Raw genomic sequence first — 53,483 nt, forward strand, 5'->3', positions numbered from 1 at the left:
ATATCATAGCCTTTCTTTAAGTTTGAACATGTATATTAATATGCTTCTTGAATACAAAAAACATCTATCCACGCTTGATGACGAGATAGATGCTTTATCAAAGCATATTGAAGAGTGTAAGATTATCCGATCAATCCCCGGCATCGGTGAAAAAATCGCTGCCACGATTATTTCTGAGATTGGGGAAATTGATCGGTTTAATCATCCTAAGAAACTAGTAGCATTTGCCGGAATCGATCCTAGTATCTTTGAATCTGGTACATTCAAAGGCACTTTAAATCGAATTACCAAACGAGGCTCTAGCAGACTAAGACAGGCCTTGTATATGGCCGTTAAATGTGCCATTCGAGATTGTCGCAAGTAGAAAACGACAGATGAAATTATTCCTCGTAACAAGCGATTACGAGAGTTTTATGATAAGAAACGTGAAGAAGGTAAACCCTTTAAAGTAGCTGTGATAGCATGTGCCAATAAACTTTTACATTGGATTTATGCATTATTAAAAAGTAAATCAACCTTCCAAGATATAGCTTAAGTACTACATCTAACAATAAAATGAAAAACCTTCCAAATATGTAAATAAGGAAGGTTATTTGTTATGGACATTTTTATTATAGCACGAAGAAATATAGTTTTTTATTGAAAAATGTTGACAAACTATTAGCTGGTTTAATTGAATACTATAACTGGCGTTTTTAACAACTTTATTTGTAATGAATCATCGTTATTCCCTTTCGACTATCGGGCAAAAATTTCATTATTCATTTAGAACAGGCAATGTTGTTTTTTAAATTTGTGTACAAATCAGGAAAAAGGCTGCTTTTTGGACATACTATATACAAAGTATGTTTCTAGGAGTGGTACAATGAGGAAAATAGATAAATTATCAGACCTTTGCTGGGATGGATTAACTTTAAAGCACGTTTCTCAAAATGAGATTGTTATTCCTTATATACTATTTTTTCTCATTACATTGGTTTTTGAGCTGTTTTTAGCTGGTTTGTTCATCTTTTCTTATTATCTATTCAGTACATATGGATATAAACCTACTTTTCATTATTATATGAATGCTGTCATTTTACTTCTAATGCTAGTGATTACAATTCCAATGCTAGTTACAACAATGAAAGTACATAGAAAGTACATAAAAAAAGATTTTTTGAAAAAAGAGTGAAAAAGTAATGGACACGCTGAAGTATATTCACTCTCAAGAACTTTTGTATAGACAATCATTCTATTGCACAGTATGATGTTTCTGTGAATATATCATAAATAGAAAAAACAGAATGAATGGCAGATCGAAGATTATTTGCGGTTTACACACCATTAAGGGAGATACTATGACCTTACATCATTTCCTTGCATCAAATAAGGAACTTCCGACTGGGAGTTTTGGGATGAATCCTCTCATTTAAAAGACCAGCTTGTAGAAGTCTTTGAAACAGAGGAGGACTTACTGGGTATTGGTATAGCAGATTTAGACGGCTATGAGGAAATAAAGGGTAAATTTTGCAACACTTTAGTGTATGAATTATTTTGTTTTAATCATCGTAAATGCTTTTTAAGTATTTCGATCAGATTCTTTCAGATACGATCGGGTTGAAATTTACACTTGTTGGGATGGAGATGAAGCAAGGGAAAAAGATGACCCATTAGATGTGTTGATAGATTTAAAATCATATCAATTTAAAAATCATTTTGGGAATTTCAAGTTAGTGGAAAAACGGTTTATCGAAGAACTTAGTGAGCGGTTTTGGTAACGAGAGAAACAATATGTAGTGATAACTAAACAACGATAATTATTTTATTGATGAATGTATTAAAATAAAAAATTAAATCTCTTCAATCTATACTAATTTGTTGTTCATTTGGTATGATTTCATTAGAAGGGAAAAAATCCCTATGATCCTGTTTGTTTGAAAAATAATCAAGTGGAGGGGCACTATGACTGGATTAATCGCTACTATAATGATTTTCTCGATTCCGATCATCGCCATAATGACAAATCATTTTCAAAAACAATCCAAACTCAAACACAAGATGATCCAAGATCAACTGGAGCTTGAGAAACTTAGACACGAAAACTTTGTAATTGAAACACAAAAAATGAGACTTGAGCTTGAACAAAAGAAGCTTGAAGATTCAAAAGACCAGGCTAAATTCATGTGATATTCTATAATAAATGCCCCTCGATTATGAGAGGTTTTTTCTCGTTAAAGCTAATCTTCGAATTTTGCAATATTCGGCAAAAACGATCAGAAATCTACAATCAGGATTCTTAATTCAAGCTCATTCTCTAAAGCAAGCCCAATTAAAATCATGTATACTATTATATAAAACCTGTGCGATGGAGTAGATGATATGATAACAATTTCAGATATTGCAAAGCTTGCCGGGGTAGCAAAGAGTACTGTTTCCCGGTACCTGAATGGCGGCTCCGTGGGAGAGGCTACTAGAAAAAAAATTGAACGTGTGATAGAGGAGACTGGCTATTCTCCTAATAAATTTGCACAAAGCTTGAAAGCGAAAAAAACGAATATGATCGGAACGATTGTCCCTCGCCTTGATTCGTTTGCAGCCTCCCAGACTTTAATTGGAATTGATGAGCAGCTTAGAGCACTGAATTACCAACTCATCATCTCGAACTCCAGCCAGAGTCTAGAACGCGAAATTGAGAATATTTATACCCTGGCAAATCAAAAGGTTGCTGGGATTATCCTTCTGGCGACGGAAATTACGGAGAGCCATATAGAGGCTTTAAGGAAAGTCCAAATCCCTATTATGCTGGTAGGTCAGCAGCATGAAGAGTACCACAGCTTGATCCATAACGATTATGAGGCTTCCTATGAGCTGGGAAAATATGTGCTGGAAAACGGACATCGACGTATTGCCTATTTAGGGGTTACCGAAAGAGATGTAGCGGTTGGGGTAAACCGGAAAAAAGGCTTCCAGAAAGCGGTGGCCCAGCAGTCAGGATGTGATGTTCGTTACTTTGAAACAAGCTTTAAAATAGAAGATTCCATCAACATCGTTCCGGAAATTATGAAAGATTTTCACCCTTCGATTTTTGTTTGTGCAACAGATAATATTGCTTTAGGCGCATTAAAGGCGGCTCACATCATGGGGCTGAACGTACCGAAGGACTTATCGATTACAGGGTTTGGCGGCTATGACATTACAAAAATTACGTTTCCAGGTATTACCTCAGCAAAGTTTTATTACAAAGAAGCGGGGAATGTGGCAGCTAAAAACCTGGTCCAGCTGGTAAATGGGGAAGAGCTAAAGAAAGTTTCTCTTTCAAGATACAAAATCATCGAACGTGAGAGCGTTGACAAAATGATGGATTAATTTTATAATCGAGCGAGCATTAATCGGTTCTAATTTTTAAAACTAATTTTCGAACCGGTTCCTAATCTCGCCTATTTTTTTATCGTGATTTGGAACCGGTTCCCATAATTGATATGAGGAGGAGGCTAAGATGGATTACAAGCATATAGCACAGGAGCTTTTGCAAGCAATTGGAGGCAAAGGAAATGTTGAAGAAGCGGCACATTGTGCCACAAGAATGCGGATCGTATTAAGCGATGAAAGAAAGGTTGACCAAGCTAAGCTTGATGGGATGGATGTTGTAAAAGGTACCTTTTCAACAGGGGGACAATTCCAGATTATTTTAGGATCAGGGACTGTAAATGAAGTCTATAAGGAGCTTGCCGCGCTTACCGGAAAGTCCTCTGATATTCAGGCAAAGGATGTTTCAAAAGCGGTACCAAAGAAATTGAATCCTCTTCAGAGGTTTGTAAAGCTGCTCTCCGATATTTTCGTTCCGATTATTCCTGTCATTGTTGCTGCCGGTTTATTAATGGGGTTCAATAACCTTCTCACTGCACAAGACTTTTTTATTGAAGGAAAGTCATTAATTGAAGCTTATCCGAATATTACAGATTTAGCCGCACTCCTTAATACATTTGCAAATGCGGCATTTCTCTTTTTGCCAATATTGATTGGTTTTTCTGCTACAAAGCGGTTTGGCGGAAATCCTTATTTAGGAGCCGCACTAGGGATGCTTATGGTACACCCGGATTTGTTAAATGGTTATGAATATGCAGATGCAGTTCCTAAGGAAGAAGTGCCGGTTTGGAAAATTTTCAACTTCGAAATTGAACGGGTTGGCTATCAAGGGACTGTGCTGCCTGTGCTTGTCTCTTCATTTGTCCTTGCAAAAATAGAAACATTTTTAAGAAGAAGAGTGCCTTCTTTCCTCGATAATTTAGTGACACCACTCTTGGCCATTTTCATTACAGGTGTTCTAACGTTCGCTTTATTGGGGCCATTCACTCGCAATACAGGGAACCTTTTGACGGACGGTCTTGTCTGGTTATATGACACGACAGGAATGATTGGCGGCGCTATATTTGGGCTTCTTTATGCCCCTGTTGTGATTACAGGGATGCATCATAGCTTTATCCCGGTAGAAACTCAGCTTTTAGCTGATCTTGCAAAAACTGGTGGAACATTTATTTTCCCAATTGCAGCGATGTCAAACATTAGCCAGGGTGCTGCAACTCTTGCGGTTCTGCTGCTCACAAAGAATTCCAAAATAAAAGGAACTGCCTCAGCAGCAGGAATTTCAGCTCTATTAGGTATTGTAGAACCTGCGATGTTCGGAGTAAATTTGAAGTTAAGATACCCGTTTTATGGAGCCATTATCGGTTCAGCCGCAGGGGCGGGGTTTGTCTCGTTGTTTAAAGTAAAGGCTATCGCATTAGGGGCGGCTGGCCTGCCTGGTATTATTTCTATTAAGCCGGGCTCGATCACATTTTTTATTATAGGAATGATTATTTCCTTTACCGCCGGTTTCCTAGCGACAATTATTCTTGGAAAACGCAGTGATAAATAGGATGACAGAAGCAGCAATAGAAACAAAATAGCAAGCTAAATTTTAATAGAAAAGGGGAATCGGACCTCATTTAAGGAGTAGAAGAGTAATGGAATGGACTAGAGATAGAAGATACCGGCGAATTGAAGAAGTGAGTTCGGAAAAAATGAAGGAGCTGACAAATAGGGTTACCGCTTGTCCATGGAGACAAAGCTTTCATATCCAGCCTAAAACGGGATTATTGAATGATCCTAATGGATTCGCCTACTTTCAGGGAACCTACCACCTGTTTTATCAATGGTTTCCTTTAGGGCCTGTTCATGGATTGAAATATTGGTACCATGTAAAGTCGAAAGACTTGGTTCATTGGGAAGATGCTGGGATCGGAATAGCACCCGGGTACCTTTATGATAACTACGGTGCCTATTCAGGCAGCGCGATTGAACATAATGACAAACTATTTTTAATGTACACAGGGAACACTAGAGATGAAAATTGGGTAAGGCACCCCTATCAGTGTATGGCCGTGATGAATAGAGAGGGAGCCATTTCGAAGCTGGAGGAACCGGTTATCTCTGCAGTTCCAAAAAGGTATACAGATCATTTTCGTGACCCGAAGGTATGGAAACAGGATGATCATTTCTATGCGGTCATAGGTGCACAGCGTGAAAATATGACGGGTACGGCTGTCATCTATCAATCGGAGGATTTAATAGATTGGAGTCTCGAGGGAGAATTAAAAACAAGTTTGCAGAACTTCGGTTACATGTGGGAATGCCCTGATTATTTCGAATTGGACAATCAAGGAATCTTTGTTTTTTCTCCTCAAGGAATTGAAGCAGAGGGAGACCTCTATCAGAATATCTATCAATCTGGCTATATCATAGGAGAACCATTCAATCCATCAGATCGAACCTTTCATCATGGATCTTTTCAGGAGCTGGATCGTGGATTTGATTTTTATGCCCCGCAGACAACGCTGGGTGAGGATGGCAGGAGAATTCTAGTAGGCTGGATGGGGCTTCCAGAGATAGATTATCCGTCAGACGTTAATGGCTGGGCGCACTGTTTAACATTACCAAGGGAATTGTCGGTCCGAAACGGAAAGCTTATTCAACAGCCTGTAAAAGAATTAAAGCTTTTACGTAAAAAAGAGCAAAATGCCAAAGGCGTCCTCGAAAACGAAGTGAAAATGTTTGATGGCATCCAAGGAACAGCATTTGAAATGGTATCTGAGATTTCCAGCTTACAAGCTGAAGAGGTTGGAATAGAGCTACGGGCAAATGAAACGAAAAAAACGGTCATTACATTTTATCCAAGAATGAAAAAATTAACCTTAGACCGAAGCTGTTCAGGAGAAGAAGTAGGTAGTAAATATGGGACTTCCAGAGCTTGTTATATGGACACTGCTAAATTGAAGCTGCACCTATTTGTGGATACTTCATCAGTTGAAATTTTCGTAAATAGCGGGGAAGAAGTGTTTACTTCAAGGATATTCCCAGACAAAGACTGTGATCAAATTCGTTTCTTTGCAAAGAACGGCCGTGCGGATTTTAAGGTGCAAAAGTGGGATATTAGGAAAGCCTAAATTATCGATTTTTGTCGAATAATCGATATATTGAAAAAATCAAGTGTTTGGTTTATATGGATAGCTAATAGTGTCATTAAAAAACTTCGCTTAAATGATCATGTACGGTATCCTTCAAAAAAATAGTACATTTTGGAACCCTTAATACATTTAAGGCAATGAAGTTCACGTCGTTTTAATCATATTTGGTAGAGATAATGGCACGGAAGGTGTAGAAAATAAAATTTGATAATTTAAAACAACGTCTGATCGTTAATAATAAAGATTAATAGTTGAATAACGTTTGATCAAAAATCCTGTATTGATAATGCAGGATTTTTTCTTCCATACAGGAGAGCATTAGTTGAGTATGACTTTAATAAAACGTATACTAGTGACTAGAATAATAGAGACTGCGGAGTGATTTTTTGGAGATTAAAATAGATGATTTAACTGGATCTGAAGTGGCTGAATTAGTGGGGGAACATCTTCAGGGTATGACCCTGCATTCCCCGCCTGAAAGTATACATGCACTAAATCTTGATGCATTGCGTAAACCAGAAATAACTTTCTGGAGTGCATGGGAACGAGATGAATTAGTTGGCTGCGGGGCACTTAAAGAACTTGATGGTCAACATGGAGAGATAAAATCAATGAGAACTTCTTCTTTACATTTAAGAAAGGGTGTTGCAAAGCGACTCCTTGAACACATCATTGAAGAAGCCAAAAGGCGCGGCTATCGGCGGCTAAGCTTGGAAACGGGTTCGATGGATGCTTTCGAACCAGCAAAGCGACTCTATGCAAGTTTTGGGTTTCAAGATTGTAAGCCGTTTTCGGATTACATTGAGGACCCAAACAGTGTGTTTATGACAAAGGAATTATAAGACTATTTATTGCGGGTCTATTCTTTTAAGCCGTTGTTAAAAACTTATAATTAAAGTGGGTACGATTGGTTGACCAAAAAATACATAGAAATGATCAAATTTTTTTATAAAAACTAAATTTAAAGCCCTAATAGAGGAATCTATTTTAATCAATCTTTTTTAAAATGGATTCTTTTAATTTGCTCTAAAATGTGGGGTTGAGAGATATGTTTTATCAAAATTGTTTCTAAGTTTCAGATTTTACTCGAAGTTGATCAACTATATAAATGAAAAATAATTTCTTGCATTTTTTAAGGAAATAAGAGATCGAGAAGGCGGCAGCATTGTTTAAGTAAAGGTATATACTGCCTCTCAAATGGAATCTTGTCTCCATTCGATTAAGTTAACGGCATTTATCTTCGAAAATGATAGGTATATCTTCGAAAATAGGAATATATCTTCGAAAACGACTCACTTATCTTCGGAATTTTCAATATATCGATTATTCGACAAAATTCTACATCGATTCTTTGTTACTTAGCTATTAAAAGTTGGACCTTGATTAAACTCACAAACTTAAGACCGTCCTCAAAACGGACGGTCTAAAAAAACATTATTCATTTTATCTAATAAAATTCACCCACGGCACAGCAGTCTCGTTGACTGCATCTCGAACTTTGTTTAGATTTTCTATGCCTTTCGTTTCAAGCCACTCGTAGAATGTATCTTGTCCTGCTTCTGCATAGGTTTGTATGCCATCTTTCCATGTTGCTCTTCCGCATAGTATTCCGCTCTGTCCCTGATATTGCATGAAAAGTCCTCTTATTTCAGTAAATTAATAAATTCCCTCATAAACCCCGGCAGATCCGGCCACGCATGACCAGAAACTAGGTTTTCATGAGTGTGTAATGGCTCATCAATGTATGTAGCTCCGCATACCGTCACATCAGGCTTACAAGCAGCATAGGCAGTATACTCTCTGCCTTTCATCAGATCCGGAACGATCGATAGCACCTGTGCGGCATGACAAATAGCACCAACCGGCTTATTCTCCTCAAAAAAGTGGCGGACAATATTCGGTAATGATTCCTCTAAGCGAATATACTCGGGAGCCCGACCTCCAGGAATAATTAATCCATCATATTCCGAAGGATTCACACTAGAAAAAGCTACATGAGAATCAATCCCATAAGCAGGTTTTTCCACGTATGTTTCCATTCCTTCAATAAAATCGTGACTTACTGTTTGCAGCTTCTTAACAGAAGGGGAAGCAATTGTAACGTCAAATCCTTCTTCTAAACAGCGATAATACGGATAAAAAATTTCAAGCGCCTCTACCGCGTCACCGGTAACCATCAGAATTTTTTTACTCATGAACATAACCTCCATCTAAAATAAGTTTAGTAGTTCAGAAATGTAATATTCACTTTCATGTTGACGTTCATCTAATCAATTCGACAGTTATTGGATTGTTCCTTCTTAAGAGGACCTTTCAAATTTTCATTAATCATCAAAAAGAGAAGAGCAAGGCCCAACATGCAGTTCTTTAAAGGATAAGCCAGCATCTCTGCAATGGATGGCAATTTTTTATAAAATATGACAATCGAGAAGAAGTCTTCAGCAATTGGATGTGATAACCTTAAGAAAGAAAAGCTTTTCTATATGAATGAAAGTCAATATGTACCCAATCAAAGGAATCTAGACAAAAAGTTCTCTACATACTTATCTTTTCCAATCCTTTTCAACCTTCAAACCTTAAAAAATATTTTATTTACATGATCCTAACATCACGTAACGGTTTATATTGATGTTACCTGTAAAAAAATAGTCGCGCGAAAAGAGGGGATGATGATTACATGTAAGAAAAATTGGAAAGTTGGCGAATTTGCAAAATTAACAGGTTTAACAGTCCGAACACTACGATATTATGATCAAATCGGCTTGTGTTCCCCATCAGACCATTCTGATTCGGGATAAAGGCTGTATGAGAAAGAGAATTCGTTAGTCATCATAGGTGTCGTTTTTTGTCGAACAATCGATAAATTGAAAAAATCGAAGATATATTCCACAATTTCGAAGATGAAAATGAAATATCGCAGATAAATTCAAAAAAATCGAAGATAAGTTGAAAAATCACTGACTGAAAAGGAATTATACAAAAGAAAATATTGAATGGAGATATGTTCTATACAGTTTTTTTGTACTGTGGGAAAAATTTAGTTCTTTTTCTTATGTTTTTTTAATGATTTTTTCAAATTATTTGATGCTTATTTCTCAAAAAATCGGTGAAAATAGGAATGTATGAAAAGTAGGATTTGTGATTAATTTATAGGGAGAATTGAAGAGCCCATGCTTTTTTATCAGTTAAGTAAGTATAAGTTAAATAGAGTATTAATAGGATAAAGAGTGTTATCATGGTCCATCGGTCCTTAGGTCATAAGTCAATCCGCCCGAGAATGTAAAAGAATAACCTTCTTAACGGCTCGTAAATGAAATTTACACAACAAATTGTTGTACCTTATGAAGAGAATTGGACATCAGAAGACATCGAAAAAGCTCTTACTGATTATAACCGTGAATCCAAGCATGGTTGGAGCTTAATTTTCGACTCCTTGAAAGAAATAGTAGAAAATTAATTGTTAGATCTATCATTTCAAATAACCAAAATATTTATGAAAAGGAGAATTAGATCACAATGCAAAAAATTACAACCTTTTTAATGTTCGAAGGCAAGGCTGAAGAAGCAATGAATTACTATACTTCTTTGTTTGAGGACTCAGAAATAACGAGTATTTCTCGTTATGGAGCAAACGAAGCCGGTAAAGAGGGGACTGTCATACAAGCAACATTTTCTATAAAGGGACAAGAATTTATGTGTATTGACAGTTATGTGAAGCATGAATTTTCTTTCACACCTTCTATTTCATTATATGTAACATGTGATACAGAAGAAGAGATAGACCGCCTTTTTGAGAGCTTAAGTCAAGGCGGCGGTGTTTTAATGCCATTAGAGGCCTATCCGTTTAGTAAAAAGTTTTGTTGGATAGTTGATAAATTTGGAGTTTCATGGCAGCTTACTCTTTTAAGCTAATTGGGAGTAGAGAAAAGCATGGAGAAACCGTTCAAGGTATAATAAAGATAAACATTCTGTTTTTAAACAACTAATTTTATGTATGAAAAACCCACTCAACTATAAAAAGGCCAAACTAGAAAGGTTTGGCCTTTTTATAGTTTTCGTAATATTTCTAGATCCCTAGTCAAAGCGCAGAAGAGAAAACGGGCATCATAACGCACGTTTGAATTCCAAAGTTGGAGCGAAGAAAAGAAAAAGGGTATCATAACACGCGTTTGATTCCAATATTCAGGATCTAAATTACCGTCGTTAATCTATTCGCTAAAGGTGCAAATAATTTTCTAACGATGCAAATATTCCAATAACGGTACCAATATCGGCTGACAGTCTACCCCTTATAAGGAACTCGCGCGTCATTCCATCCTTCTATCTTTTCACATTCGGGTCTGTAAAAACATCGGATTTGTCATCACTGTTTGATGAAAACTCTGAAATGATGGTCGTTTCATCACCAGCCTGAAACCAATGTTTTGTGTTGGGAGGAATGATGTATTGCTCCCCGGGATGGAGAATCATTTCTTTCCAAACGGTATAGTATTTTTGATCCTCTGGCGGGGGCTTTACCGTTGGCTGTTCGGTCGTTTCTCCCTCTACGAAAAGGTGGATCTTTCCTGCTCTGCATCTAAAGGTTTCTTCCTTGCCTTTGTCTCCGTTTGAGCGGTCGGGATGCTTATGCTCAGGACATGTCTGGTTAGGGAAGAGTACAAGCTCTTTTGCGCAGTAGCGATCGGTATTCACATACGTCACAATCTGTAAGCCGGTCGATTCGAGTTTGTTTAGCCCGAAATCGGCGATTTCAATCTGATTTTTCTCTTTTTCTGTCAATACAATGTGATGTTCCACGAGTATTTCTGCTACTTTGGCTTTATACTCATTGTTCGGAGTTGTCACCTGAAAAAACCTCCAATCTATTTTTTTCGATTCGTTTTTACGCTTATTACTGCACGCCTCTTGTTAAATTAAGGTCACCAATCTCCTCATCTTCTGCCTCTTCATCCATTTCTTCAAGCTTACCATCCTCTTCTTTCACTGCTGGCTTCCAAAGAGACAAGAGGCCCCCGGTCACCACACTGCCTATCAGAAGAGCGATCACAAAAAATATCGGATTTTCCATTAATGGGACTACGAACATACCGCCGTGCGGGACAGGACTTCCAACCCCCCACAACATGATTAGTCCCCCGCCAACGGCTGAACCTAGCGAGCAAGAAGTGACTACTCGGATTAAATCTCTGGCCGCAATCGGTATAACACCCTCTGTAATCATACATATTCCCATTGGAAATGCCGCTTTAAGCGCCTCTTTTTCCATTTTTGTATATTTATATCTAGTCATCAGGAATGAAAGAGTAATACCGAATGGTGGAACCATCGAACCTAAAAACTTGACAGCCTCAGGGCCATAAACTCCCTCTACCAACAGGCCGTCGGCAAACAACGACATGGTTTTATTGACAGGCCCTCCAAAGTCAAAACTGGCCATCGCTCCCATGATTGCCCCGGCCACAAATCTGGAACCGCCTTGCATGGAAGCCAAAAAATCAAGCAGGGAGTTCTGAAGGCCTGCAACTGGACGTCCTATCACCAATATCATGATCAAACCGCATACGACCGTTGCAAGTACAGGAATGATCATCACAGGCATCAAACCTTGCATCGATTTCGGTACTTTCAGCTTCTTTTTTAAAAACAATACAAAGTAACCAACCAGCAGCCCGCCAAAAATACCGCCAATGAATCCAGTTTCGATTTCATTCGAAATAAAGCCCATGATCAATCCCGGAGCAAAGCCGGGACGATCTGCTATGGATAAGGCAATAGCAGCAGTGAAGAGGGGAACCACCAACCCCATTCCCCAGCCTCCGATCTGGTTAAGGTAAAAGGGAATCGTTCCTTCGTCCTCCGCGACATTTGGACCGCCCAGTATTTGTCCCAGCGCAATACAGATACCTGCAGCTACAATGATCGGTATCATATAAGATATACCCGTAAGCAAATGTCCTTTAACCTCCGCGCCCCACCTACGCATTCTTCATTACCCCTTTCTTTATTGGTTTTGCTTCATCTGCGCCTCCGCTTTTTTGATGAGTGCTTTTGAAGACTTGATCGCAACATGAGTTGGAATTTTTACGACAGTCTTATGGTCAAAACGTTCTTTTCCAGTAATATTGACATCTGCGGCAATAATGACGAGATCCGCTTCTTTAATTTCTTGAGCCGTCAACTCTTCTTCCACACCAATCGTTCCTTGCGTCTCAACACGGATGTTGTGACCAAGCGATTGGGCCCCTTTTATTAGTTTTTCCTTTGCGAGATACGTGTGAGCAATTCCAGCTGTACATGCTGCTACACCAACGATTTTCATTTCAATTCCTCCTTTTTAGGACTGGTGTTCTTTTTGAAAAACATTGATAATTTCCTGAGGATATTCTGAATGTAGAAGTCGCTCGCACACATGCTCATCTGCAAGCGCTCCTGCTACCTGAGCAAGCATTTTGATATGAACGGAACTGGCATCTGCTTTGCGAACCGCAAAAAGCATAATGACTCGTACAGGCTTATCATCTAGAGTTTCCCACTCAATTTCTCCAGGAACCCTTCCAATCGCAATAGCATTTTTGATAACGCTTTCAGATTTTCCGTGAGGAATGGCGATCCCATCGCCAATCCCCGTTTTCCCTTGTGCTTCTCTTGCATAGATGTCTTTGATAAATTGCTCTTTATTTGATATAAAACCCTTTTTCTCCAATAACATCGTCAATTCTTCAATAGCTTGTTGTTTATTTTCCACCTGCATTGAAAGGTGTATTGTGTCGGTACTCATGACTTCCTGTAAATCCATGTTGTTCCTCTCCTTTTATTAAAATACGCTTAATTGATACAATTTCGCTTTATCAGTGGAACCAAACAAATCCATTTTTTGCTCTAATATTTTACAGGCTGCTTCATTCGCTTCTGGGAACAAAACATCTGGTTCGAAATCTTCCGGTTTTTGAGAAAGTGTATCGCGCAGCTGATTGAAGAATGCTCGTTTCATATCGCTGGAAAGATTAATTTTGGCAATTCCATATTTCGTTGATTCTCTGATATCTTGATCCGGATTATCAGAACCTCCGTGCAATACTAAAGGAATGGATACTTTTTCATTTATTTTTTGAAGTCTATCAATTTGAATTTTCGGCTTCATATCTTTCGGATAGAAACCATGTGACGTCCCAATTGCCACAGCTAGTGTGTCAATATTGGTTCGCTCCACAAAATCTTTCGCCTGATCGGGATCAGTATAAAGAATCTTTTCAGCGCCACCTTCACTGCTTCCTCCGGTATTGCCGATCGTTCCCAGCTCTCCTTCTACGGAAATGCCGACTGAATGTGCGTATTGAACCGCTTCTTTTGTTAAGGCCACATTTTCTTCATATGGAAGATGGGAAGCATCCATCATAACTGAGGTATAACCATTTTTAATAGCTCTTGAGATATCCTCTATGCTTCCCCCGTGATCCAAATGGATAACGACCGGCACTTTAGCGCGGTGAGCTGCTTCTCGGCAATACGCTATAAAATCGTCACCGACGAGATTAATTTCATTTGGATGAATCTGAAGAATGGCTGGTGATTTTTTCTTCTCTGCTGTTGTTAAAATAGCCCGAACCAGTTCGCTGTTGGAGACATTGTAGGACCCAACGGCAAATTTTTCTTTATAAGCGACTGCGAGTAACTCTTTCATTGTTATTAACATTTTTTATTCCTCCTGTGAAATTTATTTCAGTACGTGTATATAATCATCAAACGACTCTGCTTCAAAAATAGCTTCTAATTTTTTCTCCGATATAATCAAATGATAGAGTTCGCGAAACAACTGTTCATATTGAAGGTGATCGTCTTCCTTTAGAAACAGAAAGAGTATTAAGCGAACACTCGATTTTCCCCACAAAATTTCTTTTTTATTAATGACTGCATAAATAGATGTCTCTTCGGTTGCACTTGTCATTGGATGAGGAAGAGCAACCCCATTTCCCACATCCGTAGTTGAAAGAAGTTCCCTTTGCAAAATACTTTCTTCAAAATCTTCCATGTTAAAATGGGTCAATGCCTGATGAATAAGATCTTCTTTAGATTCTGCATCCAAGATGGCAAACTTTTGATCCTCCATTAATTCTGAAAAAAGAGTAAGATAAACATTGTCTTTGATATTTAGCAGATCTTGCTCTTCCAAGAATTCATGAACGACGATCACTTTTTTATCTTTTACTTCCAATGGCACTGTGGACACAATTACTTTAATATGTTCCGGGATAAACGAAACGTTATCGACAGAATACAGTCCTTGTACTTTCATTTCCCGAAACCGTTTTTCAATTTTTTGTTTCAATAGACTGGATGTGGCAACGCCGCTGCTGCATACTATCGCTATCTCCATAAACTTTTTCTCATCCAGCCGTTCCAAAGCGGACTGTATATGAAGTGCAATGAAACCTATTTCCTCTTCTTCAATCACTACCATCATTTGTTCTTGGATATTTTGCGAAAAATACACTGCCATGTGGTAAGCCTGCAAGTATTGTGTCTTGATCTTTTCGATAAACGGATTTTCAATCTCTAACCTATATTTCATCGGATAAATGGCTTTTGAAACGTGATAATACAAGCCCATTAATAACTGCTCATCTTCCAACAAAGGATAACCGAATCGAAAAGCCAGCTTCTCCAAAGAAGAGGATATCAATGCCAACATTTCATCCTGTTCAATATCCAAAGCATTGTTCTGCCATTCCCAGTTGCCAATTTTCTTACTAAGCAAATAAATGATCAAATATTTTCTTTCCGTTTCAGGAACGGCAATGCCGCTTACGTCTTCTAAATATGTTGCTATTCTATCTGCAAGGTCTTGTTCTTTGGCAGTTGTTATGCCTTCCTTTACTTCCGATATATCAACAATATATCCTTTTTCAATACGCCTTCTCGTAATAAGCAAATGAACGAGGATTTGATCTAGTATGTTAAGTGAAACCGTCATTTGCCTGTCATAAATCTCATTTTTGATCATATTAAGCATGTTCGCTATCTCTTCTTTGCTATACCATTCACGAAACATCAGATAGGCGGACCGGATAATCTCTTCTTCCGTTGCATTCTTTTTCTGGATCATTCCCTCAAGCAAGGCACGCTTTTCCAGTTCGGCTCCGATCAGCCTCACTCCGTGAAAGGGTTTCGCTTCAATGTAGACGCCATTGTATTTTTCTTTACAAATCAATGAAATTTTTTGAATATCTAAGCGAATCGTACGGGATGAATAGTAGATTTGATCTGCCAATTCTGAATAAACCGTATACCCGTCTCGCTCCATAAGTGTTTTAATAATGTAGAAAGAACGCTCTTCAAAATGTTGATGGTCCTTTTCCTGAAATTTTTCCAAGGAACCTGTCAACTTGTAGCCATACCGGTTGTTTGACTCGATAACGGCATCAATTAATAAGGATTCATTTAATTCTTTTATATCGTTTCTGATTGTTCTTACACTCACCCCCAATTTCTCACTTAGATAGGTACCAAGCACATATTCTGTTTTTTTGGTCTGAAGCAAATAGAGCAACTTTGATTGTCGTTCTTTCACCTCGTTCCCTCCTTATGTACTAATCGTAACCGTTTTCATTATTGTAAACTAGCGATAATATTTTCCTGTCTAATCAGGAAATCATTTTCAAATGACTTCCTTGTTATGTTTACGGTTTTAAAATTTAATAGCTTTCTTCTGGAATAATTTCGTCAGAATTTAATGAAATGAACATGTTTGCTCAATTTTTCATTTACCCGTGTTTAATAGATTTTTACAATTTCATAGTTTTATCAAATTATTGGCAATAAAATTGACAACAGGGGAGAAGATGTTATATAGTTATGTCAGTACTTACTAACATTTTTTATGATAGAGGTTATTTTAAATGAATGAACATAAAAAGACGAATACTTCTGATAAAATTATGCTTGCTGCCATAGATCTTATGGCGGAAAGGGGATATAACGGCGTAACGACTCAAGAAATTGCAGACAAAGCTGGATTTAGTGAAAAAACGCTGTTTAGACACTTTCAAAGTAAACAAACCTTATTAGAGTCAGCCTTTACTCGTTACCATTATGGAGAAGAGATGAAAGACCTCTTTGCTGAGAAAATAACATGGGATCTTTATACTGACTTGCTCATGATTTGCCGAAGCTATCACAGGATCATGTATGAGAATCGAAAGCTGATCCAAATTATTATAAAAGTGGGTAGTAACCTTCCCGAACTTCGTGAAAATACTCATGATCATCCTCGGCAGTTAAAGGTGCTGTTAACTGAATACTTCGAAGAAATGTATAACAAAGGAAAAATCATTCAAACAGATCCCGAAAGAAAGGCTGTTGCTTTTCTGTATATGAATTATGGCGCAGCTATGGGCAGGATACACAATGATCCAATTCTCGATAACATTTCCAACGAAGCCTTTAACGAAGAAATTGTCTCGATATTTACTAGGACGCTGACCCCCTAGTACTTATCTGTAATTGAATGTCAGTCAGTAGTGACATGCATGATTATATAAGGAGGTGAAATTACTTATCTAGAAAGGAGTAATAAAACATGGAGCAAGATGTTAAAAACACTTTTTTTAAAAAGTTAAATGTCAGTTAGTAGTGATATGCATAGTTAAATAAGGAGGTGATATTATCTATTTAGAAAGGAGTAATAAAACATGGAGCAAGATGTCAAAAACATTTTTTTAAAAAGTCGAATGTCAGTCAGTAGTGACACACGTAGTTAAATAAGGAGGTGAAATTACCTATCTAGAAAGGAGTAATAAAACATGAAGCAAGATGGCCAAAACACTTTTTTTAATAGTTGAATGTCAGTCAGTAGTGACATGCGTAATTAAATAAAGGAGGTGTTGTTACCATTTAATTCTTATCTAGAAAGGAGTAATAAAAGATGGATCAGGATGTTCAGAAACAAACAGGAGAGAAACTGATACGAATAGTCATGTTTACACTTGCTCTTTCAGCGATGAGCGTATTAATGTTCAACTTCGTGCTTCCCGAGATTAGTGAAGCGTTTGATCTTACCACTGCTCAGGTGAGCTGGGTCACTTCCTCTTATGCCCTGATTTACGGGTTAGGAACGGTTATTTACGGGAAGCTTGCAGACCGTTATAAGCTTAAAAATTTGCTGACATTTGGATTATTATTTTTTGCGCTCGGTTCATTGATCGGCTTTGCCTCCCAAACGTTTTGGATGGTGCTTGCAGCAAGGTGCTTACAAGCTGTAGGAGCTGCAGCTATTCCAGCAACAGCGATGCTTATCCCCTTACGCTACTTTCCTCCTGACAGGAGAGGTTCAGCGATGGGAATGGCATTTGTAGGTTTAGCTGTTGGTAGTGCGCTTGGTCCGGTTATTTCAGCATTAATTGTCAGTATTGCACATTGGCGCTGGTTATTTTGTATCCCTCTCTTCATCTTAATTACACTGCCCTTTTATCGAAAGTATTTAGGTGATGAGAATGGATCAGCCGGGAAACTTGATTGGGTTGGCGGTAGTTTGCTTGCAGCTGCAGTGACCTTGCTGCTTCTCAGTGTTACAAGTGGAGCGTGGTCGTTTGCAATTGGCGGACTGCTTGCCATCGTGCTGTTCATTTTCCGAATTAGACACGTGTCCGAACCATTTGTAGAGCCAAAGCTTTTTACAAACAAGAGCTATACAATCAGTCTAATCATTGCTTTTCTAATAAGCGGTATAGGCTTTTCCCTTTATTTTTTAAGTCCTTTGCTATTGTCTCACGTGTATCAACTTCCGCCCGGATGGATCGGTTTTGCGATGGTTCCTGCCGCAGCTGCCTCCGCATTTCTTGGTCGAAGGGGCGGGATGATGGCAGACTCGAAAGGGAATCCGTTTCTTTTCTTTGTTGCATCCGGATTGTTATTGACTAGTTTTGTTTTGCTATCTACCTTTACCGGATCGCATGCCGTATTCATTGCAGTGTTCCTGATTTTCGGTAATGTGGGGCAAACCTTTATTATGATTGCTATGTCCAATTCAGTTTCAATGACTTTGCCGGCAGGACAGGCGGGAGTGGGAATGGGGTTGTTGTCGATGCTGAATTTCGTTGCAGGGGGAATGGCTGCCGGGGTTTACGGTAAAGTGGTGGACCTTGGGTCTGATGTCCATTGGAATCCTGCTAATTTTTATCCTAACGGTGTTGTTTACAGCAATATATTTCTTGTTCTCGCCGCTTTACAAGCTGGTATTCTATTATTTTACTATTTTCAGTTTGGAAAAGCGCCTATCATCCATTCCAATTTTGTAGAAAACAAATAACCATTTCAATAGAAAATGCAATGCTTTGTGAAAGATCATTTTGGAAATGAATACAAAAAAGTTATTATTAGGGAGGAAATCGTTATGAACAAAATAGGAATCATCATTGGAAGTACACGGCCAGGCCGGAATGGCACGACTGTCGCTCATTGGGTATACGAGATTGCAAATAAGCGCAGTGATGCCGAGTTCGAGATCGTGGACATTGCCGACTTCGATCTTCCACTTCTCGACGAGCCAATGAGCGCGGCATTTGGGCAGTACACGAAGCCGCATACACTGGCTTGGTCAAAAAAGATTGCTTCCTTTGATGGCTATATCTTCGTAACGCCAGAATATAACCATGCAACAACCGGCGCTCTCAAGAACGCGATCGATTACTTGTATCGTGAGTGGAACAACAAGGCTGCTGGTTTTGTAGGATACGGCGGCTCTGGGGGAGCGCTTGCAGTCGAGAATCTAAGGATGATTATGGCTGAACTTCAGGTCGCAGACGTCCGTAATCAAGTTCGACTTTCGCTTTATACAGACTTTGAGAATTTTACCGATTTCAAGCCTGCACCTTTCCAAGAAGCTTCGGTCAATGACATGCTTGACCAGGTCATAGCCTGGAGTGGTGCGTTGAGTGTTCTTAGAAAGACCGATTTTTAATTATTACACTTAAGATAGTCCAAAACAGGTAGAAAAGTATTTGTTTCAAAGAAAAGAATTAATAGATAAAGCGTAAAGACCATTTTCATATAAAATTGAGGAAGTAAGCTAAATGATAGTAGAGAAAAGCATGGAGAAACCTTCCGTGCTTTTATTTTTTTCAATATCTTTATTAAAAAAGAACAACAGGCTTTCTTCACTTCTCAAGCGTAATTTTCCCAATTTTATCAACAAGCCATTTTGCGAAAACCCCCATCACCAAATAAATGGGTACAGAATACCAAAATTCCCAATGGAGTAAAAGGTATATTTCTAGCTTGGAAAAGATTGGTTCAATTACAAAAGCAGCAAATAGACAATCTAGAGAAAGTGCGATGAGAAAAGATTTCCACGTTCCAAAAAATTGGTATAAAAGCATGTATGAAACCGGAATGACAGTCATATCAATTGGAATTAAGATGTTTGTAATGTATATCAGATTATAAGGATAATGCCACCATGTAAGGGAATAGCCGATATCATCCAGAACTACAGCAAGCAGACTAATGATCAAACCAAATAGTAAAATTGGTTGCAGTCGGCTTTTATCTACAACAAGAGACCATATCACCCACAGGAAAATGCTAATTAAAACAAGAATCCACCATTGAAAAGAAAATAACACATCATTAAAAAAGAGCTGTTCTTGCAGCTTTATAGTCTTTTCTTGCAGCTGAATGATTTTATCTACCTTATCGTGCATCACTTCAGTCGCCTACCTTTGCCACACCTATTGCAAAATGATCCCAAATATCCGTGCTTTGACATAGAGATTTATTATATGAAGTTGAGTGGTCCATTACACACTGACATTAGCGGTTTGTCGGTGGTGACTTATAAATTGGTTCATAATCAGTTTATTCTTCGTCAGGCTCCAAGTCTTAAAAAAAATGGAAGATATATTCCAATTATTCAATACGTAACGGAATTGACACTGATTACTTATTTTTGACTTTCGGAGAATCCCATTATTATGATAGCTTCCATTCTTTACTTGTTTATTTCATTTAATACTTGGTATAGAATTTTGAACTTGGCAACTTTCTGTATGATAGGGAGCGGGTTTTTTGATTGGTTAAGTTGAACGAAGTTTGTGGAGAAAGTTCAGGAACAGTCCGGAAAATGAAGGATTTTGTCGAATAATCGATATATTGTAAATTTCGAAGATAAATCAGCCGTTTTCGAAGATATAATGAAAAATTCGAAGATAAATGTATCATTTTCGAAGATAAACTGATTTCAACTAAATCATGAGTGTATTTTTTAAAAGATTCTTCTTATTAATAGCGACTCCAATTTAAAAAATTATAAAAAAAAACGGAAAATTCCTCAAATTACTAGCTTTTATTAGATACTTTTTCCTCTTTCATTATTCACAAATCCCAATCTAGTTCTCCTTTTGCTTACCATTTAAACAAACGTTTGCTTTATGTATTATAGCCATTATTATTCTTGGCATTAAACTATATAACTCAATAAATAAAGCATTTGAACCCTGCAAACATAATTGCCAAAACTAATTATATTAGTTATAATATTAATATAATTAGTTATGTTCAATAGATTTAAACAAAGGAGAAGACTAAAATGAGCTTTCTGAACGGTTTGCAGGGTTTAAATTTATTTCTGCGATTCATATTAGAGGTTTGTGCACTTATAGTGGCTGGTTATTGGGGAGTTAAAACTGGTAATAGTGTACTTATGAAGGTTATTTTTGGCATTGGTGCTCCGTTGGGAATAGCAGTTGTCTGGGGGACGATGGGTTCACCAAAGGCAATCATTCAGCTCCCTGCAACCGTTCACCTCATATTGGAGATTTTTGTATTCGGGCTACCTATAGTATTGCTCCTCTTTGCCGGCAAAGTTGGATTGGCGTGGATTTATGGAATTACCCTAATTATTAATAAAACTTTCATGTATATGTGGAACCAATAAAGTTTTTGTTAATCGAAACAACTAAAAAACAGCTTGGATGAACCATGATCCCCCAAGCTGATTAGCCTCCTTTTTGATTAAGCTGGTTTACCCCATTTGTTCCCTGCTTGCTAACAGCTCGTTTTTCAAGCTTACATACCCACTTATAATAGCCTAATACGATAAGCAAAAGGATAGGATCAACGATGGCTGCATACCACAACCTCCACCATCCATAATTAAAATAGCCCCAAGGTTCGGGAAGTAAAGTGGTGATTTCGTAAATTAATATTCCAATCACCCAAAAAGTAAGATAAAGAATCTGTTTCGTAATTTTATTTTTTAAAGGGTACCAATTCAGAAACATCATATTGACGGGCGGAATTTATTGCGGGGGGCTTCGCTGGTACTACCCTGTGTAACGAAAAAACCTTGTTGAAAAATCCAGCGAGGTTTATATATTATATACATTTTTTGTAAGTTTCTTTGCGGTATATCGTAGCTTAGCTCCCTCTCTTAGAGGTGAGGAAATTGAAGACAGAACTAGTTAGATACGTAATTTTGGTGAGTTTATAGAACATAACAAATAGCTTACTACTTGATGGTAATGCAGAGTAAATGGAAATAGTTAGACTGAAAGGGATGTACGAATTACTCACATTTCCTTATGAGTTTCTTCAAAAATACCATTTACTAAGTTTAGAAAACTTCCTAGAACAGGAGATTTATTGTCCTTATGATAGGCGATGGCTGTTTTGATAGAATTTGGACAGTTTTGGATAGAAACGTAGGACACGCTATCATTTTTTAAATATTGAATCGAGGAAGGAAGAATGGCTACTCCTATTCCTGAAGCAACAAGGGAAACGACGGTTTGTAATTCTTTCGCTTCTTGTGTTGTAAATGGGCTGAACCCGGCTTGATGACATAGACTAATAATGGAATCATAGTAGCCTAATCCGGCACTCCTAGGTGGCATAATAAAATTCTCACTAGCTAATTTTGATATATCAATAGGAGAAGTAAATTCATGGGGATGATCTTTACGTAGGGCCACTACAAAAGGTTCCTCTTTAATTATCTTTAATTCGATATCATTATTATCGATTGGTGGTATTAAAATTCCAACATCAATATCATGTTGGTGTAATAATGTTATTTGTTCAGTTGTCGTTAAATGGTGTAAAACGATTTCCACGTTTGGAAAGGCTGCTTGAAAGGAACGTAAGACCAGTGGTAATAAATCAAAAGTCACCAAGCCAGCAAACCCTATTATTAATTGCCCTATTTCTCCATTGTGAATTCTACGTACCTCCTCTTTAGCCTGACTCACTTCTTTTAGAATTTTAGTAGCTCTTTTATAAAAAACTTCTCCTGCCTCAGTTAGTGTTACTTGACGCTTTGTCCTATGAAGTAATAACACTCCTAATTCAGATTCTAAACTCTTGATTTGTTGACTTAAGGGAGGTTGTGCGATTCGTAACTTTTTAGCTGCTCTTCCAAAGTGTAACTCATCCGCAACGGTAACAAAGTACTTTAAATGTCTTAAATCCATATAATCACCTTTACTAATATAAATAAGATATTAAACGTTAATAAAAGATATATTTCTCATTATATAATAAATATGCTAATTTGATTATAAAGAATTTTTTGAAATTTCAGCCTTTATGCCAACCTAACTTCATTAATGTTTTTTATGAAGTTAAGACTAACACAATGGGAAGTTACTATATAAAAGTTGAAAGAGTTATGCTGAGGGGAAGTGTTGGATATCTCTGTACAAATTATTGTTATCATGGTGTATGCATTGTTAATGGTATTGCTAGCTATTTATTTTAGTAAAAAGGAAGTTAATAGTGGTGATGACTTCATTATTGCAGGACATAGGTTGCCGTTAATTGTAGTCATTGGAACGTTAACTGCATCGTGGGTAGGTTCAGGATCTCTAGTAGGGGGGGCAAGTTTTGTCTACCAGTACGGTCCTTTGGCTGCTATTTTTTATTTCTTGGGTGGGCCATTAGGGATTATAGCTATGTATTTTATTGCGGCTAAAACACGTGCATTAGCAAAAAGAACAGTACCTGAAATGCTAGAAGTGCGATTTGGGAAAAAAACAAGGCTCTTTTCTACTATATTTATTTTATTGACCTACATTAGTGTGTTATCCTACCAATTCATTTCAGGAGGGTACATCCTCCATATCACAACAGGAATACCGGAACAATTAGGATCGTTATTAACAGTTCTATTTGTTATTGTTTTAGCAGCTACAGGAGGATTGTTTTCTGTCTCCTATACAGATATGTTTAGTGCTTTATTAATTATTTTCGGATTTATAATAGCAGTTCCCTTTATTTTAGTTGAAGTTGGAGGCATATCAACCCTCGTTTCAAACCTACCTGATACTAAATTTACTGTTACAGGAGGATTAACACCTCTGCAATTAATCGGGTACTTCTTACCTTTATTGGTTTATATAATTGGTGATCAGAGCATGTTACAGCGTTTCTCTGCATCAAAGACAGAACAGACTGCAAGAAGATCTACAATAGGATTCTTTATTGGTGTGACAACAGTATACTGTCTGATTACTTTCTTTGTTACTGCTAGTATCGTTCTCTTACCGAATATTAAACCGGATACAGCTCTTATAGAAATTGCTAATCAAAGTTTGCCACTGCCAATCGGTGTATTGATACTTGCTGCTTTTACAGCATTATTGGTCACTACAGCTAACTCCTTCTTACTTTCAATGTCAGGAAACATTGTATATGACTTATATGGTCAATTTAAAGAAAAACTTCCAGAAGAAAAATATTTGAATTTTAATCGTGTAACAGTTGTAGTTATTGGAATTATAGCTTACTTGATGGCAACTTTTTTTACAAGTGTATTAGAATTATCTATTTTTGCGTATACGATGTATGGTGCATCAGTAACTCCAGTCATCTTAGCAGGATTCTTCTGGAAAAAAGCTACTCCTCAAGGTGCGTTAGCATCCGTTATAACAGGTGGGGTTTCGACAATTTTATTTGAAATTGTTGGAAATCCAATAGGTGGAAATACCATATTATTGTCGTTGCCAATTTCCATCATTGCTTTGGTAGGGGTGAGTTTATTAACACAAAAACACTCAGTACCTATCACTACAGACTCTATAAAACAATAAAATTAGTAAAAGGAAAGGAGTATGTTATGGAATACTATGATCTCTTATTTAGTGAGATAAAGGTTGGAAATCATACAGTGAAAAATAGGATTGTTTCAAGTGCACATGGGGAAGGGCTTGCAAAAGATGGACTAATCGATGAAAAATTTATACGGTATTATGAAAGAAAAGCCATGGGGGGAGCAGGGATTATTTTCACCTGTGGTTCAGGTACAGTATATGAAAAAGCCTCCCATCCTAAGTATGTCAGTCTTTGGAATTCTAAAAATGAACCCTATTTTATTGAATTGACTAAACGTGTACATACACATGGTGCAATAATATTGGCACAGGCAACTCACAAAGGAAGAAGAATAAGTTCAAAAATGACCGGTTACCCTATACAAGGTCCATCTGATATTCCTGAGAGTTTAAATGGAGAAATTCCTAAGGTCTTAAGTAAGGATGAAATTAAAGAAATAATTCAATCTTATGTATCGGCCGCCCAAAGACTTGAAAAATGTGGGTTTGATGGTATAGAAATCACTTCTTATGGTGGGCATTTGATTGAACAGTTTTGGAGTCCGGTCATTAATAATAGGGATGACGAGTATGGTGGGGATATAACGGGAAGAATGAGATTTTCTGTTGAAATCATAGAAGAAATCTATAAGGCTGTTTCCGAAAATTTTATTATTAGCTTCCGAATGACAGGAGATCCAAAAACGGATACTATTGGCTTATCCCAGGAAGATATGATTGAGATTGCTAGAAGATTAGAGAACTTAAACAAGATTGATTTATTCAATATAAGTGGTAGTACGGGAAACACTCTTGAATTACAAGCCGGAACAATCCCACCTGATCCATACCCTCTTGGGTGTTATAACGACATATCTAAAAGGATGAAGGAAGTTCTTTCCACACCAGTAATGGTTGCGGGGCGTATTTTACATCCGAAACAAGCAGAAGAAGCCTTGAAATTAGGGGATTGTGATCTTGTTGCGATGACTAGAGCAATTATCGCAGACCCCAATATGCCAAACCTTGCTTCTCGAGGAGAATCAAAACAAATACGTCCTTGTATTGGTACGAACCAAGGATGTATCGGTAGGACTTATGTAGGTTTAGCGATTGGATGTGTAGTAAATCCTGCTATTTCAGATGATACATTATATGATATGGCCCCTGTTGTTAATAAGCGAAAGGTTGTCATCGTGGGAGGGGGGCCAGCTGGAATGGAAGCCGCCCGTGTGTCAGCACAAAGAGGACATCAAGTTATTCTTTTTGAACGTTCCAGTAAGTTAGGTGGGCAAGTGAATTATGGAGTGAAACAGCCAAATCGACAAAATTATGGGTTACATCTAGACTGGCTTAAAAGGGAATTAGAAAGATTACAAGTTGAAGTGAAATTATATGTAGAAGTAACAGTAGATGACATTCTTCATACTTCTCCGGACACTGTTGTAATTTCTACAGGAGCAAAGAGCATTATTCCAATAGAAGATAAGAACGTAGAGACTTTATGTACTACTGATACGGAAGTGTTGGATGGCAAAGTAAATGACATTAAAGGTAAAAACGTCTTAGTTTACGATAGAGGAGCTCGACGAGGTGGATACATTGCTAATTATCTTGCAGAAGCAGGCGCAGCCAAAGTAGAACTATTATCCACACGTCAAACCGTGTGTGAAGAGCTTGATTCAACCAATCAACCGAGTATGTACCGGTCGCTTGCTAAAAATGGTGTGATTTATCATGCTAATCAATTATTACATGGAGTAAGAGATGGAACTATTGTAATCCAGGATGCATGGTCAGAACAACAACGAACCGCTGATGATATGGATCTAATTGTCTTTGCTGGGTTCAGCAAGTCTAATATTGATTTGGCAGAAGAACTTAAAATTAGAAAATTAGGAATCGATGTTCATATAATTGGAGATAGTGTGACTCCGAGAACAATGAGTGATGCAGTCTCTGAAGGGGTAAAATTAGGAAACAAAATAGGAAGTAGTATCTCTGACTCTCCAAGAGATATGAGTTTCAATCTTAAATAAAGGGATCCTTTAGGGGATTCAGCCGAGATACATGTAAAAATGGGTCATAGGCTTACTTTTATTTCAAAACCAATTGGGGGAACGCTGATATTATACGTTAAGCAAATGCAGAATTAAAAAAAGCTGATTTTTAAAGAATCGACTTTTTTTGTCTTACCCAACTCAAGTTTTACGTTATATTAAATTGCATGATATCTATTTTTTTAGTTTTGTCTACAAATTGTACCTAGTTTCATGCTGAATTATTTCCAATTAATCATCATTATAAATTAATAGGTATAGTTTGTTCTGGTACATTCCCTGGTTCAGTTGCATGGGGATTTGCTGAGTGCTCAAACGGCAAAATAAATAATATTTATCTAATGTTATATCAATTGATGGATATCGGTTATAAGATTCTTCAAGAGTAATAGCGCTAGTGCCTGATAATATGAAATAAAGACTTTTTACTTGCTGGTATAGATAAATGCGGATTTTGTACACTAAGGCAATTTCAATATAAAAAAGGCTGATTAACTGTACGATAAGTAATCAGCCTTTTATATTGTTAGCTTTTTAGTTTAACAATTGCAGCAAGGTACACATTGTTGTTTTTGAAACAGTTTTCTTGTAAATAGTGATTTGATTAAAAAACTCGTATTTCCAAGCTTCACGATTGATAAGGTCTTATTTGTGTTTTTGTTCTTCTAAGATAGATTGATACTCGTAATCATTCATTAGCGAACTCTCCCTTTACGTATTAACCGCAACACGTATTTATAGTAGGGGTAGGGAAACGATTCTAGTAATGAGGGGCCACATATTGATTATTACCCTGTTTAGAATGAACCTAGAATAAAAATAGACTTATCTCGGACTTACTCGAATTAAACCTTATTTTTGAACATAAGCTGGAGTTTTAGTTTTTAATTCTAATTGTTTTTTAAACAATATACAACTCAGATGAAACATATGAATTGTTAGATTAAAAAATCGCTTCTATTTTTCAGTTTGCTGCAATATCGTCTATATAACCTTTTGCTTTTATTTCTGCAATCCCTTTTTGAATATCTTTCATCCTCTTCGCATCAAGAGTATAGAATTTCATTGCTGTAATAGATACAAGTAAGCACAAAGCTGGTAAACCGAATGCTAATATTAACGTTGTAACAAACAATGGTGTTGTTAAGGTATCTCCAACCTCAGGGAATTGTGATTTGTATCCAATAATCCCAACAACAACTCCTACAATGGTAGGTGCTAATGATGAAACAAGCTGATCAATAAAAGAGAAAATGGTTCCCATCATACCTGGTACGTAACGTCCTGATTTGTGTGTTTCATAATCTGACACATCTGCGATCATCGGAACAACAAGCGTTGTTGGAATATTGGCAAAGCCTATTGCGAGTGTATATAAAACAATAAATAAGATAGTCGTAATACCGATATTCTTAAGTGTGATTGAAGATGGATTATCTACTAGTAAAAATAGGAAAATTAAACCTACAAAGGATACTATCCCAATCCATGCAGAGGTAACATATGATTTTTTTAAACCAGCCTTTCTAGCAATACTTACAACGTAAAAGGTAATTAATAGAGTAGGGATAATTGTAATCATACTAACTGTACCACTAAGTGAATAATCTCCTAGTAATATACCAAATAACATAACCCCTACTACGGAATAACGATTAATACTGATGGCTAGTTTATCAAATGATGCTGAGATGGAAAGCATTTGTAGTGGTCTGTTTCCTTTCACAACGCCCCAATATTCACGTAATGAGGTTTTTGTTCCCTCTTCTGCTAATCCATAGAATTCCTTCTTATCTTTTGACCAAATACCTACGATCGCGAGTATGGCACATATTCCTGAAAGAATAAGTCCATAACTATTCAATTCAGTAAATAAAGGTAAAGTAAAATTACCATGTTTTGAAATGAGATAGTTTGAAACAAAGATTTGTCCACCAGTAAAAACTCCGATGTTATAGATACTATCAAAAATGGCATAAAGCGGACGCTGCTTTGGATGATTAGTCAACACCGTTTGTCCTGCTTTTGTTACACTTGTTTGTAATGAATAACCAATTTTATTTATGATTAACATAGCCGTAAAGAAAATAAATTGCATCGATTCCGGCAAGAAATGAGTTACACTATAGATAATAATAATTGTACCAGCTGAAATAATATTTCCTATTACAATTAACGGTGTATACTTACCGAACTTAGACTCTGTTTTGTCAATGATATATCCTATGGCAGGGTCAATGATCCCATCAAATAGCCTTGCTGCCATTAAAACCGAACTTATAACCATAACAGCAAGCCCGGCAATCCCAGTAGCATAATAAGTGACAAATCCTAAAATAAATGCCTGAAGATTCGTTGATGTGTTATTTAAGGTAAAAAAGGCTATTTGCCATAATTTTGCTTTATTAGTTGCCTGTACATTATTATTTGTTGAATAAGACATACTCATTACCCCCTAATCAAATAAACGCTTTCATTTAAAAGAATTATAAAGAAATGTATCTGTCATTGATACTTTCCCATGCCTCCGTATACAAATTACCTGTTCGTTTGCTCCCTTCAATACAAATGTAAGCCCTTTCATAAACTGCTAAAAAAATCCCGGGAAAATTCTTTCTACTAATTCTTTCAACATGTACAATGTCAAAGTAATGACGCAATAAATACTTTGACATTGTGAAACTCCATTACTCTTTATAACCAAAGTCTGGTAATTCAGTCCAACGCTGCCTTAAGTGGTGTGCAGCTGCTTTTGGTTTACGATCACGAGTGAAAATACCTTTTTTATTCCCTTGAACACGGATGATTCCTTGACTTGTAGCGAAATCTGCAAAGTTCCACACTTGTTCACCAACAATTTCCCTATATTCATCAAAAACCTCATGATTTGCACGATAGAATTCCACCTGGAATTCTTCTGTAAACATAACAGGGTCCACATCATGCAAGCCAGCAATTGTATCTGCACCATACTCTGTGAACATAATTGGTTTTCCGGGACAGCGTTTTTTCCAGCCATCAAGTTCTTTACGAAGATATGCTTTGATAATATCCCACTCACCACCTTCGATATACCATCCATAGTAACGATTAAGAGCAAGTATATCGACAATTTCGGCGATCTGACACTTTTCTGGACTTGATTCTACATGAGTTACGATTGTAACTGGCCGCTTCTGTGGATCAACCTCTTTTGTCAAATTCACAAGGGGCTCAAAATATTCACGAGCACCTTCCTCCTCTGAAGCTGGTTCATTTGCAATAGACCACATAACAACGCTTGGATGGTTTTTATCCCTTGCAACCAAATTCTTAATAACTTGGCAATGATGGTCAAATGTACCAATATGTTCCCATGTATTTCGGAAGTTCTCTCCACCACGTAAAGTGGTCATAAAATTCAAATGAACACCAACAGCCGGAGTTTCATCAATAACTACAATACCTTCACGATCGGCCAAGCGCATGATTTCTTCTGAATAAGGATAATGTGACGTTCGAAATGAATTAGCACCAATCCATTTTAGTAAGTTGAAATCTATTACATTTGCAGCTTCGTCAAATCCTCTGCCATGAATAGCTGTATCTTCATGTTTTCCGAATCCTTTAAAATAAAATGGCTTATTATTGATTAGGAACTTACCATCTTGTACCTCAACAGACCGCACACCAAATGGCTGTTCGTAAACATCAACTACTTTTCCATCTTTAACAGCTTCAATTTTTAACGTATAAAGATATGAATGTAAAGGTTCCCACAATTTTACGTCTGATAGATAAAGAGATCCTTCTTTCCCTGATGCAGACGCTACAGTTAAACCGCTTTCATCTATGGCACTAACAGTTACTTCAGCATTTCCAACCATATCAACTTTAAATTGTATCGTCCCATTAATCTGGGTAACAACAGTAACATCCTGTACAAATGTTTTCGGTGTAGTATATATTTTTACAGGTCGATGTAAACCGGCATAATTAAAAAAATCAAAATTTGGCTGATTTTTTATTACTTTCCCTACACCTTCAATCTCATCCTCTTTGTAAAAACCAACAGGTAATGTTGTTTCATCTACTATATTGTCAACTGCAACAGTTAACCGATTTTTCCCGCTCTGCAAATATCCGTAAAGCTCTGCTTCAAAAGGTAAAAATCCACCTTTATGCTCAACTACAAGCTTCCCATTGATAAATACTTTTGCTTTATGTGTTGCTGATCCGAATCGAAGAACTATACGTTCCTTCGACAATAATTCTGGAACAACAAATTCACGTTCATACCAAACCAAACCAACATGATTACGGATATCACTTGTCACACCAATATCATTATAAGAAGATGGTACAGCGATATTGATCGTATCTTTTAAACCTGTTTCATACCATTTTTCCTGCAGTCCTTTACCTTTATCTAATTTAAATTGCCAGATTCCGTTTAAGTCTATAATACTGCGAGTTTCAGTAGTAATTGGGTATAACATACTAGTCGACTCCTCTTCTTTTTTTCTCCAAAATCGTTTTTAATGCGTTTCTGTAAACACTTTCAGAAGTTGACATCAAGCACCATTCAATATTCGCTTTTTCTTCTAGTATTTTACAAGAACAGTTTGTAGTTAATTTCTAAAATAATTATAGTTTTTATTTTGTATATATTATGGTATATTTTTTAGATTAAAAGTAAAAATTGCAGATGATTTAATACTTACTAATCCATACAGAATGGAGGGAATAAGAATGTCTCACTTAATAGTGGATTTAGAATATATTTGTAAACTAGCTTTTAATTTGTATAAAATACCAATCTATTTTTTTGATAACAAGGGAAATTTAAAACATAAAATATCTACAAATTTTACATCTAATCCTTTATTTTCATCAAATGAGGATATTATTGTCCAACTTTTTTCTGGAACAAACCTTTATCATTTCCCGATACTCAAGGAATCTGCGTACCTTGAAAAATATTTCTCGATTAATCTTTATTCAAATAATCAATTTAATGGAACGATTGTAGTAGGTCCAATTATGAATTTTAGGATGACAGAAGAAACCATTAATGGCATTTTTAAAGATCTTAAGATAAAAGTAAGCAAAGAAGAAATGGTATGTTATTATAATCAACTTCCCATAATAAATAATTTTGAGTTTATTAATATGAGCATGGTCCTTTATTACATCATTTATCAACAAAAACTAGACTTGGTAGAAATCTTGAAAAAAAATGAACAACTTGAAGAGAAAAGGATTGAAATAGAGCAATCTGATACTCAAATAACAGAACGACGCCAAAGTAATAAATTTCATACGGATATATCAGTTGAAAGGAATATGTTGCATTTGGTAAAAATGGGGAGAAAGGATGAACTTAGAGAAACGTTTCAGGCTATTCTAAAACAAGGGAAAATTGGAGTTCTTTCTAAGACCAGTTATTTACGAAGTCAAAAAAATCTAGGTATTGTGACCATTACACTTGCAACAAGAGCTTCAGTAGAAGGTGGACTTTTTCAAGAGATTGCCTACAACCTTAGTGATTTATATATCCAGAAACTTGAGGAACTAAATGAAAGTAAAGCAGTCATTCAATTAACAGAAAGTGCTTTATTAGATTTCGCAGAACGAGTTAAAAATACCAAAAAACATAAATATTCCCGGCCGATAAACATTTGCTTAAATTATATATTTACCCATATTTACGAAGATATAACCCTATCTCATCTAGCTGAATTAACATCAATGAATCCCAATTATCTATCTGTTCTTTTTAAAAAAGAAGTAGGTATTTCTCCCAGACGATATATCCATCAGACTAAGATAGACGAAGCGAAACACTTATTGACATATACGGAGTATACTTTGGCCGAGATTTCTAATCTTCTAAATTTCCATGACCAAAGTCATTTTATTAAAGTTTTTAAAAAATTTGCAGGGATAACACCTAAACAATTTAAAAATGGGAGTTAAAATACCTAGAGTAAATTAACATTCTCACAAATAAAAACTTTCTCTTTAATTCATAAGTGGATATAAGGGCTTTCAGAAAGATTTGAATTTACAACACTTTAAACAGTTTGAAGCCAAATGGTCGTCTCCATCAACTGCTCCCAAGGGCTAAACCAATAATGCCGGGTGAAACCTTCATTTGTCACAAGATGCTCGACGGCTTCTTTATCGGATACAGCTACAGTAGAAGGAATCATTAAGAAGTAAGAGAACCGATGACAGAAGAGCCTTTTGTCCTCCGGTTGATGCAGCTGCCAGGCTTCTTTAGAAGCTGAAAACGTTGATAAATCAACGATGTATAAAAACATGCATAAACGAGTAAAAACGTATAAGCCAAACCCTTGGTACATATGGGTTTAGCTCTTTTCGTTACTTCCTTATATTGTCTTTATGTTAACTAGATTTGTATAGAGTATGCATTCGATCCTTTGAGAGCTTTTTTAATTAATGGAGTGGTCTACAAAAAAGCTCAGACACCTTATCTCATGAAGACAGTAAGTTAAATTAGAAGGAGTGTCCAATTGAAGTACTATAGATTAATGCTATTTTCTGGGGATATACCTATACACTTTCTCTTTTTACCTATATAGGGGTACGGCAATGATTCATTCTTTTTCATGTCATAAGCCATCATTTTTTTTAACATAATCCAAATAATTTTTCTTATCCTCCAATTCCCGTTCCAAATAGCCGATGTATCCAAATAGTAAGTTGATGTCTTTAGCGGTTTCACCAGCTTGATGAAGGTATTTTTCTTTCAGTCTTTTCAAATCTCTTTTTACAATCCACTGTTCTTCGCGCTCCTCACCAGCCAGCTCAAACGCTTTTACGGTTTCATCGGGAATCAATTCAATCCCCATGAATCGTTTAATTTCTTTATCGCCTTTTCGATCAATATTATAAGCGTACCTTTTTAATTCAAGCTCAGTTAAGTAATCTGGACGAATTTTTATTGATTTTGGGATCACTCCCTGACGAGCAATAAATTCCTTTAACTGATCAACAACCTTCAAAACGATCCCCCCATTAACCTTTCTAATACAACCTATTCAAAAACGATGATGATCATCCATAACTCAAACAATTTTAGTAGAAAATGTTGAAAGCATAATAAGGGTGTTTAAAAACCTTATTCATATTCCTCTACTAAAGGTCAACTTAATGGATTAATACTTATGAGCTAATGTACCGATATAATGAAATGAGTTTAAGGAAATTCGTATCAGAGTGAATGCCAGGTCAAAAATAGGTTGCTATGTAGCCACCAATAGAGGCGGCTCTATTTCATTAACATGGAGGCTTTTTCTCATTAACCGATGGTCCCCAAAAAAACTAATCTGTTTCAAAGATGATCGACCCTGTTTTTGAAATATCGTAGCCTTCAATAGTATTAATTTTATTCTTAAATTCTGGTGAATTCAAAATCTTAAGTAAGGATTGAATTAATCCACTTTTTTCTTCCGACTTCATAATGACGATGTCATAACTTTCTTTAATCAAAGGGATAAAGTCAACTCCGACCATTTTTGAAGCCTTTTCAATTCCGATTCCTATATCAGCTATTCCTTGAGCAACAGCTGACGCAACACTGAAATGATTCGTTTCTTCGTTGTCATAGCCTTTAACCTCTTTTGAGCTAATATTGCGAATGCGCATTTGTTCATCTAATAAAACCCGTGCACCGGAACCCTTTTCACGATTAATGATGGTCACTTCTTCACGGGACAAGTCTTCCCAAGTTTGAATGTTCTTAGGATTTCCTGGCTTTACATAGAAACCTGCCGACCTTGAGACAAGGTTCATGACGATATATGAACGACCTGTTAGAATCCGTTTTATAAAAGGAAGATTATACTCTTTTGTATCTCCATCAAATAAGTGGCAGCTTACAATGGTACATTTTCCGTTGTACATAGAAATTAAGCTGTTTAAGCTCCCATTATAGTCGCGCAATGATTTAAAACCTTCAGCTTGAATGCTGTTTGCTAGTAAATCTAATGTTATATCTTGTCCGCTTATAATCACATTATTTTGTATGGAGGACTCTGCATCAGCTCTTTGAGGATGACTAATGTTTGCTTTTGGATTTATGCTTTTATTCTTAGATTTGGCAATATAATTTTCTAAGTCAATCGAATCAATTCGGTTCTGCCTGCCAACACGATAGGCAGGTAATTCACCTTTATTAATTAAGTCGTAAACTGTTAATTTAGACACTCTCAATAGTCGCGCAATTTCTTCAGTTGTATACGATCGTTCTTCCTTCACAAGCTTGTCACTCCTTTCCTTTATTTTATCTCTTTTAATAGAAGTTTTCATATGTTTAATATAATATTCAAATTTTCTGTTTTATTATTACATATAATTAGTTATAATCTATTATGTTTAAATATAAAATTAGGATGGTTATGAATGTTAATAAGGATTAATGGATTAATCAGTATGATGATGCTGGTTTTGTTGTTTGGATGTGCCTATCCCAATTCTACAAAAGAAGAACAAAAAGCAGAAAACTCAGCATTAAATGAAAATGTAGAACTTACCATCTCAGCTGCAGCCAGCTTACAGGATGCTTTAACGAAGATTGAAGAAAAGTATGAAAAAGACCACACGAATGTTGATCTGAAGTTTAACTTCGGGGGTTCAGGTGCATTGAAACAGCAGATTGAACAAGGAGCCCCAGTAGACTTATTCTTTTCAGCGGCAGAAGATAAATTCGATGATCTCATTCAAAAAGGTGAAATTGATGAAAAACAAGGTATTGATTTGGTAGGCAACGAATTAGTGCTTATTGTACCGAAAGGCGCAAAAAAACCGATTAAAGATTTCTCAGATTTGCCAACACAAGCTGATAAAATTGCTCTAGGTACACCAGAAGCGGTACCAGCTGGAAATTATGCAAAGCAAACTTTTGAAAACTTAAAGCTTTGGGATTCAATAAAGAATAAAGTGGTCTATGCAAAAGACGTACGGCAAGTACTTTCATACATAGAAACGGGAAATGTCGATACAGGTATTGTGTATAAAACAGATGCTTTGATTTCAGATAAAGTGAAAATAGTTGCAACTGCTGATAATAAAACACATGATCCAATTATTTATCCGGTTGGAGTTATAAAAGATACGAAACATCCAGAAGAAGCAACAGAGCTTTATGAATACTTACAAGGAAAAGAAGCCATAGATATATTGAAACAATATGGATTTGCAGCGGAATAATTAGGACAATGTTGAGTGAATTTATAGAGCCTGTTCTGTTATCATTAGAAGTTTCGTCTGTAGCTGGACTTATTGTTATTATTTTAGGTACTATAATCGGTTGGCTAATGGTCAACAAGTCTTTTAAAGGGAAAATAATTGTGGAAACAATCATCTTATTGCCCCTCGTCCTATCACCAACGGTCATTGGTTTTCTCTTAATCGTTATTTTTGGCAAGAATAGTTGGTTAGGCAGACTAATTGAATGGATATTTAAGCAGCCTGTTTTGTTTACATGGTGGGCAGCAGTGATTGCTACAGCAGTAGTGGCTTTTCCACTTATGTACCAAGCTGCAAAAGCAGGATTTCAACAAGTGGATGAGGACATAGTGGGAGCTGCCGCAGTAGATGGGGCGAATAAATTTCAGGTGTTTTTATATATTTCGGTCCCTTCGGCAGCAAAAATGTTGATTGCAGGCAGTATCTTGAGCTTTGCCAGAGCATTAGGAGAATTTGGAGCTACTTTAATGTTCGCGGGCAATATACCGGGGGAAACTCAAACCATCCCCACCGCGATTTATGTGGCGATCGATTCTGGCAATATGACCATGGCTTGGCTATGGGTTCTTACAACTGTCCTTATCGCGTTCTTTATGTTACTGTTTATCAACTATAAAAGTGAATAAGAGTTTAAAAATCTTATCCCACTCTTAACGGGCAGTAAGACCCCCACCTCAAGATTATGAGTAAGACAAAGAAGCTAGGTGGGGGATCAACTGCCCGTAAAGGTCCGATTCGTTCAACTAACTTTCAGTGGGGGATGGAAAAAACCCCCACTGAATGAAGTTTCACTTTATTGAAGTGTTATGTCATGAACTTAATCTAGATGAAAAAGGTATGTTAACTTTGCTTAATGTACCTTTTTGTTGTTGATAAAGGAGTTTCTTTATACTTCAATAAAAACCAGATTATTAGATTTTATATTTAGTTATATTTAGTCATATTTAGTTATAAATCGCTTTGGTTTTATCTTTCTTTTTTAGAATGAATTGGAGTTAAGCAACAGTTATTTTCTATTTTTCGATTTGGTCTAGATCTTAGAATAGCTGTCCATACTGACTAATATAAAGCGATATGGATGGAGTGTGAATTTTATGAAACTTAGTGCAAGAAATCAGTTAAAAGGAACAGTGAAGGAAATCAAAGAAGGGGTTGTCACAGCCGAAATCATTATTGATATTGGCGGAGGGAATATGATTTCTTCCATTATCTCCAAAGATTCTATCGAATCGTTAGGTATAAAAAACGGGGATGAAGCAACAGCTGTTATAAAAGCAACTTCTGTTATGGTAATGGCTTAATGTAACAAGGAATGGAGCTCTCTAAAAAAGATGTTCATGCTTACTCTACATCTTACAATTTATTAAACATCAGATTCTATAAAGTTTTGTAATAAACACCTGTCCGAATGATGGAGCAATATTTTTACATTTAAAAATAAATACCTTTTTTAACCCCGTCCTAAAATCAGAACGGGGTCATGCGTATTTGAGGTAATGAAATTAACCAACTTTATGGCCACTTTACTTTCCAAGACATGAAGCTGAAACCTTTTCTTTTCTTCCACATCGAATAATAACTTAATATATTTGATTAAAGCATTCTGTCACTAAACTTATATCCCAAGTTTATCTAGATTTAACATTCGCTCAATTCTAAATTTACAAATTCCCTTTAAGGTTAAGTTGTATGAACAAAAGAGGAGAATTTATAAACTATGATGAATTGGAGTGGTGAAAAAAGATGAAAAATGATGAACAAAAACAAGTACATAAAGATATCTTTGAAAAAAGAATGGATCGCCGAGACTTTATCCAACAGACAACCAAGATTGCTGGAGTTACTTTCGGTTTATCACTAATCAACCCCCTTGGGAGTGTTCCTGTTAGGGCGGAGTCCGTTGTTGCAAAGTCCAGAGTTTCCGTTTCTTTGTCTAACAAAAAGCCAAGTTTCCAATTCGGACTCGTTGCAGATGCCCAATATGCTGATATCGATTCGAAAGGAACCCGTTTCTACCGTGCTTCACTTGACAAACTTACAGAAGCGGTAAAAACATTTAACGAACATGATTTAAAATTCACTGTACAACTTGGTGACCTCATCGATAGAAATGAATCCAGCTTTTCAAAAATTCTCCCTATCTACAACAAGGTAAATGGTCCGAAGTACCATGTACTTGGTAACCACGATTATGCCATGGACGCCAAATCTGTTGCCAACTTACTAGGGATGCAAAACTTTTATTATGATTTTGGATACGATGGCTGGCGCTTTATCGTGATCGATACCAATGACCTTAGCACATATGCAAATCCTATAGATTCTGAGAAATACAGGCAGTCTCAGAATATCTACGAAGTCTTAAAATGGAGCGGCGCAGAAAATGCTCAGACTTGGAACGGCGGCGTTGGGTCAGATCAAATGACCTGGCTGCGGGATGTGCTTAAGAAATCGGCACAAGCCGGCGAAAAGGTTGTTGTAATAGGACACGCTCCGATTTCCCCACTAAACGTGCACAATGCTTGGAACGATGAAGCTCTTGTCAAAGAACTCGAATCCGCTGGTAATGTGGCCGCCTATTTTAATGGTCATAATCATGCTGGCAACTATGCGGAAAAGAACGGTATCCACTATGTGAACTTCAAAGGGATGGTCGAGACTGCTGACACGAATGCTTTCTCAATCGTTCGAGTCTATCATGACAGACTAGAGATCAAAGGTTTTGACCGGGAGGAGAACCGTGTTCTAAAGATTAAACAAAAAAGAAAAACAGCAATTGCTAAAATGGTTTATCACGCCTGATTATTCGACCTCTACTTTCTAGCCTCATATCTCTTTTATGTATGTGTGTCTATTGTTAACTCTATTCAACTGAAATTTTCATATCTCATATAAAATGCCCCTTGGCTTGCCTGGGGGTTTTTATCATTTATATAGTTTAGTAGGATTCACTTTCTATTTTTTGGAAAATGACTAAATCCCGCTTAGCCCAAGTAAATTTATGATTTCGTACTCAATTAAATTTTTTTAATTTCTTTTTAACTTTCTCTATGCAGACAGGGAAGTGGCCCTCTTAGATAAAAAAATGTAATATAATCTAACAATAATTTACCAATAAATAAAAATTTTAGGTAAAAAAATCTTACAAATTTGAGGAAACCATAAAAATAATATGACATACTGACACTAAGCCATATAATCCAATCCAATAGAACAATAGATGATCAGCCGCATACTGGAGGTGTCAGCCAAGTGATTCGTTTTATTGTTCAGTTTTTCACAATTCTGGTTTTCTATCTTGCTGCTAATATACTCGTAAAATGGTTAGATCTTCCCGTTCCAGGGAGTATCGTCGGTATGGCTTTATTGTTTTTGGCACTGCTGCTGGGGGTTTGTAAATTATCATGGGTAGAAATGGTTGCACAGTTGCATGTTAAGCATATTACGCTGCTCTTTATTCCTTTTGCTGTTGGGGTTTTGCACTATACGGGATATTTTCGAACCGAAGGATTTAAACTGGCTGTCATCTTGGTAACCAGCAGTTTGCTTGTACTGCTTGTTACAGCATTTACCGCTGAGTATTACGAAATCAAAAATAAAAGGGGGGAACAGAATGATCATGACGGGTAATATTCTTTTGTGTACCATCATCACCGTAATAAGTTATCTGATTGGACTCAAGGTGTTTCGAAGATTTAACAAACCTTGGCTGAATCCGTTGTATACTGTTACGGTTTCGATCATGTGTCTACTTTCAATATTTCATGTTGACTTCACGTATTATACCTCTGGAACCGGAGTTTTTTCACTGCTTTTGGGAACAGCAACTGTTTCTCTGGCTGTTCCGTTATATAAACAGATAAATTTAATCAAAAAGCATCTTTTACTCATTTTTGTTGCTGTAACGGCAGGCTCTTTAGCAGGTGCAGCTTCCATTGTGTTTTTGGCCAAAGTCATCCATTTGAAGCAAGAAATGATGTTTTCTCTTATCCCGAAATCGGTAACGGCCCCCATTGCTTTGTCTATTTCTCAATCTCTTGGCGGAATTCCCGCGCTTACGACCTTGTTTGTAGTCACTTCCGCTGTTTTTTCTCTTGTCACAGGACCCTTGCTTTTAAAGTTTGGCCGGATTAGAAGTAAAATTGCCAAGGGACTTGCGCTTGGCACCTCAGCCCAAGCGATTGGAGCCAACCGGGCATTTGAGTGGGGGGAATTGGAAGGAGCCATGGGCAGCATTGCCATGATAACTTCCGCCCTATTCATGTCGTTGCTCACTTCGCTGTTTATCAATTTTTAACTTTTACTAAGGAGATGATCGTAAAATGGAAAAGAAAGAACTTACCTTTCCTTGTCAAATTTCTTCCAGAATAGATCTTTCAAAAATTCTCCAATTCGTAGAAAAAATGAGTCAATTTAACAGCTACATTGTAATTGAAACAAGTGAAACTACGGTCAATGCTAAAAGTTTGCTTGGGATGTGCGTATTTGTCGCCAAAATAACAAGCGGCGGAACCGCCTTGTTACGCGCTTCTGGTCCAGATGCAGAAATAGCTCTTAATGATTTAAACAATTTACTCTTAGGTAGGTCTTAATACTTGAAGCAGCTCAATAAGGAAAGCTTGGAAGAATTTATAGTTTTATGAACATCGAAATCGGTTAATTTCTCGCGACTTGAGCTGATTGGTCGTTAAAGTCTCGTTTGTTTAAGATGCCTTAAGGTTCCGTTAAGTGAATTCAGATATTCTCCGTCCACGGTTTTCAATTCGATTTTTTCTTTTAGTGTGTCAGTCACCCCTCGATTACTGATATTCCTAAAAAAGCATATTGACTTTGGTTAAAACAAGGATTGCGGGGCTCAATATACTGGACCCCCAATCCTTGTTTTGTCATTTGAGGAAAGAAGCGTTTGATGCGCTAGTTTGAATAAATAGTAGAAGAATGTGGAGCAGGAAGGGATTGTATGACCATTCAAAACGAAATGGTGACCTATATCGAACGCAAAATTGCGGTCCATTTAGATCACCCTCGCCATTCAGGTTTATAGTTTAGACTGTGATATATTTTGTTGTCCTTCATAGTTTTGTTTTTTATCTGCATCACAATGAAAGTAGCCTAATAGTTTAGCAGCTGCTAAAATTAAAAAGGAAATGATTAAAAAGGCGATCCCCACGAGGGTTGTTCCATAATTAATGATTAGAACCGGAACAATTGAGGTAATCAGCCCTCCCCCGAGAAACGGGCTGTAAAATGGAGCCCTAATGGCATAGGCAGAAGCAGCTTCGGTTTTCATATTAGGGTCCACTGTTCTAAGCAGCATAAGGCCGACAGCTGTTACACCTGTTGCTGTACCATAATTAACAATGGAATGCTCAAACCAATCCTTTTTAAACATTTTTGGCCCGATAAAGTGGAAATACCATAAGATGGTTAGCAGGCTGAAGAGTGAGACAATAAGTAATGGAATCGCATATTCAACCACTACTGGAATTTTAATCGAAGCAACTGCCCCAACAATCAGAAATTCTAATGCAAGACCTTGTATTCGGTTTAGTGTTTGTTTGTCAATTAAACGATAAAATCGCGTTTTTGAAAGGGATATATTTACGACTAAGCCGCCAAGCATGGCTAATGGAAATAATGGAACTCCTGCAACATATGGGATGATTAGCTGTTGCAGACCCCATCCAATGAGTACAGCAATAAAGATTAATGCTAAGTGGAATCCGAAGCTTTCAACGACATCTTCATTAATCGTATTATAGGAACTAGCCGTTTTTTCTTGAGGAATATCTTCTTGTTGTGATTGAAGTTGAGAGGTACTTTTAATGACAGATGTATATCCTTTTTTTACTCCGATGTTAATGATGATCATGCCGCCAATAATCCCGAATAGCAATCCTACGGTTGCTGAAGTAAGGGATAAAGATGTTCCTTCAGCCCAATTAAGTGATTCAAATACTCCTTGCATCCCGCCAGCTGTCCCGTGGCCACCAGCCCAGCCTATTTCGATAATGGAGCCAAACAGTTCATCCACCTCCCATATAGGGATCAGGATTAAACCAGTTACAAGTAAAGGTACTCCTATTTGCAAGGAGCTCCCCAAATAACTATACAGAACCTGTGGAACCGCATGCTTTGCTGCTTCTTTTGAAGTTTCTTTGTTCATTCCTATAAGCATAGGAGCGAATACGATCGTAATTAATATTCCGGCTAAACTTCCCCAAGTACTTACCATTGGTTCAGATAACATTTTAAAACCGTAAGGTCCAATGATGATCCCTAAAAATCCCGCAATCAAAGAAGCCGGAATGAAAAACTTTTTGAAGATTCCAACTTTTAATCTAAGTAAGACACCTGCAAATAAGAGAACACCAAGAATACTTATATAAAATAAGAATGAATTTAGTAAAGAAGAAGAAATCACATCTTGCGGCATTCAATCTACCTCCTTAAATAAATGTTGGGGAATTCCATAATGATAATGACTGACCGATATGATTATTCCTAGCATTCTCGTATATAGCCTTCGCTACTGCAACATCCTCAATTCCCATCCCTACACTATTAAAATAGGCCTTTTCTTTGTCGTTTTCTCTGCCAGGCTTATCTCCTGACACAATAGCCCCTAACTCAGAATAGATTGTAGTCTCGTCGAAAACCCCTGTATTATACATAATTGAAATGGTCTCGACGCCTCGATGCTTTAATTCTTCCCAATCATCCACAACGATTTTGTCAGATTGATAAATGACATCAAATTCGCATTCATGACTTCCGACATGGATATAGAGAGAGCCTTCCTTTACCCAGTCTGACTTTACAATAGGTGTTTTTGTAACCGTAGCTGTAACAAAAACATCGGAATCTCTTACTGTTTGTTCTGCAGAATCCATGACCAGGATTGGAGCAGAAACCTCTGATTGCATTTCTTCGGCAAAAGTTCTTGCGCGCTCTTCACTAAGATCATAAATTCTGATTTCCTCAATTTCTTTAAGTACGGTTTTTAATGCAAGCAATTGTGTTCTATTTTGCACACCTGCCCCGATAAATCCCATAATCTTAGAGTTTGGTTTAGCAAGATATTTTGCTGCCACACCTGAGTTTGCTCCTGTTCGCATGGCACTGATTAAGGTTCCATCCATAATAGCAATAGGAACGAGTGTATCCGGATCATTTAAAATGATTAAACCAGCTGCACGTGGAAGGTTAAATTTAAAAGGATTTTGCGGTGCGCTGGAAATCCACTTAATCCCTGAAATATTAAAGTCACCTCCTATATGGCCTGGCATTGAATTAATACGACCGGATATCGATTCAGATTCCATATCTCCCCAACGAAGAGCTGTTTTTTTAGGTAAAATATAATCCTTTTTATGGTGGAGTTTAAAAACACTTTCCATTATGCTAATAATATTGGACATATCAAAACCACCACAATTTTTAACGTCTTCCTGGGATAAAAACAAAATTTCAGAACCTTTCATTTGAATAACCTCCTATAATTGTCTGAATACTTTAAATAGTCTATAATTATCATACAGCAATTTATATTGCTATGGCAACAATTATTTTTGTCAATAAAAGAGGGATTTAAAATGTCGGTATTTATAAAAATTCAAGATCACTTAGAAAAATTAAGTAATGCAAAAAAGAAAGTCGCTTATTATATTTTAGAAAATTGGGAGGAAGTAGCTCTTCTATCAGCGTCTGAGCTTTCGAGAGAGGTTGGGGTAAGTGAGTCCGTTATCGTGAGGTTTTCACAGGATATTGGGTTCAAAGGATATCCAGACCTTCAGTCAGATTTGAAAAAGGTGATTAAAAGTCGTTTTGCACACAAACAACAAGAAGTGCCTCTTACCGAAGAAGGGATGCAAAATACTGGGGAACTTGGTCATTTGTATCAACAAGCTGTAAACAATATTCAACAAATATTTAAGCTTAACAGTGATGAAACCCTACAGCTTTCAGCGCGCTCTATTCATTTAGCAAGAAAAATTGTCATTATGGCACGGAGAAATTCATTAGGCCCTGCTAAAATCCTTCAAGTACATTTAAATGAGGTATATGGAAATGTCATATTAATCGGCGGTGAAAATGACGAGGTATTTGATTATTTAAGGAACATGACTAAAGAAGACTTGTTGATCACAATAAGTGTTCCGTCCTACAGTAAAAGAATGGTGCACGCTGTTCAATTTGCAAAAGAACAAGGAATTAAACAAATATGCATAAGCAACGCCAACAATCCTTTTAGGGAAATAGTTCATTTCAATCTGATTACAAGCATCATTTCTGATATTTTTACTAACTCTAATGTGGCAACAGTTTTATTAATTGAAATTTTGTTGGGGAAAATATTTGAAATGAATAAAGTTAAAGTACTTAAACTGTTGGAGGATATAGAGAAAGTGAACCAAAGGTTTGGAATTTCGGAAGCAGAGCAGTGAAGGGATTATAGGAGGAATCTGCCATAAAATGTTCTTAAAAACCTGTTTTGGTTACTTGTTCATGAGGTATCGTATTGATCACTATTTTTATAGACAGTTCTGCTTGATTATTGCTAGAATAATCAAAATAATTTATAGGTGGAATGGAATTGAAAAAAAGAGTAGGTTGTCTCCATGCCCATTATTCTAATATTGAATATATAGAAAAGGCCCTTTCTTCATTTGAGGTTGAATTAATCCATTTTGTTGATCCAGCGTTGATGTATCGAGTTACGGCAGATGAGAATTTCCTCACATCTGATGCTCAAAATAAAGTGAAAGAGCAAATTGAATGGATAGCTGCATGTAATGTGGATGCTATCCTTCTAACTTGCACGAATTATATTGCTATTTTGCAGGAAGACCAGCTTTCAATCAAAGTACCAATCATCAATATTGATGAACCTTACTTTGACTTCATTTGCAGCATCCAGCAGCCCCAAACAATCCTCTTCACAAATCCTGCGACTGTTGAAGGTACATTGGAACGGCTAAACAAATATGCTGATGCCCATAATAAATCCATAGATTTAGAGATTGTTGTGATTGAAGGTACATTTGATCTTATCATGAAAGGTCAAAAGGAAAAGTACAATCATGAAATATGTAAGTTTTTAAAGCAAATGATGAAAGAAGAAAAGGAAGTGATCTCTGTAGCTCAATTATCCATGGTAGATGCAGCGGAAATGGTTGAGTCCGAAACATCAATGAAGATTATCAATCCCTTGGATACATTCGTTCATTTTGTTGGGAAACGATTAGAACTTTAAAGGCAAAAATTAAAGGGTATCTTGTAAGCTTTAGTTCGATTTAATTGTGCAAAAATATAGAGATTCCTATGGCCAATACAAAGTGTTTAAAATTAGAGGAAAAGAAGAAGTAAATTGATACCATGATCAATAGTTTAAACAATGACTTAGAGTGTCATTGCTTAACTTAGTCAAAGTGTATCCCAAAGGTGAATTCAAATGGTACTTCTAGTTCAATCGTGCTGAGAGGGTGGGTGTATTTTGTTTACAGTGATATTTCTTTTTCTGCTAGCTGGCTTAGCAGAAATTGGTGGGGGTTACCTGATTTGGCTCTGGTTAAGAGAAGGAAAACCTTTTTATTGGGGGATATTTGGAGGAATATCCTTAGCATTGTATGGCGTAATTGCTACTTTTCAAACTTTCCCTTCTTTTGGGAGAGTTTATGCCGCCTATGGAGGAGTTTTTATTATATTGTCTGTCCTTTGGGGATGGGGGATCGATAAAAAAACACCAGATACATATGATTGGTTGGGTGCAGCAATATGTCTGGTTGGCGTATCGGTGATGTTATGGGGGCCCCGCGATTAACACATATATCTGCTAATAGGAACCACATCGCGAAGTGTTTTAGGGAAGAGTAAACTATTAATAACAAGTGAATCAAAGACTAGTGAAGGCGATTAAAATTCTTTATAAAGAATTTTAATCGCCTTCATTTTTTTCTTACATTTGAAGGTAATAAATAATCATTGTCAATAATGTTACAGTTCAACATTTTTTCACATATTTTATCTTGAAATGACTTGTTTGTATTTTGTAAATAAATTAGTCTTAATTATAAGTAATCTTAAGCTTGTTTGTAATCGTTATCAAATAAAGAATGGAGGGATAAAATGTTGCCGATCGAACGACAACAACAAATCTTAACATGGTTAGAACAAGAAGATACATTGCGTGTTTCGGAAATTAGTAAAAGATTAGAAGTGTCCGAAATGACGGTTTACCGAGATTTAAAACCTTTAATTGATCAGCAGAAAGTATTTAAAACATCTAATGGAATTACTCTTATTGCTCAAAGCTACATTTCTTCTAATCATTGTTCTTATTGCTATAAGGATTCAAATACGAGACTATCTGTTCAATTGATAAAAAAGAATCAACACGTGGAGCATGCTTGTTGTCCTCATTGTGGTCTACTTCGATTTCAGGATATTGAAAAGGAAGTTTCACAAATTATTTGCCATGATTTTTTGAAAGATACAACGATAAGTGCTAAACTGGCGACCTTTCTTCTGAATGCAGATATTGAGTTGAATTGTTGTCAACCACAAGTTATTGTCTTTGAATCTATTAAACAAGCAATGCAATTCCAGTTAGGATTTGGTGGAAAAATATATGATTTTAAAGAAGCAATTCGAGCTATAACTTTAGAAATGCATGGTAAAGACTGCTGCCACTCGAAAGAGTAGGGGGGAAAAGAAATGGAAGTAAAAGCAGAAAAAACAATACAAAACTCAAAAAAATTGACTGAAAAACGTACTAGAACCTCACTTTATCAAACTGTATGGAGATGGCACTTTTATGCGGGCATTATTTTTGCACCGTTTCTTATTATCTTAGCAGTTACTGGCTCAATCTATTTATTTAAGCCGCAGATTGAACAAATGCTTTATCAAGACTACTACGAAATTACTTCACAAGGCGATAAAATATCAGTATCCGAGCAGATTGAAGAAGTGAAGAAACTATATCCTGATGCTGTAATAACAACATATCGTCCTGGAGAAACTGCAACTCGTTCGAGCGAAGTAAGCATTACTTCAAATAATGAGTCTCTTACAATTTTTTTAGACCCTTATACCGGTAAATTCATAGGGGAGTTAAAAGATGAAGCCAGAATCATGAATAAAATTGAAGAAATTCATGGTGAACTAATGGCTGGTACTCTAGGAGATAGAATTGTAGAATTAGCAGCTTGCTGGGCAGTAGTGCTAATTGTTACGGGTCTTTTTTTATGGTTTCCAAGGAAAAAACAAAATCTGTCAGGTGTTCTTTTTCCAAGATTAAATCAAGGAAAAAAGATTCTTAGAAGAGACTTACACGCAGTACCTGCCTTTTGGATCACAGCAGGAATGTTATTTTTAATCATGACAGGTTTGCCTTGGTCAGGTTTTTGGGGAAGTAATTTTCAATCGTTAGCTACTAATTCTGGCGCAGGGTATCCACCTTCTATATGGACAGGCAGTGCTCCAACGTCCACAATTAAAACAAAAGATATAGCAGATGTCCCTTGGGCAGCTGAAAATTTAGATGTACCTAAGTCAGAAATTCAAGGTTTTATTCCACTTTCAATTAATGATGTGGTTGCAATAGCGAATCGTGAGGGTATCCACCCAAGTTATACTATAAACATTCCAAATGAAAAAGACGGCGTTTATACGTTGTCAGCTTTTCCACCAAAAGCACAAGATGAAGCTACTATGCATATCGACCAATATTCAGGTGCAGTTCTAGCTGATTATCGTTATGATAACTACGGTTTTATAGGAAAAGTAGTTGCCTGGGGAATCACCTTGCATAAAGGAACTCAATTTGGTTTGGTGAACCAATTCATTAGCCTTCTTATTTGTTTAGGCATCATTCTTGTTGCAGTTAGTGGTTTTTATTTATGGCTGAAACGGAAACCGAAAAAAGAAATGGGTGCACCAAAAGCCCCTAGCATTAAAAAAATGAAGCTCTTCCTAATGTTGTTAATTGGTTTAGGGATTTTGTTCCCCTTAGTTGGTTTGTCACTTATTGTTGTGTGGCTAATTGATTGGTTAATTATTCAAAGAATATCTGTAGTAAAGAAATTTATGAATGCATAATATGAAAAGTAAAGGGTGTTTTTTGCCGTGAACAAAAATATATGTATTTCATTTATCTTTATTTTCAGCCTATTGCTAAGTGCATGTTCACTCGAACAGGATGTGGCTAATCTATACAAAAAAGAAAAACCTCTTGAATCAGAAATAGTCATACCTGAATCCTTCTCAGAAAATAAGCAGGAGACAATAAAGGCGGTTCTTACTCAAGGTGGTAAAAAAGTTGAAGGCGCAGATTTTGTTCATTTTGAGATATGGAAACAAGATGGTTCCCTTCATTATAATATGGAACAAGCTGAGGAAGTAGGAAACGGTACGTATAGTTTAAGTAAAAAATTTGATAGTAACGGTCTATATTTTATAAAAGTACATGCAAGCAACGATGGTTCAATAATTATGCCTCAAAAACAGTTTATTGTAGGGGAACTTTCGAAAAGTGAATTAGAATTCTTGCAAAAAGGTTTGCGTAAACAAAATGAAAATCATGAACATCATCATTAATTATTGGGAAATCCGGTTTTCATTTGAAGATCGGAATTTTTTAATCGTTTCAGAAAATTTAAGATGATTAAAGTGTTAACGTATTAAAGTTAGCTATCGATGTCCGGCGCAGGCGGACAGGGCGTCCGGTAAGTTTTTCTCTTATCTAAAAATGCCTGAACTTCACTTTCCCCTTTTGAAACATCCAGACCAACGACTGGATTCATTCTAAATAATTACAACAAAAAATCGATTCCTAAACGTAAAGGAATCGATTTTTTTATTTAGCTTGTTTCGCTAACGCCTCCGTTCGTGACACAACCATGGAGTTTCCTTGAAATATTAAAAAACCCTCTCATTAGTCTATCAATCCATATTTTATAGTATTAATAGACACGTTCAATTTCGTATCCTTTTTCCTCAAGTTCGCTCGGAACACTCGGGTCAATTACAGCATGTGCTGAACCGACGATAGCAAAATAGGTATGTCCACTTTCATCTTGTAATATTTCATCAAGTTTGTTTGCCATGTGAATATTACGGGTATCATTTAACTCTTGTTGATACTCTTCATTAACACTCTCAAATCTATCTGACAGCTGATTAACAAATGATTCTCTATTGCTATTGCCGTGCACCCAGTTATATCCTAATTGGTTTAACCAATCGGCTTGCTCCTCATATGTTTCTAAATAATACTCTAAAACTTGAACTTGTGTCTCCATACTAAAGCCACTTAGAACTTCATATTGCATTTCAATCGTTTCTAAATCAATAATTTCTTTATTGTCTTCTAAAGAACGTTGAAGGAAATACAAATCAACTCCATACTCTGATGATAAATCGCTTTCCTCTGCAACAAATTCTGATAATAAACTCTCTACAAACCATGGTTGATATTGCTTGAAATTCTCCACAGTCATTCCGTGTGCTTCAAATATATCTGAAAGCTTAGCATATGACTCCTCCGATAATACTTCGTCAAGAGTCGTATTATCATCAAATAATGCCATTTCGTTAATTTCTTCTTCCTTAACTTCAGCTTCAAACATATTTATTTCTGGAAGAACTACATCAGAACTCTCAAATGCTTCCTCAATTTCTGGGGCAAGCGGAAAAAAATCTTCATGACCTACATGTATGCTTCCTAGCAAATACATGGTTGTCTCTCCGTTAACAACCTTCCATAAGAACCCTCCATCTCCATCATAATCAAGTGCTGTTTCATTCGCTTTCTCCTCTGTATCAGTTTGCTGATTTAATTCTTCATTTTCTAGTGGGTCACTATTGTTACTGGCACAACCAATTAGCAATACCATAATCAATAGAGAATAAATCAGTGATGTGAATTTTGACATATTATTCATCATTCCTTCCTTAAAATATCAATCTTTGTTTGCCAAAATTTAATAAACTTAGCCAAAACAATACTGTCTCTCCAAGGTGAGAGTGAATTAATCCCCCAAACTTCCTGTTTCCATATCTATTAACCAATGACTACGAAGCATGAGAGCCCGTTCAAATCCAGCTAACATCCCCGCAACAGCAATTGCAAAGTTAATCGAAGCTGGAAATGCTATTGGAGATTCAAATGTACCTATATTTTCCGTAACCCATAGAATTTTTGTGATCGGTTCTATTATTTGAGGTAAACTTAGAGCTATTGAAGTTAATAAGATGGCAATAGCGATCATCCCAATGAACGAGCTAATTTTAGGAAATCGCTTATGCAACCACATACGTAAACCCCTGATCGAACGTTTCTCAGGGTATACAGAAAAAGCCTCCTCTTTATCCGTAACATAATGAATTCGATTTATCCCGTACTTATTATTTTCTATTTCAATTACTCCATTTTCTACGGGGAAAGCAGCTGGAAGCTTAGAATAGGCAATATGTCTGCCATTGCGGTATAAATCAGCCCTAGGCTCCTCTACAAAATATTTACAGTTTATAGCGTAATTGGTTTTCTCATTCTTATCATTAGTAATATTTATATGAAATAATGAGCGAGTAAAAATATGCCAGAATCGATATTTTTTTAATGTATGACCATCTCCCTCTTTCACTTTTCTCATTTTCATACGACGTTTACCACGACGAATAAAACGAAACATGGGACATATACACCTTCCTTTCTTATTCGTTTTTCCATAATTGAGTTAACCCATATTAATACTTACATTCACTAATGTCTGCCCAAATATGGAAGTAGGATTAACCAGATGACGAATTTTCGACGACTCTCTGGCGACATTGGGTTCGAAGCGTCCTCTTGTCTCTTACTCTCAGTTTATCTCTGAATCATTTTTAAAATTTCCACGGTTGGTAACCTGATATGCCAAACTAGCTTCTATATAAGCAACTATTTTTTTCTTATAAGTTATTGACTATACATTTTTTATTTTAATCGAACAATCAATTTTGCGTTAAAAATACCGCCCTATCTATTGTTATTTGTTTAGATTGAGCTTTTTTTATAAGTAATTTAGTTTTTTGAAGTAGAGTCCAGTTTGATCACTCTTATTCCAAAATGAATCTAGCACTTTTAGTTACATAAATTTGAAATGCTCGTTTATCACCGTTCAGTTTGGTTTTCGTTAGGAATGATCTGAGGAGTCAGCTTTGGACCAGTGTGGCGAGTTTTGTAACATACAATTATAGTGATGAAAATAATAACAGCAGCGGGGAGAAGTAGAATTTCCGATCCTCCCATTCCAGCAGATCGATCGACGTCGGCTAGTAGATCTGTGCGTAGTACAGTTGCTAAGACATAGGTAAGTGAGTTATTCACTGCGTGAAGAACAATTGCATACTCCAAACCACCCGTACGCCAGGTCATCAGTGCAAAAGTAACGCCGAGAACGATGTAATACAGGTTGAACCACGGATCGGTCGGCAGATGAATCGCTGAGAATAATACGCTTGAGACAACAATGCCAATGATAAGGGACGCTCGAGGACTGCGAACCCAACTGGAAGCGATCTGGAAGACGAGTCCACGGAAGCCGTACTCCTCACCCGCACTTTGGAGTGGCACAATCAATATACTCAAAGTGAAGATAACAAGCAAATCATTGACGCCCCATTCCGTGGTGGTATACGGAGCGTACCAATTAAAGATGACTAAACATAATGTCATGATGGGAAGAATGAGCAACAATGCACGTCCGAACACAGCTGGACGGAATACTGAACGCACCGAATGCATTATGGAACCCTTTAGCCCATAGAGCCAGCGCTGTATCATCATACTCCACGGAATGAGCATAGCGATCGCAAGAAAGTTACATGCCATGTAAATTGGGGTGAAGTCTGTACCCCCATTTGCTAGATTGACACGTCCGAAGACACGAGTGTCAATTTCGCTTCCGATTAAAGAAAACGCTATAACAAAGAAAAACATTCCACCGATAAGGAGAATAATAGCTAGTATGCCACGCCAGATACGGCGTTCACTGCTTACGAGTACACGATGGTACGGCACTTGTTCTGGCACGGATTCCCGTCCCTCGATTAGTTTTATCCATAATTAACTTTTCCTCATTTCTAATGTTTAATATCACATGTGTCTGTAAAGGTTTCGAAAAGGGTTATTTAATCATTTTTAAAACGCTATTAACCATCTTTTCACTGTAATCTTCAAGGTTTAGCTCATTTTCATATTGAGGTAATGACATCGACCCTGATATAGCACCCCGAATGACAATTGCAATCACTTGACGATCAAAATCACCAAATTCTTTAGATTCTTGTCCTTTGTAAAGAATCTCTTTCAACAAAACATTTAATTCATCTTCATCATCAATTTCTACCAGATAATAAGGGACATTGTCTGGTGTGCGAGCATTAAAAACAATTTCAAGTAAAGCAATGTTATTTTCACGGTTTGTACCCTGATATGCTAAACTTGCTTCTATAAAAACCATTAATTTCTCCATATACGTTTGTTTCTGTTCTACTTTTTCTTTAATAAACGCTCGCTCTTTTTCAACCAAATACATCAAAGTGTTTCTCATCAAATCTTCTTTGCCAGAGAAATGATAAGAGATAAGTCCTGTACTTACATTCGCTTTATTTGCTATTTTGGAAAGGCTCGTGCTGACATAGCCGATTTCTGTTAATACTTCAATCGCAGCTTTAATGATTTGTTCTCTCCGTGCATCAGCTATCAAATATTGTTTGTTGTCCATTTAATCATCCACCTTTATTTTGTTGATTGTCCGTATTTAATTTTGATCGTTCAATCAATTTTATTTTAAACACATTTCTAGCTTCTGTCAATGCATTGTATGATCGACATAAGAATTAATTTGGAACAGTTTATTCCACCTTTTCGAGGGGATGTGCAAAAATACCCTAATTAGAGTCATTTTATATTGATTGTTCTATTTTTCACTTAGGATCACGATCTTGCATTCTCCATTCAAAAGGTGTGGCTCCTTCACGTTTTGTGAAGAGATCATGAAATCTGCTAGAAGAACTAAATCCTACTTCCGTTGAAATAAATTCGATTGGTTTTTTTGTTTGTCGTAGTAATCTTTTTGCTTCGTCCAATCTTAAATTTGTTAAGTATTGTTTTGGTGAATATCCTGTGTGTTCCTTAAACTTTTTTCGAAAAGTACTTTCAGACAAATAATAGTGAGATGATAGTTCACTTACCTTTAGGGATGTATTAAAATTCAGATGAATCTTTTGGAGAACTTCCCTGAATATAGACTCTTCATCATTAGGGTGACTAATCTCTTGATCTGCCTGTTTTGCATGTCGAATGATTAATAACAAAATTAACTCCAAGGCATTACGTAGAATGTCGTAACAAAATTTATCCGTTTTTCTTATAGACAATTCATCTTCCATTTGATGAACAGAATGGAGGATTTTCCTTAGGTCATTTTGATCGACTTTGGTAGCGATAATCTTATTAGGATCGAGTCAAGTACTTGTGGGAGTTTTTTTCTGAAGCTTGGTATCTCCTCTTTTGTGTATTGTTCTGACCTTTTTATGGTAACGCTTCCCCTTTT

At 36.6% G+C, this 53,483-nt stretch carries 52 protein-coding genes and 2 pseudogenes; 30 read left to right on the forward strand and 24 right to left on the reverse strand.

All coding sequences use genetic code 11. The features are described from left to right. The 7 genes and pseudogenes from IC621_RS22345 to IC621_RS22375 all read left to right on the forward strand — a co-directional run. Positions 1 to 535, forward strand: a pseudogene (locus IC621_RS22345) (IS110 family transposase); the annotation flags it as partial. A gap of 330 nt (positions 536 to 865) precedes the next feature. Then, complete coding sequence (locus IC621_RS22350) at positions 866 to 1,174, forward strand: hypothetical protein (protein WP_191161622.1); 309 nt, start codon at positions 866 to 868, stop codon at positions 1,172 to 1,174. A gap of 770 nt (positions 1,175 to 1,944) precedes the next feature. Then, entirely contained in the window at positions 1,945 to 2,169 is a 225-nt protein-coding gene (locus IC621_RS22355; protein WP_191161624.1) for a hypothetical protein, read from the forward strand. A gap of 192 nt (positions 2,170 to 2,361) precedes the next feature. Beyond that, positions 2,362 to 3,348: a LacI family DNA-binding transcriptional regulator gene (locus IC621_RS22360; protein ID WP_191161626.1), complete on the forward strand. Its 987-nt coding sequence runs from the start codon at positions 2,362 to 2,364 to the stop codon at positions 3,346 to 3,348. 130 nt (positions 3,349 to 3,478) lie between these two features. Then, positions 3,479 to 4,897 (forward strand): sucrose-specific PTS transporter subunit IIBC, encoded by a 1,419-nt coding sequence (locus IC621_RS22365; protein WP_191161628.1) that lies wholly within the window; start codon positions 3,479 to 3,481, stop codon positions 4,895 to 4,897. Positions 4,898 to 4,985: 88 nt separating this feature from the next. Further along, positions 4,986 to 6,464 carry a glycoside hydrolase family 32 protein gene (locus IC621_RS22370; RefSeq protein ID WP_191161630.1) on the forward strand — a complete coding sequence of 493 codons (1,479 nt, stop codon included), beginning with the start codon at positions 4,986 to 4,988 and terminating at the stop codon, positions 6,462 to 6,464. A 407-nt stretch (positions 6,465 to 6,871) separates the two neighbouring features. Further along, positions 6,872 to 7,327: a GNAT family N-acetyltransferase gene (locus IC621_RS22375; RefSeq protein WP_191161632.1), complete on the forward strand. Its 456-nt coding sequence runs from the start codon at positions 6,872 to 6,874 to the stop codon at positions 7,325 to 7,327. A gap of 601 nt (positions 7,328 to 7,928) precedes the next feature. Here the strand turns inward: IC621_RS22375 and IC621_RS22380 are convergent. After that, positions 7,929 to 8,117: a hypothetical protein gene (locus IC621_RS22380; RefSeq protein WP_191161634.1), complete on the reverse strand. Its 189-nt coding sequence runs from the start codon at positions 8,115 to 8,117 to the stop codon at positions 7,929 to 7,931. An 11-nt stretch (positions 8,118 to 8,128) separates the two neighbouring features. Continuing rightward, the gene (locus tag IC621_RS22385) at positions 8,129 to 8,680 is read right to left on the reverse strand and encodes a DJ-1/PfpI family protein (protein WP_191161636.1); all 552 of its coding nucleotides are present in this window, start codon (positions 8,678 to 8,680) and stop codon (positions 8,129 to 8,131) included. A 474-nt stretch (positions 8,681 to 9,154) separates the two neighbouring features. On the opposite strand from IC621_RS22385, the pseudogene IC621_RS22390 reads away from it, so the two are divergent. The 3 genes and pseudogenes from IC621_RS22390 to IC621_RS22400 all read left to right on the forward strand — a co-directional run. Then, positions 9,155 to 9,280: pseudogene (locus IC621_RS22390) on the forward strand (MerR family DNA-binding transcriptional regulator); the annotation flags it as partial. A 515-nt stretch (positions 9,281 to 9,795) separates the two neighbouring features. Beyond that, the gene (locus tag IC621_RS22395) at positions 9,796 to 9,942 is read left to right on the forward strand and encodes a hypothetical protein (protein ID WP_191161640.1); all 147 of its coding nucleotides are present in this window, start codon (positions 9,796 to 9,798) and stop codon (positions 9,940 to 9,942) included. A 59-nt stretch (positions 9,943 to 10,001) separates the two neighbouring features. Continuing rightward, positions 10,002 to 10,397 (forward strand): VOC family protein, encoded by a 396-nt coding sequence (locus tag IC621_RS22400; RefSeq protein WP_191161641.1) that lies wholly within the window; start codon positions 10,002 to 10,004, stop codon positions 10,395 to 10,397. Positions 10,398 to 10,805: 408 nt separating this feature from the next. Here the strand turns inward: IC621_RS22400 and IC621_RS22405 are convergent, their stop codons facing one another. The 6 genes from IC621_RS22405 to IC621_RS22430 are packed head-to-tail and all read right to left on the reverse strand — an operon-like array spanning position 10,806 to position 16,053. Beyond that, a complete protein-coding gene (locus IC621_RS22405; RefSeq protein ID WP_318153110.1) occupies positions 10,806 to 11,330 on the reverse strand; it encodes a D-lyxose/D-mannose family sugar isomerase in 525 nt (174 codons plus the stop codon). A gap of 46 nt (positions 11,331 to 11,376) precedes the next feature. Beyond that, the gene (locus tag IC621_RS22410; protein ID WP_191161643.1) at positions 11,377 to 12,468 is read right to left on the reverse strand and encodes a PTS fructose transporter subunit IIC; all 1,092 of its coding nucleotides are present in this window, start codon (positions 12,466 to 12,468) and stop codon (positions 11,377 to 11,379) included. 18 nt (positions 12,469 to 12,486) lie between these two features. Beyond that, positions 12,487 to 12,804 (reverse strand): PTS fructose transporter subunit IIB, encoded by a 318-nt coding sequence (locus tag IC621_RS22415; protein WP_191161646.1) that lies wholly within the window; start codon positions 12,802 to 12,804, stop codon positions 12,487 to 12,489. A gap of 15 nt (positions 12,805 to 12,819) precedes the next feature. Beyond that, positions 12,820 to 13,281 carry a PTS sugar transporter subunit IIA gene (locus IC621_RS22420; RefSeq protein ID WP_191161648.1) on the reverse strand — a complete coding sequence of 154 codons (462 nt, stop codon included), beginning with the start codon at positions 13,279 to 13,281 and terminating at the stop codon, positions 12,820 to 12,822. Between the two features lie 18 nt (positions 13,282 to 13,299). Then, positions 13,300 to 14,178: a ketose-bisphosphate aldolase gene (locus IC621_RS22425; protein WP_191161650.1), complete on the reverse strand. Its 879-nt coding sequence runs from the start codon at positions 14,176 to 14,178 to the stop codon at positions 13,300 to 13,302. Positions 14,179 to 14,199: 21 nt separating this feature from the next. After that, on the reverse strand, positions 14,200 to 16,053 hold the full coding sequence (locus IC621_RS22430) for a BglG family transcription antiterminator (protein ID WP_191161652.1): 1,854 nt from the start codon (positions 16,051 to 16,053) through the stop codon (positions 14,200 to 14,202). A gap of 328 nt (positions 16,054 to 16,381) precedes the next feature. On the opposite strand from IC621_RS22430, the gene IC621_RS22435 reads away from it, so the two are divergent. The 3 genes from IC621_RS22435 (at position 16,382) to IC621_RS22445 (ending at position 19,440) form a co-directional block, all read left to right on the forward strand. Next, the gene (locus tag IC621_RS22435; RefSeq protein WP_191161654.1) at positions 16,382 to 16,972 is read left to right on the forward strand and encodes a TetR/AcrR family transcriptional regulator; all 591 of its coding nucleotides are present in this window, start codon (positions 16,382 to 16,384) and stop codon (positions 16,970 to 16,972) included. Between the two features lie 434 nt (positions 16,973 to 17,406). After that, positions 17,407 to 18,789, forward strand: coding sequence for an MFS transporter (locus tag IC621_RS22440; RefSeq protein ID WP_191161656.1), 1,383 nt, complete (start codon positions 17,407 to 17,409; stop codon positions 18,787 to 18,789). Between the two features lie 84 nt (positions 18,790 to 18,873). Then, the gene (locus IC621_RS22445) at positions 18,874 to 19,440 is read left to right on the forward strand and encodes an NADPH-dependent FMN reductase (RefSeq protein ID WP_191161658.1); all 567 of its coding nucleotides are present in this window, start codon (positions 18,874 to 18,876) and stop codon (positions 19,438 to 19,440) included. Positions 19,441 to 19,636: 196 nt separating this feature from the next. Here the strand turns inward: IC621_RS22445 and IC621_RS22450 are convergent, their stop codons facing one another. Further along, the gene (locus IC621_RS22450) at positions 19,637 to 20,182 is read right to left on the reverse strand and encodes a CBO0543 family protein (RefSeq protein ID WP_191161660.1); all 546 of its coding nucleotides are present in this window, start codon (positions 20,180 to 20,182) and stop codon (positions 19,637 to 19,639) included. Between the two features lie 884 nt (positions 20,183 to 21,066). Between IC621_RS22450 and IC621_RS22455 the strand changes: the two genes are divergently transcribed. After that, a complete protein-coding gene (locus tag IC621_RS22455; RefSeq protein ID WP_191161662.1) occupies positions 21,067 to 21,414 on the forward strand; it encodes a YrdB family protein in 348 nt (115 codons plus the stop codon). A gap of 61 nt (positions 21,415 to 21,475) precedes the next feature. Here IC621_RS22455 and IC621_RS22460 read toward each other — a convergent pair whose 3' ends face one another. Both IC621_RS22460 and IC621_RS22465 read right to left on the reverse strand, forming a co-directional pair. Then, positions 21,476 to 21,616 carry a hypothetical protein gene (locus IC621_RS22460; protein WP_191161664.1) on the reverse strand — a complete coding sequence of 47 codons (141 nt, stop codon included), beginning with the start codon at positions 21,614 to 21,616 and terminating at the stop codon, positions 21,476 to 21,478. Between the two features lie 432 nt (positions 21,617 to 22,048). Then, positions 22,049 to 22,948: a LysR family transcriptional regulator gene (locus IC621_RS22465; RefSeq protein WP_191161666.1), complete on the reverse strand. Its 900-nt coding sequence runs from the start codon at positions 22,946 to 22,948 to the stop codon at positions 22,049 to 22,051. 213 nt (positions 22,949 to 23,161) lie between these two features. On the opposite strand from IC621_RS22465, the gene IC621_RS22470 reads away from it, so the two are divergent. After that, entirely contained in the window at positions 23,162 to 24,565 is a 1,404-nt protein-coding gene (locus IC621_RS22470; RefSeq protein WP_224752739.1) for a sodium:solute symporter family protein, read from the forward strand. Between the two features lie 26 nt (positions 24,566 to 24,591). After that, positions 24,592 to 26,604, forward strand: a complete 2,013-nt coding sequence (locus IC621_RS22475) for an oxidoreductase (protein WP_191161667.1) — start codon at positions 24,592 to 24,594, stop codon at positions 26,602 to 26,604. 985 nt (positions 26,605 to 27,589) lie between these two features. On the opposite strand, the gene IC621_RS22480 is transcribed toward IC621_RS22475, so the two are convergent. From IC621_RS22480 to uidA, 3 genes are read right to left on the reverse strand one after another with little or no spacing between them, the layout of a single operon-like run. Continuing rightward, positions 27,590 to 29,068 carry an MFS transporter gene (locus IC621_RS22480; RefSeq protein ID WP_191161669.1) on the reverse strand — a complete coding sequence of 493 codons (1,479 nt, stop codon included), beginning with the start codon at positions 29,066 to 29,068 and terminating at the stop codon, positions 27,590 to 27,592. Between the two features lie 43 nt (positions 29,069 to 29,111). Continuing rightward, positions 29,112 to 29,300, reverse strand: coding sequence for a hypothetical protein (locus IC621_RS22485; protein ID WP_191161671.1), 189 nt, complete (start codon positions 29,298 to 29,300; stop codon positions 29,112 to 29,114). A gap of 12 nt (positions 29,301 to 29,312) precedes the next feature. After that, complete coding sequence (gene uidA / locus IC621_RS22490; RefSeq protein WP_191161674.1) at positions 29,313 to 31,103, reverse strand: beta-glucuronidase; 1,791 nt, start codon at positions 31,101 to 31,103, stop codon at positions 29,313 to 29,315. A gap of 253 nt (positions 31,104 to 31,356) precedes the next feature. Between uidA and IC621_RS22495 the strand changes: the two genes are divergently transcribed. Next, entirely contained in the window at positions 31,357 to 32,583 is a 1,227-nt protein-coding gene (locus IC621_RS22495) for a helix-turn-helix domain-containing protein (protein WP_191161676.1), read from the forward strand. A 98-nt stretch (positions 32,584 to 32,681) separates the two neighbouring features. Here IC621_RS22495 and IC621_RS22500 read toward each other — a convergent pair whose 3' ends face one another. The 3 genes from IC621_RS22500 to IC621_RS22510 all read right to left on the reverse strand — a co-directional run bounded on the left by IC621_RS22500 (position 32,682) and on the right by IC621_RS22510 (position 34,914). Beyond that, positions 32,682 to 32,972 carry a hypothetical protein gene (locus tag IC621_RS22500; protein ID WP_191161678.1) on the reverse strand — a complete coding sequence of 97 codons (291 nt, stop codon included), beginning with the start codon at positions 32,970 to 32,972 and terminating at the stop codon, positions 32,682 to 32,684. A gap of 270 nt (positions 32,973 to 33,242) precedes the next feature. Beyond that, positions 33,243 to 33,635 (reverse strand): hypothetical protein, encoded by a 393-nt coding sequence (locus IC621_RS22505; RefSeq protein WP_191161680.1) that lies wholly within the window; start codon positions 33,633 to 33,635, stop codon positions 33,243 to 33,245. Positions 33,636 to 33,954: 319 nt separating this feature from the next. Next, positions 33,955 to 34,914 carry a substrate-binding domain-containing protein gene (locus tag IC621_RS22510; protein WP_191161721.1) on the reverse strand — a complete coding sequence of 320 codons (960 nt, stop codon included), beginning with the start codon at positions 34,912 to 34,914 and terminating at the stop codon, positions 33,955 to 33,957. Between the two features lie 120 nt (positions 34,915 to 35,034). Here IC621_RS22510 and modA point away from each other — a divergent pair, with 120 nt between their 5' ends. The 7 genes from modA (at position 35,035) to IC621_RS22545 (ending at position 40,472) form a co-directional block, all read left to right on the forward strand. Further along, positions 35,035 to 35,841 carry a molybdate ABC transporter substrate-binding protein gene (gene modA, locus IC621_RS22515; RefSeq protein WP_191161682.1) on the forward strand — a complete coding sequence of 269 codons (807 nt, stop codon included), beginning with the start codon at positions 35,035 to 35,037 and terminating at the stop codon, positions 35,839 to 35,841. A gap of 8 nt (positions 35,842 to 35,849) precedes the next feature. Continuing rightward, positions 35,850 to 36,506 carry a molybdate ABC transporter permease subunit gene (modB, locus tag IC621_RS22520; protein WP_191161684.1) on the forward strand — a complete coding sequence of 219 codons (657 nt, stop codon included), beginning with the start codon at positions 35,850 to 35,852 and terminating at the stop codon, positions 36,504 to 36,506. A 468-nt stretch (positions 36,507 to 36,974) separates the two neighbouring features. After that, positions 36,975 to 37,181, forward strand: a complete 207-nt coding sequence (locus IC621_RS22525) for a TOBE domain-containing protein (protein WP_191161686.1) — start codon at positions 36,975 to 36,977, stop codon at positions 37,179 to 37,181. A 442-nt stretch (positions 37,182 to 37,623) separates the two neighbouring features. Continuing rightward, positions 37,624 to 38,682 carry a metallophosphoesterase gene (locus IC621_RS22530; RefSeq protein ID WP_191161688.1) on the forward strand — a complete coding sequence of 353 codons (1,059 nt, stop codon included), beginning with the start codon at positions 37,624 to 37,626 and terminating at the stop codon, positions 38,680 to 38,682. Positions 38,683 to 39,132: 450 nt separating this feature from the next. Beyond that, positions 39,133 to 39,510, forward strand: a complete 378-nt coding sequence (locus tag IC621_RS22535; protein ID WP_191161690.1) for a CidA/LrgA family protein — start codon at positions 39,133 to 39,135, stop codon at positions 39,508 to 39,510. Then, positions 39,494 to 40,177 carry an LrgB family protein gene (locus tag IC621_RS22540; protein WP_191161692.1) on the forward strand — a complete coding sequence of 228 codons (684 nt, stop codon included), beginning with the start codon at positions 39,494 to 39,496 and terminating at the stop codon, positions 40,175 to 40,177. The genes IC621_RS22535 and IC621_RS22540 overlap by 17 nt, the downstream gene beginning before the upstream one ends. Positions 40,178 to 40,202: 25 nt before the next feature. Next, entirely contained in the window at positions 40,203 to 40,472 is a 270-nt protein-coding gene (locus IC621_RS22545) for an HPr family phosphocarrier protein (RefSeq protein ID WP_191161694.1), read from the forward strand. A 446-nt stretch (positions 40,473 to 40,918) separates the two neighbouring features. On the opposite strand, the gene IC621_RS22550 is transcribed toward IC621_RS22545, so the two are convergent. Both IC621_RS22550 and IC621_RS22555 read right to left on the reverse strand, forming a co-directional pair. After that, positions 40,919 to 42,316 (reverse strand): sodium/glutamate symporter, encoded by a 1,398-nt coding sequence (locus IC621_RS22550; protein WP_191161696.1) that lies wholly within the window; start codon positions 42,314 to 42,316, stop codon positions 40,919 to 40,921. A 13-nt stretch (positions 42,317 to 42,329) separates the two neighbouring features. After that, positions 42,330 to 43,364 (reverse strand): ornithine cyclodeaminase family protein, encoded by a 1,035-nt coding sequence (locus IC621_RS22555; protein WP_191161698.1) that lies wholly within the window; start codon positions 43,362 to 43,364, stop codon positions 42,330 to 42,332. Positions 43,365 to 43,475: 111 nt separating this feature from the next. Here IC621_RS22555 and IC621_RS22560 point away from each other — a divergent pair, with 111 nt between their 5' ends. The 6 genes from IC621_RS22560 (at position 43,476) to IC621_RS22585 (ending at position 48,480) form a co-directional block, all read left to right on the forward strand. Then, positions 43,476 to 44,327, forward strand: coding sequence for a MurR/RpiR family transcriptional regulator (locus tag IC621_RS22560; protein WP_191161700.1), 852 nt, complete (start codon positions 43,476 to 43,478; stop codon positions 44,325 to 44,327). A gap of 143 nt (positions 44,328 to 44,470) precedes the next feature. Beyond that, the gene (locus tag IC621_RS22565) at positions 44,471 to 45,136 is read left to right on the forward strand and encodes a hypothetical protein (protein ID WP_191161702.1); all 666 of its coding nucleotides are present in this window, start codon (positions 44,471 to 44,473) and stop codon (positions 45,134 to 45,136) included. Between the two features lie 240 nt (positions 45,137 to 45,376). Continuing rightward, complete coding sequence (locus IC621_RS22570) at positions 45,377 to 45,703, forward strand: YnfA family protein (protein ID WP_191161704.1); 327 nt, start codon at positions 45,377 to 45,379, stop codon at positions 45,701 to 45,703. 305 nt (positions 45,704 to 46,008) lie between these two features. Further along, a complete protein-coding gene (locus IC621_RS22575; RefSeq protein ID WP_191161706.1) occupies positions 46,009 to 46,584 on the forward strand; it encodes a DeoR family transcriptional regulator in 576 nt (191 codons plus the stop codon). A gap of 12 nt (positions 46,585 to 46,596) precedes the next feature. Then, positions 46,597 to 47,982, forward strand: a complete 1,386-nt coding sequence (locus IC621_RS22580; protein ID WP_191161708.1) for a PepSY-associated TM helix domain-containing protein — start codon at positions 46,597 to 46,599, stop codon at positions 47,980 to 47,982. Between the two features lie 27 nt (positions 47,983 to 48,009). After that, on the forward strand, positions 48,010 to 48,480 hold the full coding sequence (locus IC621_RS22585) for a FixH family protein (protein ID WP_191161710.1): 471 nt from the start codon (positions 48,010 to 48,012) through the stop codon (positions 48,478 to 48,480). A gap of 365 nt (positions 48,481 to 48,845) precedes the next feature. Here the strand turns inward: IC621_RS22585 and IC621_RS22590 are convergent, their stop codons facing one another. From IC621_RS22590 to IC621_RS22610, 5 genes are all read right to left on the reverse strand, one after another. Then, positions 48,846 to 49,826, reverse strand: a complete 981-nt coding sequence (locus tag IC621_RS22590; RefSeq protein ID WP_224752741.1) for a TraB/GumN family protein — start codon at positions 49,824 to 49,826, stop codon at positions 48,846 to 48,848. A gap of 87 nt (positions 49,827 to 49,913) precedes the next feature. Beyond that, positions 49,914 to 50,576, reverse strand: coding sequence for a hypothetical protein (locus IC621_RS22595; RefSeq protein ID WP_191161712.1), 663 nt, complete (start codon positions 50,574 to 50,576; stop codon positions 49,914 to 49,916). Between the two features lie 461 nt (positions 50,577 to 51,037). Continuing rightward, positions 51,038 to 51,958 (reverse strand): CPBP family intramembrane glutamic endopeptidase, encoded by a 921-nt coding sequence (locus IC621_RS27095; protein ID WP_318153112.1) that lies wholly within the window; start codon positions 51,956 to 51,958, stop codon positions 51,038 to 51,040. Between the two features lie 94 nt (positions 51,959 to 52,052). Next, positions 52,053 to 52,652 (reverse strand): TetR/AcrR family transcriptional regulator, encoded by a 600-nt coding sequence (locus tag IC621_RS22605; protein WP_191161713.1) that lies wholly within the window; start codon positions 52,650 to 52,652, stop codon positions 52,053 to 52,055. A gap of 202 nt (positions 52,653 to 52,854) precedes the next feature. Then, positions 52,855 to 53,244, reverse strand: coding sequence for a helix-turn-helix transcriptional regulator (locus IC621_RS22610; protein ID WP_191161715.1), 390 nt, complete (start codon positions 53,242 to 53,244; stop codon positions 52,855 to 52,857). Between the last annotated feature and the right edge of the window lie 239 nt (positions 53,245 to 53,483).

Source organism: Metabacillus arenae, assembly GCF_014773385.1.
Lineage (GTDB): Bacteria > Bacillota > Bacilli > Bacillales > Bacillaceae > Metabacillus_D > Metabacillus_D arenae.

What these genes read in the sequence shown, in the direction of transcription:
- IC621_RS22395 (WP_191161640.1), top strand. Translation starts at nt 9,796, where the DNA reads ATGAAATTTACACAACAAATTGTTGTACCTTATGAAGAGAATTGGACA.
- IC621_RS22595 (WP_191161712.1), bottom strand. Translation starts at nt 50,576, where the DNA reads ATGTTTCGTTTTATTCGTCGTGGTAAACGTCGTATGAAAATGAGAAAA.
- IC621_RS22550 (WP_191161696.1), bottom strand. Translation starts at nt 42,316, where the DNA reads ATGCCGCAAGATGTGATTTCTTCTTCTTTACTAAATTCATTCTTATTT.
- modB (WP_191161684.1), top strand. Translation starts at nt 35,850, where the DNA reads ATGTTGAGTGAATTTATAGAGCCTGTTCTGTTATCATTAGAAGTTTCG.
- IC621_RS22400 (WP_191161641.1), top strand. Translation starts at nt 10,002, where the DNA reads ATGCAAAAAATTACAACCTTTTTAATGTTCGAAGGCAAGGCTGAAGAA.
- IC621_RS22360 (WP_191161626.1), top strand. Translation starts at nt 2,362, where the DNA reads ATGATAACAATTTCAGATATTGCAAAGCTTGCCGGGGTAGCAAAGAGT.
- IC621_RS22545 (WP_191161694.1), top strand. Translation starts at nt 40,203, where the DNA reads ATGGAAAAGAAAGAACTTACCTTTCCTTGTCAAATTTCTTCCAGAATA.
- IC621_RS22495 (WP_191161676.1), top strand. Translation starts at nt 31,357, where the DNA reads ATGTCTCACTTAATAGTGGATTTAGAATATATTTGTAAACTAGCTTTT.
- IC621_RS22605 (WP_191161713.1), bottom strand. Translation starts at nt 52,652, where the DNA reads ATGGACAACAAACAATATTTGATAGCTGATGCACGGAGAGAACAAATC.
- IC621_RS22590 (WP_224752741.1), bottom strand. Translation starts at nt 49,826, where the DNA reads ATGAATAATATGTCAAAATTCACATCACTGATTTATTCTCTATTGATT.
- IC621_RS22485 (WP_191161671.1), bottom strand. Translation starts at nt 29,300, where the DNA reads ATGTCAAAGTATTTATTGCGTCATTACTTTGACATTGTACATGTTGAA.
- IC621_RS22480 (WP_191161669.1), bottom strand. Translation starts at nt 29,068, where the DNA reads ATGTCTTATTCAACAAATAATAATGTACAGGCAACTAATAAAGCAAAA.
- IC621_RS22525 (WP_191161686.1), top strand. Translation starts at nt 36,975, where the DNA reads ATGAAACTTAGTGCAAGAAATCAGTTAAAAGGAACAGTGAAGGAAATC.
- IC621_RS22380 (WP_191161634.1), bottom strand. Translation starts at nt 8,117, where the DNA reads ATGCAATATCAGGGACAGAGCGGAATACTATGCGGAAGAGCAACATGG.
- IC621_RS22355 (WP_191161624.1), top strand. Translation starts at nt 1,945, where the DNA reads ATGACTGGATTAATCGCTACTATAATGATTTTCTCGATTCCGATCATC.
- IC621_RS22540 (WP_191161692.1), top strand. Translation starts at nt 39,494, where the DNA reads ATGATCATGACGGGTAATATTCTTTTGTGTACCATCATCACCGTAATA.
- IC621_RS22560 (WP_191161700.1), top strand. Translation starts at nt 43,476, where the DNA reads ATGTCGGTATTTATAAAAATTCAAGATCACTTAGAAAAATTAAGTAAT.
- IC621_RS22415 (WP_191161646.1), bottom strand. Translation starts at nt 12,804, where the DNA reads ATGAAAATCGTTGGTGTAGCAGCATGTACAGCTGGAATTGCTCACACG.
- IC621_RS22575 (WP_191161706.1), top strand. Translation starts at nt 46,009, where the DNA reads ATGTTGCCGATCGAACGACAACAACAAATCTTAACATGGTTAGAACAA.
- IC621_RS22365 (WP_191161628.1), top strand. Translation starts at nt 3,479, where the DNA reads ATGGATTACAAGCATATAGCACAGGAGCTTTTGCAAGCAATTGGAGGC.
- IC621_RS22455 (WP_191161662.1), top strand. Translation starts at nt 21,067, where the DNA reads ATGAGCTTTCTGAACGGTTTGCAGGGTTTAAATTTATTTCTGCGATTC.
- IC621_RS22425 (WP_191161650.1), bottom strand. Translation starts at nt 14,178, where the DNA reads ATGTTAATAACAATGAAAGAGTTACTCGCAGTCGCTTATAAAGAAAAA.
- IC621_RS22370 (WP_191161630.1), top strand. Translation starts at nt 4,986, where the DNA reads ATGGAATGGACTAGAGATAGAAGATACCGGCGAATTGAAGAAGTGAGT.
- IC621_RS22350 (WP_191161622.1), top strand. Translation starts at nt 866, where the DNA reads ATGAGGAAAATAGATAAATTATCAGACCTTTGCTGGGATGGATTAACT.
- uidA (WP_191161674.1), bottom strand. Translation starts at nt 31,103, where the DNA reads ATGTTATACCCAATTACTACTGAAACTCGCAGTATTATAGACTTAAAC.
- modA (WP_191161682.1), top strand. Translation starts at nt 35,035, where the DNA reads ATGTTAATAAGGATTAATGGATTAATCAGTATGATGATGCTGGTTTTG.
- IC621_RS22450 (WP_191161660.1), bottom strand. Translation starts at nt 20,182, where the DNA reads ATGCACGATAAGGTAGATAAAATCATTCAGCTGCAAGAAAAGACTATA.
- IC621_RS22435 (WP_191161654.1), top strand. Translation starts at nt 16,382, where the DNA reads ATGAATGAACATAAAAAGACGAATACTTCTGATAAAATTATGCTTGCT.
- IC621_RS22420 (WP_191161648.1), bottom strand. Translation starts at nt 13,281, where the DNA reads ATGGATTTACAGGAAGTCATGAGTACCGACACAATACACCTTTCAATG.
- IC621_RS22465 (WP_191161666.1), bottom strand. Translation starts at nt 22,948, where the DNA reads ATGGATTTAAGACATTTAAAGTACTTTGTTACCGTTGCGGATGAGTTA.
- IC621_RS22580 (WP_191161708.1), top strand. Translation starts at nt 46,597, where the DNA reads ATGGAAGTAAAAGCAGAAAAAACAATACAAAACTCAAAAAAATTGACT.
- IC621_RS22475 (WP_191161667.1), top strand. Translation starts at nt 24,592, where the DNA reads ATGGAATACTATGATCTCTTATTTAGTGAGATAAAGGTTGGAAATCAT.
- IC621_RS22410 (WP_191161643.1), bottom strand. Translation starts at nt 12,468, where the DNA reads ATGCGTAGGTGGGGCGCGGAGGTTAAAGGACATTTGCTTACGGGTATA.
- IC621_RS22555 (WP_191161698.1), bottom strand. Translation starts at nt 43,364, where the DNA reads ATGAAAGGTTCTGAAATTTTGTTTTTATCCCAGGAAGACGTTAAAAAT.
- IC621_RS22500 (WP_191161678.1), bottom strand. Translation starts at nt 32,972, where the DNA reads ATGTACCAAGGGTTTGGCTTATACGTTTTTACTCGTTTATGCATGTTT.
- IC621_RS22565 (WP_191161702.1), top strand. Translation starts at nt 44,471, where the DNA reads ATGGAATTGAAAAAAAGAGTAGGTTGTCTCCATGCCCATTATTCTAAT.
- IC621_RS22530 (WP_191161688.1), top strand. Translation starts at nt 37,624, where the DNA reads ATGAAAAATGATGAACAAAAACAAGTACATAAAGATATCTTTGAAAAA.
- IC621_RS22440 (WP_191161656.1), top strand. Translation starts at nt 17,407, where the DNA reads ATGGATCAGGATGTTCAGAAACAAACAGGAGAGAAACTGATACGAATA.
- IC621_RS22445 (WP_191161658.1), top strand. Translation starts at nt 18,874, where the DNA reads ATGAACAAAATAGGAATCATCATTGGAAGTACACGGCCAGGCCGGAAT.
- IC621_RS22385 (WP_191161636.1), bottom strand. Translation starts at nt 8,680, where the DNA reads ATGAGTAAAAAAATTCTGATGGTTACCGGTGACGCGGTAGAGGCGCTT.